This is a genomic window from Azospirillum brasilense (genome assembly GCF_005222205.1).
GTDB classification, from domain to species: Bacteria; Pseudomonadota; Alphaproteobacteria; order Azospirillales; family Azospirillaceae; genus Azospirillum; species Azospirillum brasilense_G.
In genome coordinates this window covers 508,428-563,523 of the sequence record NZ_CP032346.1, presented here as the reverse complement: position 1 = coordinate 563,523, position 55,096 = coordinate 508,428, and the positions used below count along the sequence as shown (strand labels likewise).

The 55,096-nt window shown below is 68.5% G+C and carries 55 protein-coding genes and 1 tRNA gene (2 of these 56 only partly in view); 23 read left to right on the top strand and 33 right to left on the bottom strand.

Features of this window, described 5'->3' with window-relative positions; all coding sequences use genetic code 11:
* Together D3869_RS16650 and D3869_RS16645 are read left to right on the top strand one after the other, a co-directional pair.
* Positions 1–206: the 3' portion of a hypothetical protein gene (locus D3869_RS16650; protein WP_137141079.1), read on the top strand. 22 nt of this gene lie to the left of the window's left edge; only the last 206 of its 228 coding nucleotides appear in the window; its start codon lies beyond the left edge, outside the window; its stop codon occupies positions 204–206.
* A gap of 317 nt (positions 207–523) precedes the next feature.
* A complete protein-coding gene (locus D3869_RS16645; RefSeq protein WP_137141078.1) occupies positions 524–829 on the top strand; it encodes a hypothetical protein in 306 nt (101 codons plus the stop codon).
* On the opposite strand, the gene D3869_RS16640 is transcribed toward D3869_RS16645, so the two are convergent.
* From D3869_RS16640 to D3869_RS16610, 7 genes are all read right to left on the bottom strand, one after another.
* Positions 789–1,136, bottom strand: coding sequence for a hypothetical protein (locus D3869_RS16640; protein ID WP_137141077.1), 348 nt, complete (start codon positions 1,134–1,136; stop codon positions 789–791). The two genes, D3869_RS16645 and D3869_RS16640, sit on opposite strands and share 41 nt — an antisense overlap.
* Complete coding sequence (locus tag D3869_RS16635; protein WP_137141980.1) at positions 1,133–1,384, bottom strand: hypothetical protein; 252 nt, start codon at positions 1,382–1,384, stop codon at positions 1,133–1,135. Before D3869_RS16635 ends, D3869_RS16640 begins: the two co-directional genes overlap by 4 nt.
* 147 nt (positions 1,385–1,531) lie before the next feature.
* The gene (locus tag D3869_RS16630) at positions 1,532–2,011 is read right to left on the bottom strand and encodes a hypothetical protein (protein WP_137141076.1); all 480 of its coding nucleotides are present in this window, start codon (positions 2,009–2,011) and stop codon (positions 1,532–1,534) included.
* 172 nt (positions 2,012–2,183) lie between these two features.
* A complete protein-coding gene (locus D3869_RS34470) occupies positions 2,184–2,810 on the bottom strand; it encodes a calcium-binding protein (protein ID WP_137141075.1) in 627 nt (208 codons plus the stop codon).
* A gap of 19 nt (positions 2,811–2,829) precedes the next feature.
* Positions 2,830–3,066: a hypothetical protein gene (locus D3869_RS16620; protein ID WP_137141074.1), complete on the bottom strand. Its 237-nt coding sequence runs from the start codon at positions 3,064–3,066 to the stop codon at positions 2,830–2,832.
* A gap of 49 nt (positions 3,067–3,115) precedes the next feature.
* Complete coding sequence (locus D3869_RS16615) at positions 3,116–3,304, bottom strand: hypothetical protein (protein WP_137141073.1); 189 nt, start codon at positions 3,302–3,304, stop codon at positions 3,116–3,118.
* Positions 3,305–3,345: 41 nt separating this feature from the next.
* Positions 3,346–3,498, bottom strand: coding sequence for an entericidin A/B family lipoprotein (locus D3869_RS16610; protein ID WP_137141072.1), 153 nt, complete (start codon positions 3,496–3,498; stop codon positions 3,346–3,348).
* A 195-nt stretch (positions 3,499–3,693) separates the two neighbouring features.
* On the opposite strand from D3869_RS16610, the gene D3869_RS16605 reads away from it, so the two are divergent.
* The 6 genes from D3869_RS16605 to D3869_RS16580 all read left to right on the top strand — a co-directional run bounded on the left by D3869_RS16605 (position 3,694) and on the right by D3869_RS16580 (position 10,935).
* Complete coding sequence (locus D3869_RS16605) at positions 3,694–5,073, top strand: MATE family efflux transporter (RefSeq protein ID WP_137141071.1); 1,380 nt, start codon at positions 3,694–3,696, stop codon at positions 5,071–5,073.
* A gap of 200 nt (positions 5,074–5,273) precedes the next feature.
* On the top strand, positions 5,274–8,096 hold the full coding sequence (gene gyrA, locus D3869_RS16600; protein ID WP_137141070.1) for a DNA gyrase subunit A: 2,823 nt from the start codon (positions 5,274–5,276) through the stop codon (positions 8,094–8,096).
* A gap of 21 nt (positions 8,097–8,117) precedes the next feature.
* Positions 8,118–8,666, top strand: coding sequence for a pantetheine-phosphate adenylyltransferase (gene coaD / locus D3869_RS16595; protein ID WP_094302433.1), 549 nt, complete (start codon positions 8,118–8,120; stop codon positions 8,664–8,666).
* Positions 8,667–8,787: 121 nt separating this feature from the next.
* Positions 8,788–8,863, top strand: a tRNA-Lys gene (locus D3869_RS16590).
* Positions 8,864–9,080: 217 nt separating this feature from the next.
* On the top strand, positions 9,081–9,917 hold the full coding sequence (locus D3869_RS16585) for a hypothetical protein (protein ID WP_137141069.1): 837 nt from the start codon (positions 9,081–9,083) through the stop codon (positions 9,915–9,917).
* A 10-nt stretch (positions 9,918–9,927) separates the two neighbouring features.
* Positions 9,928–10,935 (top strand): YihY/virulence factor BrkB family protein, encoded by a 1,008-nt coding sequence (locus D3869_RS16580; RefSeq protein WP_137141068.1) that lies wholly within the window; start codon positions 9,928–9,930, stop codon positions 10,933–10,935.
* Positions 10,936–10,945: 10 nt separating this feature from the next.
* On the opposite strand, the gene D3869_RS16575 is transcribed toward D3869_RS16580, so the two are convergent.
* The 6 genes from D3869_RS16575 to hflX form a co-directional block, all read right to left on the bottom strand.
* Positions 10,946–11,908 (bottom strand): DUF1624 domain-containing protein, encoded by a 963-nt coding sequence (locus D3869_RS16575; RefSeq protein WP_137141067.1) that lies wholly within the window; start codon positions 11,906–11,908, stop codon positions 10,946–10,948.
* A 47-nt stretch (positions 11,909–11,955) separates the two neighbouring features.
* Positions 11,956–12,915, bottom strand: a complete 960-nt coding sequence (locus tag D3869_RS16570) for a sensor histidine kinase (RefSeq protein WP_247895891.1) — start codon at positions 12,913–12,915, stop codon at positions 11,956–11,958.
* 207 nt (positions 12,916–13,122) lie between these two features.
* Positions 13,123–15,102: an ATP-binding protein gene (locus D3869_RS16565; protein WP_137141065.1), complete on the bottom strand. Its 1,980-nt coding sequence runs from the start codon at positions 15,100–15,102 to the stop codon at positions 13,123–13,125.
* 293 nt (positions 15,103–15,395) lie between these two features.
* On the bottom strand, positions 15,396–17,261 hold the full coding sequence (gene ilvD, locus D3869_RS16560; RefSeq protein WP_137141064.1) for a dihydroxy-acid dehydratase: 1,866 nt from the start codon (positions 17,259–17,261) through the stop codon (positions 15,396–15,398).
* Positions 17,262–17,427: 166 nt separating this feature from the next.
* Positions 17,428–17,862 carry a DUF2934 domain-containing protein gene (locus tag D3869_RS16555; RefSeq protein WP_137141063.1) on the bottom strand — a complete coding sequence of 145 codons (435 nt, stop codon included), beginning with the start codon at positions 17,860–17,862 and terminating at the stop codon, positions 17,428–17,430.
* A 122-nt stretch (positions 17,863–17,984) separates the two neighbouring features.
* Positions 17,985–19,391 carry a GTPase HflX gene (hflX, locus tag D3869_RS16550; RefSeq protein ID WP_137141062.1) on the bottom strand — a complete coding sequence of 469 codons (1,407 nt, stop codon included), beginning with the start codon at positions 19,389–19,391 and terminating at the stop codon, positions 17,985–17,987.
* A gap of 162 nt (positions 19,392–19,553) precedes the next feature.
* On the opposite strand from hflX, the gene D3869_RS16545 reads away from it, so the two are divergent.
* The 4 genes from D3869_RS16545 to D3869_RS16525 all read left to right on the top strand — a co-directional run bounded on the left by D3869_RS16545 (position 19,554) and on the right by D3869_RS16525 (position 23,035).
* Complete coding sequence (locus D3869_RS16545) at positions 19,554–21,200, top strand: phospholipid carrier-dependent glycosyltransferase (protein WP_247895890.1); 1,647 nt, start codon at positions 19,554–19,556, stop codon at positions 21,198–21,200.
* 56 nt (positions 21,201–21,256) lie between these two features.
* Positions 21,257–21,991, top strand: coding sequence for a TetR/AcrR family transcriptional regulator (locus D3869_RS16540; RefSeq protein ID WP_137141061.1), 735 nt, complete (start codon positions 21,257–21,259; stop codon positions 21,989–21,991).
* Positions 21,992–22,127: 136 nt separating this feature from the next.
* Complete coding sequence (locus D3869_RS16530) at positions 22,128–22,559, top strand: phasin family protein (protein ID WP_040134043.1); 432 nt, start codon at positions 22,128–22,130, stop codon at positions 22,557–22,559.
* 140 nt (positions 22,560–22,699) lie between these two features.
* Positions 22,700–23,035, top strand: a complete 336-nt coding sequence (locus D3869_RS16525; RefSeq protein ID WP_137141059.1) for a tRNA-binding protein — start codon at positions 22,700–22,702, stop codon at positions 23,033–23,035.
* Between the two features lie 66 nt (positions 23,036–23,101).
* On the opposite strand, the gene rimO is transcribed toward D3869_RS16525, so the two are convergent.
* The gene (gene rimO / locus D3869_RS16520; protein WP_137116378.1) at positions 23,102–24,466 is read right to left on the bottom strand and encodes a 30S ribosomal protein S12 methylthiotransferase RimO; all 1,365 of its coding nucleotides are present in this window, start codon (positions 24,464–24,466) and stop codon (positions 23,102–23,104) included.
* A gap of 347 nt (positions 24,467–24,813) precedes the next feature.
* Between rimO and D3869_RS16515 the strand changes: the two genes are divergently transcribed.
* Complete coding sequence (locus D3869_RS16515) at positions 24,814–25,251, top strand: MarR family winged helix-turn-helix transcriptional regulator (protein ID WP_137141058.1); 438 nt, start codon at positions 24,814–24,816, stop codon at positions 25,249–25,251.
* Between the two features lie 110 nt (positions 25,252–25,361).
* The gene (locus D3869_RS16510) at positions 25,362–26,312 is read left to right on the top strand and encodes an IS481 family transposase (RefSeq protein ID WP_137141057.1); all 951 of its coding nucleotides are present in this window, start codon (positions 25,362–25,364) and stop codon (positions 26,310–26,312) included.
* A gap of 98 nt (positions 26,313–26,410) precedes the next feature.
* On the opposite strand, the gene D3869_RS16505 is transcribed toward D3869_RS16510, so the two are convergent.
* From D3869_RS16505 to D3869_RS16475, 7 genes are all read right to left on the bottom strand, one after another.
* A complete protein-coding gene (locus tag D3869_RS16505) occupies positions 26,411–26,641 on the bottom strand; it encodes a formate dehydrogenase subunit delta (protein WP_137141056.1) in 231 nt (76 codons plus the stop codon).
* A gap of 23 nt (positions 26,642–26,664) precedes the next feature.
* Complete coding sequence (gene fdhD / locus D3869_RS16500) at positions 26,665–27,462, bottom strand: formate dehydrogenase accessory sulfurtransferase FdhD (RefSeq protein ID WP_137141055.1); 798 nt, start codon at positions 27,460–27,462, stop codon at positions 26,665–26,667.
* Between the two features lie 163 nt (positions 27,463–27,625).
* Complete coding sequence (fdhF, locus tag D3869_RS16495; RefSeq protein WP_137141054.1) at positions 27,626–30,442, bottom strand: formate dehydrogenase subunit alpha; 2,817 nt, start codon at positions 30,440–30,442, stop codon at positions 27,626–27,628.
* Positions 30,443–30,461: 19 nt separating this feature from the next.
* Complete coding sequence (locus tag D3869_RS16490) at positions 30,462–32,027, bottom strand: formate dehydrogenase beta subunit (protein ID WP_137141053.1); 1,566 nt, start codon at positions 32,025–32,027, stop codon at positions 30,462–30,464.
* Positions 32,024–32,512, bottom strand: coding sequence for a formate dehydrogenase subunit gamma (locus D3869_RS16485; protein WP_137141052.1), 489 nt, complete (start codon positions 32,510–32,512; stop codon positions 32,024–32,026). The genes D3869_RS16490 and D3869_RS16485 overlap by 4 nt, the downstream gene beginning before the upstream one ends.
* 156 nt (positions 32,513–32,668) lie before the next feature.
* Entirely contained in the window at positions 32,669–33,613 is a 945-nt protein-coding gene (locus D3869_RS16480; RefSeq protein ID WP_137141051.1) for a LysR family transcriptional regulator, read from the bottom strand.
* A 131-nt stretch (positions 33,614–33,744) separates the two neighbouring features.
* Complete coding sequence (locus tag D3869_RS16475; RefSeq protein WP_137141050.1) at positions 33,745–34,998, bottom strand: multidrug effflux MFS transporter; 1,254 nt, start codon at positions 34,996–34,998, stop codon at positions 33,745–33,747.
* Positions 34,999–35,283: 285 nt separating this feature from the next.
* Here D3869_RS16475 and D3869_RS16470 point away from each other — a divergent pair, with 285 nt between their 5' ends.
* Entirely contained in the window at positions 35,284–38,859 is a 3,576-nt protein-coding gene (locus tag D3869_RS16470; RefSeq protein WP_137141049.1) for a hybrid sensor histidine kinase/response regulator, read from the top strand.
* A 34-nt stretch (positions 38,860–38,893) separates the two neighbouring features.
* Here D3869_RS16470 and D3869_RS16465 read toward each other — a convergent pair whose 3' ends face one another.
* From D3869_RS16465 to D3869_RS16455, 3 genes are all read right to left on the bottom strand, one after another.
* A complete protein-coding gene (locus D3869_RS16465) occupies positions 38,894–39,856 on the bottom strand; it encodes a DMT family transporter (RefSeq protein ID WP_137141048.1) in 963 nt (320 codons plus the stop codon).
* A 116-nt stretch (positions 39,857–39,972) separates the two neighbouring features.
* Positions 39,973–40,515: a DUF2934 domain-containing protein gene (locus tag D3869_RS16460; RefSeq protein WP_137141047.1), complete on the bottom strand. Its 543-nt coding sequence runs from the start codon at positions 40,513–40,515 to the stop codon at positions 39,973–39,975.
* 163 nt (positions 40,516–40,678) lie between these two features.
* Positions 40,679–41,215, bottom strand: coding sequence for an acyloxyacyl hydrolase (locus tag D3869_RS16455; RefSeq protein ID WP_247895889.1), 537 nt, complete (start codon positions 41,213–41,215; stop codon positions 40,679–40,681).
* A gap of 284 nt (positions 41,216–41,499) precedes the next feature.
* On the opposite strand from D3869_RS16455, the gene D3869_RS16450 reads away from it, so the two are divergent.
* The 4 genes from D3869_RS16450 (at position 41,500) to D3869_RS16435 (ending at position 45,070) form a co-directional block, all read left to right on the top strand.
* Entirely contained in the window at positions 41,500–43,059 is a 1,560-nt protein-coding gene (locus tag D3869_RS16450; RefSeq protein ID WP_175426509.1) for an AAA family ATPase, read from the top strand.
* Positions 43,060–43,197: 138 nt separating this feature from the next.
* The gene (locus D3869_RS16445; RefSeq protein ID WP_114858264.1) at positions 43,198–44,064 is read left to right on the top strand and encodes a universal stress protein; all 867 of its coding nucleotides are present in this window, start codon (positions 43,198–43,200) and stop codon (positions 44,062–44,064) included.
* 151 nt (positions 44,065–44,215) lie between these two features.
* Positions 44,216–44,476: a hypothetical protein gene (locus D3869_RS16440; protein WP_137141045.1), complete on the top strand. Its 261-nt coding sequence runs from the start codon at positions 44,216–44,218 to the stop codon at positions 44,474–44,476.
* 234 nt (positions 44,477–44,710) lie between these two features.
* Complete coding sequence (locus D3869_RS16435) at positions 44,711–45,070, top strand: hypothetical protein (RefSeq protein ID WP_137141044.1); 360 nt, start codon at positions 44,711–44,713, stop codon at positions 45,068–45,070.
* Between the two features lie 59 nt (positions 45,071–45,129).
* On the opposite strand, the gene D3869_RS33105 is transcribed toward D3869_RS16435, so the two are convergent.
* From D3869_RS33105 to folK, 3 genes are all read right to left on the bottom strand, one after another.
* Positions 45,130–45,288 (bottom strand): hypothetical protein, encoded by a 159-nt coding sequence (locus D3869_RS33105; RefSeq protein WP_174440004.1) that lies wholly within the window; start codon positions 45,286–45,288, stop codon positions 45,130–45,132.
* Between the two features lie 207 nt (positions 45,289–45,495).
* Positions 45,496–45,903, bottom strand: coding sequence for a dihydroneopterin aldolase (locus D3869_RS16430; RefSeq protein ID WP_247895888.1), 408 nt, complete (start codon positions 45,901–45,903; stop codon positions 45,496–45,498).
* 110 nt (positions 45,904–46,013) lie between these two features.
* Positions 46,014–46,520: a 2-amino-4-hydroxy-6-hydroxymethyldihydropteridine diphosphokinase gene (folK, locus tag D3869_RS16425; protein WP_137141042.1), complete on the bottom strand. Its 507-nt coding sequence runs from the start codon at positions 46,518–46,520 to the stop codon at positions 46,014–46,016.
* A gap of 239 nt (positions 46,521–46,759) precedes the next feature.
* Here folK and D3869_RS16420 point away from each other — a divergent pair, with 239 nt between their 5' ends.
* From D3869_RS16420 to D3869_RS16410, 3 genes are all read left to right on the top strand, one after another.
* Positions 46,760–47,221: a hypothetical protein gene (locus D3869_RS16420; protein WP_137141041.1), complete on the top strand. Its 462-nt coding sequence runs from the start codon at positions 46,760–46,762 to the stop codon at positions 47,219–47,221.
* 103 nt (positions 47,222–47,324) lie between these two features.
* Positions 47,325–48,011, top strand: coding sequence for an SRPBCC family protein (locus D3869_RS16415; RefSeq protein WP_137141040.1), 687 nt, complete (start codon positions 47,325–47,327; stop codon positions 48,009–48,011).
* A gap of 129 nt (positions 48,012–48,140) precedes the next feature.
* Positions 48,141–48,521, top strand: coding sequence for a c-type cytochrome (locus tag D3869_RS16410; protein ID WP_035676169.1), 381 nt, complete (start codon positions 48,141–48,143; stop codon positions 48,519–48,521).
* A 73-nt stretch (positions 48,522–48,594) separates the two neighbouring features.
* On the opposite strand, the gene pepN is transcribed toward D3869_RS16410, so the two are convergent.
* Positions 48,595–51,252, bottom strand: coding sequence for an aminopeptidase N (gene pepN, locus D3869_RS16405; RefSeq protein WP_137141039.1), 2,658 nt, complete (start codon positions 51,250–51,252; stop codon positions 48,595–48,597).
* Positions 51,253–51,419: 167 nt separating this feature from the next.
* On the opposite strand from pepN, the gene D3869_RS16400 reads away from it, so the two are divergent.
* A complete protein-coding gene (locus D3869_RS16400) occupies positions 51,420–51,935 on the top strand; it encodes a DUF305 domain-containing protein (RefSeq protein WP_137141038.1) in 516 nt (171 codons plus the stop codon).
* Positions 51,936–51,956: 21 nt separating this feature from the next.
* On the opposite strand, the gene D3869_RS16395 is transcribed toward D3869_RS16400, so the two are convergent.
* The 5 genes in view from D3869_RS16395 to sufD are tightly spaced (at most 23 nt apart) and all read right to left on the bottom strand, a layout consistent with a single transcriptional unit that may run on beyond the window.
* The gene (locus tag D3869_RS16395; protein WP_137141037.1) at positions 51,957–52,313 is read right to left on the bottom strand and encodes a HesB/IscA family protein; all 357 of its coding nucleotides are present in this window, start codon (positions 52,311–52,313) and stop codon (positions 51,957–51,959) included.
* A 16-nt stretch (positions 52,314–52,329) separates the two neighbouring features.
* Positions 52,330–52,737 (bottom strand): iron-sulfur cluster assembly protein, encoded by a 408-nt coding sequence (locus tag D3869_RS16390; protein WP_137141036.1) that lies wholly within the window; start codon positions 52,735–52,737, stop codon positions 52,330–52,332.
* 23 nt (positions 52,738–52,760) lie between these two features.
* Positions 52,761–53,228: a Fe-S cluster assembly sulfur transfer protein SufU gene (sufU, locus tag D3869_RS16385; RefSeq protein WP_109069516.1), complete on the bottom strand. Its 468-nt coding sequence runs from the start codon at positions 53,226–53,228 to the stop codon at positions 52,761–52,763.
* On the bottom strand, positions 53,225–54,487 hold the full coding sequence (locus tag D3869_RS16380; protein WP_137141035.1) for a cysteine desulfurase: 1,263 nt from the start codon (positions 54,485–54,487) through the stop codon (positions 53,225–53,227). Before D3869_RS16380 ends, sufU begins: the two co-directional genes overlap by 4 nt.
* Positions 54,488–54,501: 14 nt before the next feature.
* Positions 54,502–55,096, bottom strand: the final stretch of a protein-coding gene (gene sufD / locus D3869_RS16375; RefSeq protein ID WP_137141034.1) for a Fe-S cluster assembly protein SufD. It continues 761 nt past the right edge of the window; only the last 595 of its 1,356 coding nucleotides appear in the window; its start codon lies off the right edge, out of view; the stop codon is at positions 54,502–54,504.

Genomic DNA, 55,096 nt, shown 5'->3' with positions numbered 1-55,096 from the left:
CGAAGAGCGGGCTGACGCCGCCGAAGACCAACGCGGTCCGGCAATGGTGCGGGATCGACGGCGATGCCCAGTGCTGCCGCGTTTTCCAGCACGGCAGCATGAAGTTCCCGTCCTACTCGGACCACGCTCTGACAAAGATTGAAGAAAACGGTCGAGGACCACGGGATCAACGCGATTTGGGCCGCGCACAAGGAGAAAGCAGCTAAACCGGTGCCCGAAGTGCGCGCGGCGTAGGGTCGGGTCCGGACCAGTCGCGTCGACCTCCAACCGCTGTTCCGCGACCTCTCACAGATTGGTTGGCCGGTTGATCCGACCAAGGTCCGCCGCATCGGCCGCCATGCGCCCCACGCACCAGCGGGCGTAGGTCCTGGCGAACAGGACGCCAAGGATGCTCCCGTCCGGCGATGCGGGGCCGAGCGAAACGCCGTCGTCTCGTCGCATCGTCCGCGCAGGCCAGGGCTTGACGGGGAAGGCCCGTCACCCGAGATTCCACGGCAGTGTCCGTCGTGATCCAGGAGCAGCCATGGCCCCCCAGCGCCGTCACATCCTGCGCGCCCTTGCCGCCGTCGCGGTCGGCGGTGGCGCGGCGACCCTGTCCGGTCCTGCCGCGGCGTTCCGCGTGATTCCGAACGACGATCTGAAGGGCGTGCTGGACGAGGGCTGCGGCGCCACCGCCTATCATCGCCGGATGATCGACGAGGCGGTTCAGGCGGCCGGCGTCTCGCTGACGGAGGAGCAGCGCAACACGCTGCTTTCCCAGATCGCCTGCCCGACCTGCCGTTGCCCGCTCAACCAGATCGACAATCCCGCGGCCGGCCTGCGTTTCTGAGAGGCCTTTGGGGTTTTCCACGACGCCGGGCGCGCCCGGCAACCAGTTCCTTCAGCCCGCGCGGGATGCGCGTGCGGTCGCCCCAGCGCACGGTGATTCCGGCGGCGCGGCATTCCGCGGCCAGTTCCCGGCCATTCTCGTAGCGGTGCTGATCGAGCAACGGCCAGCCGTCCAACCCCCGGTAATCGAACGGGCGCCCGTCGAGGAAGTCCCGGAACCCGTCAAAGAAACGGGGGTGCAGAACCACCGGCTTGGCCTCCCGCCAGGAGCGCGCGCCATAGAAGCGGTTGTTGGTCACCCCGCTCATTGAAGCGATCCCGGACCAGCACCCGGGGAGGTGTCCAGAACGGCCCGGCCCAAGCGGTCGAGCAGAGCCGCCGTCGCGCTTGGGCCATGCAGGGCGGCGAGCCGGTCCACCGATTCGACCATCATCGCCCAGGCGACCAGCCGTTCTGGAACGCCCTCCTGACGCCCTTCGGCCCACAGCGACCGAACCAGCTCCAGAGCCGCCTCGAAGCCCGCCGGAACCCCCGGCGCATCCATGCCTTTGACCATCGTCACCCCGTTGCTGCGTGTCGCCAAACAGCGCCGGGTGAATGTAACGTTATATCATAACGTGTAAAGGGCGAACGGACGCCGACCGGCCAGACTTTGCGGCCCCGTCACCGGAGCGTCTTCGCATGGTCTGGCCGGCAGCCGGGATCAGCGCGGGGCGGTGGCGCGGTTCCAGTTGGTGGCGTCCGCCGGATTGCCGGGTATGGGGGCAAGGGATGGGGCCAGGGCCGGAGCCATCGCGGCGGGCGTGGCGAACAGGGCGTCGAACTGATCCGCGCTCATGCCGGTGAGGACGAGCGCCTGCCGCTCTTCCGAATAGCGCAGTTGCCCTGAGTCGAGCGTCACGTGGCGCTTCACCGGATGGACCGGCGCGCCGCTCGCCACCACGAGCTGCACCGGCTCGCGGGCCGGGGTGAGAACGACATCCTCCACCGCGCCCAGGATGCGGTTCTCGGGAATGGACTGCACCGTCAGCCCGACCAGTTCCAAGGGGGACATCTGCGCCATGGGCCGTTGCGTGGCACCGGTCTCCGCGCAGGCGGCGAGCGCGGCCAGGGAGCAGACGGCCAGCAGCCGGGTGGCCAGCAGCCGGGTGGCGGGGCGGGGGGTGAAGCGTCGATGATTCATGCGTGGCTCCTCCGTCGCGTGGGCAAGGCTATAACGCGGCAGCGGAGCGGAGGGGCAACGGGCCGGAACGGAAAAGGGCGCGGCCAGCCGCGGCCACGCCCCTTGCGCCATCAGACCCCCATGCCCGCGGTACTTCCTTCAGGTGGGGGGCGCCGGTCAGGTGAAGACCCAATCAGGTGAAGACGTAATCGCGGCCGGACACCAGCCCAACCGAGTCCACGGTCAGCGACGAGCCGTCCCGGAAGCCGAAGGCCGTGCTGGTGGCGGTGGTGGAGACGGTCAGATCGGCGGCGGCGAAGCCCCGGAACTCGATGCGGTCGATCCCCGCTTCGAAATAGCTGATGTCGTCGGTGCCGAAGCCCCCCGGCGCCACGTCGAAGCGGAAGATGTCCGTCGCGCCGTCGCGGTAGCTCACCATATGGTCGTTGCCGGCGCCGGGCAGGAAGATGTCGGAGCCATCGTCGCGCAACGTGTCGATCAGCCAGTCGTCACCGGTTCCACCGACCAGCGTGTCGTCGCCGCGCCCGCCCTTCACCGTGTCGTTGCCCGATCCGCCGTCCAGCCAGTCGTTGCCGGCCCCGCCGAACAGCTGGTCGTCGCCTTGGCGCCCGTACATGTGGTCGTTGCCCGGATCGCCGGCGTAGGGATCGCCCAGCCAGTCGTTCCCCAGCCCACCATCCAGGGTGTCGTTGCCGAGACCTCCGGAGAGCGAATCATTTCCTCCATTGCCATAGACCGTGTCGGCGGAGTCGGTGCCGAGGTAGCGTTCGGCGGCGTTGGTTCCCGAAAACCTGGCCATGGTTGCCTCTCCTCAATGATTAACAAACAGTTAACATCAAGGTGGGAAGAGAGAAAGGTAAAAAAATACTTAACGCATCGGCGCCAATTTTTGCCACGGCCCCTTGGGTCTTGTTGCTCTTGTGTTTCGGTGTTGTTTCCAGATTCGAATCTTCGATTTCCAATGCGTCGGCCATTGGATGCGTCGGCCATTGGATGCGTCGGCCATTGGATGCGTCGGCCATTGGATAAGGAAAAAGGCCGGCGCCTTGCGGCACCGGCCTTTCATGAAATTGCCTGTTGCGAACGAACGCCGTGTCCGGCGCCTTACGCCTGGGTCGGCGACGGCATGCCGGGAACCGGCTGATCCGCCGGTGGCGGCATCTCCGGAGGGGTGTCGGGATTCTCAGGCACCGGGTAGGGGTCCGGCGTGGTCGGACGATCCGGCTGCGGGGTGTTCGGGTTGCTCGGCGGCGGCACCTCGGTGGGGCGCTCCGGCGTCATGGGATCGCTCATGCGGGCGTCTCTCTCGTGGTTGAAAAGCGTGGCGGGGCGCGTCACTCGGCGGCGCGTTCGACGGCCCGGCCGCCGGCCTGGACGTCCTGCCCGGCCCCTTCGATCGTGTTGCAGCCGACAAGCAGCGCGGCGAAGGTCAGGACGAAGCTGGCGAGGGCAATCTGGCGGACGGGGAACGGCATGGCGCGGCTCATGATCCCGAACTCCTCAATGGATGCTGTTGATTCGTCAACGCGCCGCCGCGGGCGTTGGTTCCGGCCCATTCGGCGGATTTGCAACAGGGCGGAAGGACAATAAGCCGCCACTTGACGTGGTACGCCGCACGGTCAAGATGGCCGGTTCCGCCACCGGCGGTGACAACCGTACACAAGCGACCGACAGCCTTGATCATGCCTGACCACGCGATTCCCGCCCCTCTCCTGGCCGACCGCCTGCGCACCCACGCCGGTGAACTGCTGCGGCTGGCCGCCCCGGTCATCGTCTCGCGCGCCGGGCTGGTCGTCATGATGGCGGTCGATACGGCCATCGTCGGCCGCTACAGCGCGCAGGAGCTGGCCTATTACGGGCTGGCCCATCTGCCGGCGAACCTGCTGGTCACCACCGGCGTGGGGCTGATGATGGGCGTGGTGGCGGTGACCGCGCACGCCCTTGGCGCCGGCCAGGACGCCGAATGCGGGCGCGTCTGGCGCCGGGCGATTCCCTACGCGCTGCTGCTCGGCATCCTCTTCGCCCTGGCCTCGCTGGCCGGCGAGCCCTTCTTCCGCCTGACCGGCCAGTCCGCCGATCTGGCGGCGGGCGGCGGGCAGGTGATGGCGGTGCTCGGCTTCGGCATGCCGGGCATGATGCTGTACGTCGCCACCGGCTTCTTCCTGGAGGGGCTGAAGAGGCCCGTGCCGGGCATGGTGGCGATGATCCTCGGCAATCTCCTGAACGCGCTGCTCGCCTGGATGCTGGTCTGGGGGCATGGCGGCTTCCCGGCGCTGGGGGCGGTCGGCTCGGCCTGGGCGACCACGGCGGTGCGCTGGGGGATGGGGCTCGGCCTGGCCTTCTACGCCTGGCACATGAGCGACCATGCCCGCTGGGCGGTGCGCGACCCGGTCCGCGACTGGTGGAGCGGCAGCCGCAAGCAGCGCCATCTCGGCTACGCCGCCGGGGTCAGCCTGGGCGTGGAAAGCGGCGCCTTCGCCACCTTGGGCCTGTTCGCCGGGATGATCTCGCCGCTGGCGCTCGGCGCCTACACGGTCGGTCTGAACCTCACGGCGCTGCCCTTCATGGCGGCGGTCGGGCTGGCCTCGGCCACGGCGGTGCGGGTGGGGGTGGCCTATGGCCGGCGCGACCCGCTGGACATGGCGCTGGCCGGCTGGACGGGGCTGGCGGTGACCAGCCTGATCCTGGCCGGAGTCGGGGTGCTCTACCGCTGGATGCCGGAGCCGCTGGCGGCGATCTACAGCGCCGATCCCGAGCTGATCGCCGCGGTGGCGCCGCTGATCGCCTTCACCGCCTGGGTCCTGGTGGCGGACGGCGGGCAGGTGGTCATGGCGAACGCGCTGCGCGGGCGCGGCGACGCCTGGGTCCCCACCGCGCTGCACTTCATCTCCTACGCGGTGGTGATGATTCCGGTGTCGGCCTTGCTCGCCTTCGGGCTGGACCGCGGCGCGCGTGGTCTTTTTGAGGGAATTTTGATCGCCAGTGTGGTATCCGTGACCATCCTTTCGCTGCGCTTTGCGCTGTTGAGCCGCCCTCGTCCTGCAAAGGCCGGAGGCCATTGACCTGCAAAGGCCAGAAATCGTGGGACTGCCGGAGCGTTGTGTGCACATGCGAAAGCTGATAGGAATTCTTATATTACATGCAGCGGCCCGAAGGGCCGTGCGGACGATCACCGTTGAGCCTTAAGTGTTGAACCGAGAGCGTTGAACAGCAAGCGCTGAACACCGAGCATCGCCGCAGCCCGTAGAATGAGTTTGTCTCCTTGAGCACGACGCCCCTTCCTCCCGCCTCCGACATCGCGCCGGTCACCATCGAAGACGAGATGCGCCGGTCCTATCTCGATTACGCGATGAGCGTGATCGTGAGCCGCGCTCTGCCCGACGTCCGCGACGGGCTGAAGCCGGTGCACCGCCGCATCCTCTACGCGATGAAGGAAGGCGGGTACGATTCGACCAAGCCCTACAAGAAGTCGGCGCGCATCGTCGGCGACGTGATGGGTAAATACCACCCGCACGGCGACAGCGCGATCTACGACGCCATGGTCCGCATGGCGCAGGACTTCTCCATGCGCCTGCCGCTGATCGACGGGCAGGGCAACTTCGGCTCGATGGACGGCGACCCGCCCGCGGCCATGCGCTACACCGAGGCGCGGCTGGCCAAGGCGGCGGAGGCGCTGCTCGACGACATCGACAAGGACACCGTCGATTTCCAGGCCAACTACGACGATTCGGGCAAGGAGCCCACGGTCGTCCCGGCGCGCTTCCCCAACCTGCTGGTCAACGGCGCCGGCGGCATCGCCGTCGGCATGGCGACCAACATCCCCACCCACAATCTGGGTGAGGTGGTGGACGCCTGCTGCGCCTACATCGACAACAACGACGTCACGCTCGAAGAGCTGATCGAGATCGTGCCCGGCCCGGATTTCCCGACGGGCGGCATGATCCTCGGCCGGTCTGGCGTCCGCTCGGCCCTGATGACCGGGCGCGGCTCCGTCATCATCCGCGCCAAGACCGACATCGAGGAGGTTCGCAAGGACCGCCTCGCCATCGTGGCGACGGAGATCCCGTACCAGGTCAACAAGTCCAAGCTGATGGAGCGCATCGGCGAGGTCGTCAACGACAAGACGATCGAGGGCATCGCCGACCTGCGCGACGAATCGGACCGCGACGGCGTGCGCGTGGTGATCGAGCTGAAGCGCGACGCCGTGCCCGACGTGGTGCTGGCCCAGCTCTTCCGCCACACACAGCTCCAGACCTCCTTCGGCGTCAACATGCTGGCGCTGAACGGCGGCCGTCCGGAGTTGATGGACCTGAAGGCCATCATCGCGGCCTTCGTCCGGTTCCGCGAGCAGGTCATCACCCGGCGCACCGAGTTCCTGCTGGGCAAGGCGCGCGAGCGCGCCCACACCTTGGTCGGTCTGGCCGTCGCCGTCGCCAACCTCGACGCCATGATCGCGCTGATCCGCAGCGCCCCGGACCCCGTCTGGGCGCGCGAGCAGATGATGGAGCGCGAGTGGCCGGCGCTGGACGTCGCCCCGCTGATCGCGCTCATCGACGAGCCGGGCCGCGGCGTGTCGGAGAACGGCACCTACCGTCTGTCGGAGGAGCAGGCCCGCGCCATCCTCGACCTGCGTCTGCACCGCCTGACCGGGCTGGAGCGCGACCGCATCGGCGCCGAGCTGAAGGACGTCACCGACCAGATCGCCGATTACCTGGAGACTCTGGCCAACCGCGCGAAGCTGCTGGGCATCCTCCGCAACGAGCTGGTGGAGATGAAGGAGCGGTTCGGCACCCCGCGCCGCACCGAGATCCAGGAGCTGGAGTTCGAGGCCGACATCGAGGACCTGATCCAGCGCGAGGACATGGTCGTCACGGTCAGCCAGTCCGGCTACGTGAAGCGCGTGCCGCTGTCCACCTACCGCGCGCAGAAGCGCGGCGGCAAGGGGCGGTCGGGCATGTCGATGAAGGCGGAGGACGCGGTCAGCGACCTGTTCGTCGCCAACACCCACACGCCGCTTCTGCTCTTCTCGTCGCGCGGCATGGTCTACAAGCTGAAGGTCTACCGCCTGCCGCTGGGCAACCCGCAGGCGCGCGGCAAGGCCTTCGTGAACCTGCTGCCGCTGATCGACGGCGAGACCATCACCACCGTCCTGCCGCTGCCCGAGGACGAGGCCGTGTGGGCAAACCTGCACGTCGTCTTCGCCACCTCGAAGGGCAACGTGCGCCGCAACCGCATGTCGGACTTCGCCAACATCCGCTCCAACGGCCTGATCGCCATGAAGCTGGAGGAGGAGGGCGAGCGTCTGATCGCCGTCCGCACCTGCTCCGAAGCCGACGACGTTCTGCTGGCCACCGGCGGCGGCAAGTGCATCCGCTTCGAGGTCGCCGACGTGCGCGTCTTCGCCGGCCGCACCTCGACCGGCGTGCGCGGCATCCGTCTGGCCGATGGCGACGAGGTCATCTCCATGACCACGCTCCACCACGTCGAGTCGTCGCCCGAGGAGCGCGCCGCCTTCCTGAAGCGCAAGCGCGAGGAAGGCGTCGACATGGAGGGCGAGGCGGCGCCGGAGGCCGACGAGGTGTCGACCGAGGCCGTGACGCTCAGCACGGAGCGCTACGAGGAGCTGAAGGGCCTGGAGCAGTATGTGCTGACCGTGACCGAGCGCGGCTACGGCAAGCGGACCTCCTCCTACGAGTACCGGGTGACCGGCCGCGGCGGCCAGGGCATCTGGAACATGGAGATGGGCGAGCGCAACGGCTCCATCGTCGCGGCCTTCCCGGTGGAGGACTCGCATCAGGTGATGATGGTCACCAACGGCGGTCAGGTCATCCGCATGCCGATCCACGACGTACGGATCGCGGGCCGCAAGACGCTGGGCGTCACGCTGTTCCGCGTCGGTGCGGACGAGCGCGTGGTGTCCGTCGCGTCCATCGCGGAGGATGAGGACACCAACGGGAACGGGACCAACGGCAACGGCAGCGATCCGAATGGCGGCGATCCAAACGGCGGCGTGACGGCCTCCGTGGACGATGCGGCTGGGAACGAGGCCGCTCCTGGCGATACCCCCGGTGACACGATCGAATAAAAAGAGGCGGAAGGTACTCCCATGGCCAAGCGCCGCATCGGTGTCTATCCCGGCACCTTCGACCCGATCACCAACGGTCATATGGACATCATCCAGCGGGCGTCGCGCCTCGTCGATCATCTGATCGTCGGCGTCGCCCGCAACGCCGGCAAAGGTCCGCTCTTTTCGACGGACGAGCGGGTGGCGATGGTTCGGGAGGACGTGACCGCCCTCAACAACGCTGGGGCGAGCATCGAGGTGCGGGCCTTCGACACGCTGCTGATGCATTTCGCGGTGGAGGTGAACGCCACCGTGATCATCCGCGGCCTGCGGGCGGTATCCGACTTCGAGTACGAGTTCCAGATGGCGGGCATGAACGCCCGCCTGAACCCGAAGATCGAGACCATGTTCCTGATGGCCTCGGAGAAGAGCCAGTTCATTTCCTCCCGCTTCGTCAAGGAGATCGGGCGCCTGGGCGGCGACATCCGCGGCTTCGTCAGCGGCCGCGTGGCCGATCATCTGGCCGAGCGCTTTGCCCTGGAGGCCGGCAACGGCGACGCCAGCAAGCAGGTGCAGACCCTCAAGCAGTGACGGCGCCGGGGCCGCGGCGGATAGCGAAATTTTTGTGCGCTCCGCCCAACCCCGCTGTTGACCGGGGCGTCACCGCCCCCTATGTTGCGCCCCGCATCGGCAACAGGCCGTATGCTTCTGTGATCCGGTAGCTCAGTCGGTAGAGCACGTGACTTTTAATCATGTGGCCGTGGGTTCGAATCCCACCCGGATCACCATTCCCCTCAATGGGTTAGCGTTCTGACGATCCGCCGCTTCGGTCTCCTTCTGCAAACCGCTTTATGGCAGTTTGCAAGGGATGGAGTACCGCTCTCGGTCGCCGCTGTTTAAAAAGATCGGGCGGGCGATCCCTCGTGTCACCCCGGCAGCGAGCCGGAACCTTCGGCCAACTTCCGGTGTTGCTTGGCGGCAGCGTCAAGAGGGGGAGTCGCCGGCATGAACCGAGCCACCGATCCGTACGCCGACACCAAGAGCGGCGTCGCGACGGGTAACACAGCAAGCACCGCACCCACATCCGAAACCCTGGCCGACACCCCGGCATTGCCACCCGGCCGGCGTGGAAAAGACGAGATCGAACAGGATATCCACGCCATCCGCGGTCGCATGGATGCGGTTCTCGACGAAATCGAGTTCCGCCTGTCCCCTGGACAGATGTCGGGCGGTGTCATCGAAGTGGTGCGGGACGTGGTCGAGGGCAACCCGTCGCGCGTCGCCCGCGCCATCCGCTCCAATCCCTGGCCGCTGGCTCTGGTGGCTGCGGGCGCCCTGTGGTTCGCCTGGACGGTGTCGCGCACGCCGGAGGTCGAGCCGGCCGTCCCAGGAGCCGCCGCGGGGCAGGCCGCCGATGGGACAACCCAGGATGTGCTGAGCGTTCTGGTCGCCGCCTGCCGGCAGGGCGCCGTCGGCTTCCGCCAAGCCGAGATGGTTCTTCACGATCCCGATCTGACGGCGCGGCTGACCCAGGTGGCCAGCCAGTTCGACCGCAGCGCCGCCGCCCTGGAGGCGGAGCTGGTGCGCCGCGGCGGTGGCCGCGATCTGCGGGCTCCGGTTCACGCGGTGTGGCGCGAGCTTGATACCGAACTGGGCGGTGCGCGGACGCGCGGCGGGCTGCTTCGTGGGCTGGAAAGCGGCGTGGAGGGCACGCTCGGGCTGTTCCGCAACAGTCTGCACGAAGAGCTTCCCGAGGAGCTGACGGTGATCGTCGGCGCCCATTTCCACGAGATCGAGACGGTGCGCCACCGCGTCGGCGCCCTGCGCGAAGCGGTCGCGTGAGGGAGGGGGCATGTTGGGGCTGAGCCGTCGCCATCGCAACCAGTATCCGCGCGTCGAGATGGGAGGACGGGGGCGGTCGGCGGTCCGGCCCTCCGACATTCCCAAGGCGGGCTGGAAGGACATCCTCTGGCGCACCTGGGAAGAGCAGGGCAAGGATAACATCTCCATCGTGGCGGCGGGGGTCGCCTACTACGCGCTGTTCGCCATTTTCCCGGCCATCGCCGCCCTGGTCTCGCTGTACGGCTTGGTTTTCGACCCGGCGGGGGTGGAGCAGCAGGTCAACCAGCTGGCCGGCCTTCTGCCGCCGGAAGCGCTGAACGTGCTGCGCGATCAGGCGCGCAATGTGGCGTCGGCACCACAGGAAGGTCTGGGCTTCGGCGTCCTGTTCGGCCTCGTCCTGACGCTGTGGAGCGCGTCGCGCGGCACCAATTCCCTGCTCACCGCTCTGAACATCGCCTATGGCGAGGAAGAGCGGCGCAGCTTCTTCTGGCTCGCCGTCCTGTCGCTGCTGTTGACGCTGGCCGGTCTGGTCTTCGTGATCGTGACGCTGGCGATGATCGTGGCGGTGCCGGCGGCCATCAATTTCCTTGGCCTGCGGGACACCCCGATCGGCTGGGCCGCCAGCCTCGCGCGCTGGCCCATCCTGGCGGTGGCGATCGTGCTGGCGCTTGCCGTGCTCTACCGCTACGGCCCGGACCGGCGGCAGCCGAAATGGCGCTGGGTCACCTGGGGATCGGCCATCGCCACGGCGCTGTGGATCATCGCCTCGGTGGGCTTCTCGGTCTATGTCGCGAACTTCGGCAGCTACAACCAGACCTACGGGTCGGTCGGTGCGGGCGTGGTTCTGCTGCTGTGGTTCAACCTGACCTCCTACGTGATCCTGATGGGGGCGGAGCTGAACGCGGAGATCGAGCACCAGACCGCCCGCGACACCACGGAGGAGGACGGGAGGGGTCCGAAGCCGATGGGCCACCGGGACGCCTACGTCGCCGACACGGTGGGCAAGCGCCGGGCGTAGTGTTTTCCGGTCAGCGGCTGCCGCAGCTTTGAATTACACCGTCGACCTTGCGGGCGCTGTCGGCGGTCAGCCGGTCGTGGACGAAGTCGGACCACAGGCCGGCCCTGTTCAGGTCGTCCGACACGCAGCGGCAGGTGGCGGTGCAGTGCGCCATCTCGCCGCCGCTGGCGGTGCAGGTCGCCACGCAGGAGGTCTGGAAGCTGCGGACATCGGCCGGGTCGGCGCCGATCCCGAGCGCCAGCAGCGACAGCAGGCCGAACAGCACGGGCTGGTGCAGCAGATAGAAAGCCAGGCTGTGCCGCCCCGCCCAGGCGAATCCGCGGCCGACCGCCCCGCCCGGAGTCTCGGCCGGACCGGGACGCCACACCCGCCCCAGGGCCATCCCGAACAGGAAGCCGCCGAACCAGGGAAAGAGCGGCACGTAGTCGTTCGATTCCGGCGCGAAGGTCATCAGCCCGATCCAGCGCAGCCACGGCTCGTCGAACAGAGGCAGGGCGACCGTTTCGCCCAACGCGATCACCGCCACGCCGAGCAACAGGAGAATCGGCCAGGGCAGGCGCAGCAGCGCGAGGCCGAGCAGGCTCGCCACCGCCATATGATGCAGAACGCCGAAGAAAATCGGGCTGTCGGGAAACATCGCCAACGACACCGCCGACACGCCGGCCGCGGCCAGGACGAGCAGGGCGAGGCGCCGCAGGAAACGGCGTCGATCGATCCCGCCCTGCGCCGCCAAGGTGAGGCTGAGGCCGGACAGGGCCAGGAAGCTGCCGAGGATGCCGGTGCGCGCGGCGAGCCACAGCGGATCGCCGAACAGGTCGAAATCGGCCAGCCCCAGATAGGTCAGGTCCCAGGAGCCGTGATAGACGGCCATGGCGAGCAGTGCCACGCCGCGCGCCAGGTCGATGACGCCGACGCGCCGCGCCGTCATGGTCGCCGGGGCCGCCGATGCGGATGAGGTCGAGAGGATGGGCATGGGCGCGACTTTTGCCGGAACGCCAGGTCCCTGTCCACCGATGCCCGTCAGGACGCTGTGGTCTGGGAAAGAACCAGCCGGGCCGTGGTGCCCTGGCCGCGCGCTCCGGTCATGCTGAAGCTTCCGCCGATCTGGGCGGCCAGCGAGCTGACGATCTTCAGGCCGAGGCTGGAGGGGCGCGTCAAGGTGAAGCCCTCGGGAAGTCCCGCACCGTCGTCGCTCACCGTCAGCACCACTTCTCCATCGCGGGACTGCAGGTCGACACCGATCCGTCCGGCCTCGCCGTTGGGGAAACCATGCTCCAGGGCATTGCTGACCAGTTCGGTAAGGATCAGGGCGAGCGGGATCAGAGTGTCCGGCGGCAGGTCGGACTCGGCGGCGCTGACCGTGCAGTCGATCCGCTCCGCCCCGGAGGTCTTGAGGATGTCCTCGCACAGCTCACGCAGGAACGGCTCCATGTCCATCGTCCCGTCGTGGGGCGCGTGGAGCCGGCGGTGCAGGCGGCCCAGGGTGGAGAGCCGTCCGGAGGCTTCCTCCAGCGCGCGGCGGGCTTCGGGATCCTTCACCTTGGACCTCTGGATCGCGATCAGCGAAGAGGCGAGCTGAAGGTTGTTCGAGACGCGGTGCTGGAGCTCGCTGAACATCACCTGGGTCTGCTGTGTCAGGCGGGCGCTGCGGTTGCGCTCCTCGGCCAGCCGCTCCAGCGCGACGTTCATGACGTGGATCACGGCGATGTCCACCACCACGACCAGCCCGAAGAAGCCCAGAGCCAGCGCGCTGCCGGGCGCCAGTTCCAGCGAGTGGCTGGGGCCGAGGAAGAAGTACCAGGAGGCCAGCCCGCTCAGCAGTGCGGTCAGGATGCCCGGCCACAGGCCGGCAAGGAAGGTTGTGACGATGACCGCCGGGAAGAAGGTCAGAAACGGGAAGCCCGCCGGCAACCGGTCGTCCAACGCAAGACGCGCCACCAGGGCGACGACAAAGGTCGCCAGAGCGAACGTGAACCCCAAACCCGTGTGCCCGCGCAATCGGGTGAGCTGGGCAAGAGTCATATGCGGCGGTCGTCCGTTTCGAAAGCAGGGAACGGACGATGCCGTCCGCGGAGGGAAGCGACTACGATATGGAGATTCGTATGCGAACGCACCGCCTTTTATGCGGGTGCTTGGCAAATTAAGTTCGATCTTCGTAGGGGTTGTCCAGCGCTTGGTCGCGGGCCTTCATGCGGCGGTTATGGTCTTGCGCAGATCGGCGCATTGCGCCAGCAACGGCGTCATCGAACGTTGCCCGGCGATGCGGGCGGCGGCCTCCAAGTGCCGCGCCGCGTCCCCATCCGCCTGCGCGACGAGTCCACGGGCCAGCGCGAGTCGCGCCCAGGCCTCGTCCCCCGATTGTCCGGCGGCCGCGGCCTTTCCGGCGGCGTCGCGGGCGTTGCGGACGGTGTCCTCCGGCTGGCCGGAGAGCAGAGCGGCCTCGGCGATCCAGATGAGGATTTGCGGTTCGTGACGCCGGATGCCGAGCATTCGCGCATGCTCCCGGCTGCCCAGCAGCAGGGATGCCCCGTCGTTGAGGGCCCCAGTGCGGACCAGGGCGTAGCCCAGCGCGCCGAGGACGAGAGGCTGGCAGGCGTGCAGGCGGATCGTCTCGGTGATGGCGACGGCCCGCTTCAGCGGCTCCACCGCCACGGCGTAGCGCTGCGCGGTCAGCGCGACCCAGCCGAGATGCAGACAGGCCAGGGCGTGCGACGCAGCGTGGCCGCTGTCCTCCGCCAGGGCGAGCGCTGCACGGGCCAGCCGCAACGCCTCCTCCGGATCGCCCAGTTCCGCCCGGCAGCGCGCCCGGTGCGCGGCGATGCACACCGGAGCCAGGGCGGTCGGACCGTGGAGATGGCGCGTGTCCCACCGGGGCGCCAACTCGGCAGCGGCGCGCAGGACGGTGTCGGCGTGGCGGAAGCGCCCCTCTTCGGTCAAGCCGCAGCCCAGTTTGATGAGCGTCTGCACCTGTTGACCGGAGCTTTCGGTTCTCAGCCAGATCCGCCGGGCCATCATGCCCACGCGCCGGGCCGCAGCCAGGTTGCCGCCGGCCCAGTGCAGCGTGGCCAGAAGCGACAGGGCTCGTGCGGCGCGCTGCTGGTCGCCGAGGTCATCGGCAAGCGCGAGGGCCTTTTCCGCTGCCTTCATCGCGCCGCCATCCTGCGGCGATTGGGTGCGGGCCAGCGCGGTCCACAGGTCGATCCGGCGTTGCGCGTGCCGCCGGGTCACGGGAAGCCGGTCCAACGCGGCCAGGGCGTTCCTGTAATGGCGGGCGGCGTCGGCAAGGCGGCAGCCCGCCTCCGCCCGTTGCCCGGCGTGCCGCGCGCAGGCGCAGGCCAGCGCCCACTCGCCGGCCAGCGGGGCGTGGTGGGCCATCCACTCGATCCGTTCCGGCCTCCGGTCGCGGCGCAGCGCGTCCAGCGGCTGGGCGTAAGCGGCCGGATCATCGCCCTCGGCGCCGATGGAATCAGCCGAGCCGCCATCCGGTTCCGGCAGGACGATGCGCCGTGCCGTGCCGGGTGGAGTCCAACCACCGGGCCGCGCGCACGGCGTGGCGGAGCGGATGGTCAGCAGGCACAGCCGCGCGTCCTCCACGGCGTTGCCGAGCGCGTCGAGCAACGGCACCGTCAGGCCGCGAGCCCACTGGAGGTTCTCCACCACGATCAGGACGGGGCGTGCGTAACACAGGTCCAGTATGGCGGTGGCCAGCCCTTCCACCTGGAATTCCGCCCTCTGCCTGTCGTCCAGCCCGAGCCAGAGCGGTTGAAGCGATGGAAGGCCCAACAGGCCGCGCACAGCCTCTCCGGCCAGTTCACCGCCGCCACGCTCGGCGGCCAGAGCGATCTCCCGGCGGGCTTCGTCGCGAGAGCCACCGGCCAGGATCGGAAGGCTGACGGCCACCGCTTCGAGATCGTCGGGTCCGCCCAGGGGGGGCAGCAGGGATTGCGGCCAGCGCAGGATGCCGAAACCGGCGGCGACTGGGCTGTGGACAAGCGTTTCGATCAGACGGCTGGCGTCGCCATCCGCCGCGGTCAGTGAAAGTATGGAACCAATGCCTTCCTCGGCCCGATGCAGGGCGTCCGCGATGTCCGCCAGCGCGCGCCGGAACGCGGCGCCATCGGGAGGCGCCCCGGGATTATCCTGGGCGACGGACCGTAGCGGAGCCATCGGTTTCCCCGTGGTGTTGCTTCAGTGGAACGCACTTCCCGTTTAGGAATGCCGGAGCATGTGGAAAGACAATGACAGATTTTGTGTTGGATGGCCTGCGCTTCTTTTGGTGATGGAGCGAGAGGATCGGAGACATACTGACGCATGACATTCGACGCACCGCTGCGTCCAAAAAGCGAAACGGCGCCGCGGATTTCCGGGCGCCGTTCGTTGCTGCACTGTGCTTCCACAACCTTTCCGAAGGTCTTAACCGGAAGGCTCGGGGTCCTTTCGGTTGCGCCTTGGGTGCCGTGTCAGCGCTTGACGGCGATGCCCTCCACCTGCGAGACGTCGCGCACCGCGCCGCGGTCGGCGCTGGTTGTCAGGGCGGCGTAGGCGCGCAGCGCCGGCGAGACGACGCGGTTGCGGTTGGCCGGCTTCCAGGCGTCGGCGCCCTTGGCGTTCTCGGCGTCGCGGCGGCGCTGCAACTCCTCATCGGACACAGCGAGGTTGATCTTGCGGTTGGGGATGTCGATCTCGATCCGGTCGCCATCCTGGACGAGGCCAATGGCGCCGCCCTGCGCCGCTTCCGGCGAGGCGTGGCCAATCGACAGGCCCGAGGTGCCGCCCGAGAAGCGGCCGTCGGTGACCAGGGCGCAAGCCTTGCCCAGCCCCTTCGACTTCAGATAGCTGGTCGGGTAGAGCATCTCCTGCATGCCGGGGCCGCCGCGCGGGCCTTCGTAGCGGATGACCACCACCTCGCCCGCCTTCACCGTGTCGCCCAGGATGGCCTCGACCGCCGCGTCCTGGCTTTCGAAGACGCGGGCCGGGCCGGCGAAGACGAGGTTGGAGGCGTCCACGCCCGCCGTCTTCACGATGCAGCCCTTCTCGGCGATGTTGCCGAACAGCACGGCGAGGCCGCCGTCCTTGCTGAAGGCGCTGTCGACGGAGCGGATGACGCCCTTGTCGCGGTCGAGGTCCAGTTCCGGCCAGCGCTTCTCCTGGCTGAAGGCGATGGTCGTCGGGATGCCGCCGGGGGCGGCCTTGAACATGGTGTGAACGCCCTCGTCCTGGGTGCGCTTGACGTCCCAGCGGTCCAGCGCGTCGCCCAGCGTCTTGGCGTGAACGGTCGCGACGTCGCGGTTCAGCAGCCCGCCGCGGTCAAGCTCGCCCAGGATGCCGAAGATGCCGCCGGCCTTGTGCACATCCTCGATGTGGACGTCGGACACCGCCGGGGCGACCTTGCAGACGTTGGGCACGCGGCGCGACAGCCGGTCGATGTCGGCCATGGTGAAGGGCACTTGGCCTTCCTGCGCGGCGGCCAGCAGGTGCAGCACCGTGTTGGTGGAGCCGCCCATGGCGATGTCGAGCGTCATGGCGTTCTCGAACGCCTCGAAGGTGGCGATGCCGCGGGGCAGGGCGGTGGCGTCTTCCTCCTGGTACCAGCGGCGGCACAGCTCCACCGCCATGCGGCCGGCGGCCAGGAACAGCTCCTTGCGGTCGGCGTGGGTCGCCAGGATCGTGCCGTTGCCGGGCAGGGAGAGGCCCAGCGCCTCGGTCAGGCAGTTCATCGAGTTGGCGGTGAACATGCCGGAGCATGAGCCGCAGGTCGGGCAGGAGCCGCGCTCCATGACCGCCGCCTCCTCGTCGGTGACCGTCGGGTCGGCGGCGGCGACCATGGCGTCGATCAGGTCCACGGCCTTGGTCTTGCCGCGCCAGTTGACCTTGCCGGCCTCCATCGGGCCGCCCGACACGAAGACCGCCGGGATGTTCAGCCGCATGGCGGCCATCAGCATGCCGGGGGTGATCTTGTCGCAGTTGGAGATGCAGACCAGCGCGTCGGCGCAATGGGCGTTCACCATATATTCGACGGCGTCGGCGATCAGCTCGCGCGAGGGCAGGCTGTAGAGCATGCCGTCGTGGCCCATGGCGATGCCGTCGTCCACGGCGATGGTGTTGAACTCCTTGGCGACGCCGCCGGCCTTCTCGATCTCGCGGGCGACGAGCTGGCCCAGATCCTTCAGGTGGACGTGCCCCGGCACGAACTGGGTGAAGGAGTTGGCGATCGCGATGATCGGCTTGCCGAAATCGCCGTCCTTCATGCCCGTCGCGCGCCACAGGCCGCGGGCGCCCGCCATGTTGCGGCCGTGCGTGGAAGTGCGGGAGCGATAATGCGGCATGTCTCTACCTCAGGGATCGAACATTGCGTGCGGATGCGCAGGGGCAGCAACACTAGCAATCCCGAAGGGCGGAAACCAGACCTCTCGTTCCTTTTCCCGCCCCATTTTCCGGCAGGCGGAGCATGGGAGGTCTGCGGCGAAGGGGGAGGGGCGGTGCCCCGCCCCGTCAGCCGCGCGACGCGTCCCGGCGCGATGCCTTGCCCGGCTTTCCGCTGGCCGCCCCGCCGCGGGAGATCTGGCCGCCGGTCTTCGTCGTGCCGGTCTGCTCGGTCCGTCCGGCGGCCACCGCCGACAGGTTTTCGGCCGCTGCCCGCGTGCCGCTGGCCCGAGTGGCTTTGGATGCGGCTTTGGATGCGGCTTTGGGTTTCGCGGTGACCGGCTTCGCTGCGGTCGGCTTCGAACGCCGGTTCGGCGGGGCATCCGGCGCGCTGCTTTCCGTTTCCTCGCTCCGCCGCTCCGCGCGAATCTCGTCATCGACCTCGGCTTCGGCCTGGGCCCAATGCTCGTCGTGGCGGCCGTCGGGACGGCCCTCCCGTTCCCAAATGTCGTGGGCGCGGCGACGCACGCGCTCGGCTCGCTCATGTTCCGGCTTTTGGGTCATGGGTGCCTCCTCCTGGTCATGGCGGGTCGGGGTCACGGACCGGCCTGCCCGTCACAACGCAGGAGAGCGGCGGTGGTTGCAAACCATCCGAAACGGTGGGCTGGAAGGCGCGAGACCTATTGTCAGCGGCTTTCCTGCCCGACGAACCGGCTTTCGAAACGGGCGGCGTCAGAGGGCGTCAACGCCACATGCACATGGGCCTGCCCGTTCTCGTCCCGGCGGTCGAGCACCTGGCCATGCTCGTACAGCCACGCCAGGGCGCGCCCGTCCGCAAGGTTCACACTCAACTCCAGCACCTGCCGCCCGGCGGACACGCGGCGGTCCAGCAGATCCAGCAGATCGTCGAGACCTTCCCCGGTCAGGGCGGACACGGCGACGGCGCGCTCCTCCCCCTCCATCATCCTCTGGTTGGCGAGGCGCATGTGCAGAGCGCCGCGGGCGGTTGCCGGCATCTGGTCGGTCTTGTTCAGCACCTCCACCACCCGCGGGTCGTTGGCGGCGTCGATCCCGAGGTCGGCCAGCACCGAATCCACATCCGCCTTCTGCGCCGCCGTGTCGGGATGCGAGACGTCGCGGACGTGCAGGATCAGATCGGCGGCCTGCACCTCCTCCAGCGTGGCGCGGAAGGCGGCGACGAGCTGGGTAGGCAGTTCCGACACGAAGCCCACCGTGTCCGACAGGGCCATGGTCTTGCCGGAGGACAGGGCGATCCGGCGCACCGTGGGGTCGAGCGTGGCGAACAGCATGTCCTCGGCGGTGACCCCGGCGCCGGACAGCCGGTTGAACAGGGTTGACTTGCCGGCGTTGGTGTAGCCGACCAGCGCCACCAGCGGCGTGCCGCCGCGCTGCCGGGCGGAGCGGTGCAGCTTGCGGGTCCGCCGCACCTCCTCCAGGTCCGATTTCAGACGGGTGATGCGCTCGGCGATCAGGCGGCGGTCGAGTTCGAGCTGGCTTTCGCCGGGGCCGCCCAGGAAGCCGAAGCCGCCGCGCTGCCGCTCCAGGTGGGTCCAGGACCGCACCAGCCGCGAACGCTGGTAGGTCAGGGCCGCCAGTTCGACCTGCAACTGACCCTCGCGGGTGCGGGCGCGGTCCCCGAAGATTTCCAGGATCAGGCCGGTGCGGTCGATCACCTTGGCCATGAAGCGGCGCTCCAGGTTGCGCTGCTGCACCGGGCTGAGCGGGTGGTCGATCACCACCAGATCGGCGTGAAAGGCCTCCACCATGCCGCCGATCCGCTCCGCCGTGCCGCGCCCGAACAGGGTGGCGGGGTCGGGGCGGGCGACGCGGATCACCTCGGCGTGCGGCACCTCCAGGCGGATGGCCTGGGCCAGCGCGATCGCTTCGGAGAGTCGGGCGTCCGGCTGGCGCACGGCGCCATTGCCATGGTCGGGGTGCGCAGGCAGGACCGGCAGGATGACCAGGGCACGGCCCGCGGAGGGCGGTCCCGCGCCGTCCGGATCGTGGCCGATGGCGCTGCGGGAAACGGAGGCGGCGGAACGGGGTGACGGGCGGTCGTCGGAATCAGGCATCGGGCTGGCACCGTTCCTTCTGGCGATGGGTTTGGACGATCAGGGCGTTTGAGCGATCAAGAGTTGCAGGTCCGCAAAAAACAGCGCGCCGCTGCCGCAGTTCCAAAACCGTCCGGAATCGTGCACAAACCGCTGGCGTGTAACTCTGGACATACTCCGATCATGTCATCCCTGGACCGCGGCGCCACCTCACCCCATACGGTCATGCCCAACCGGTCCGCCGCGGTGCCCGGCACCGGCCTGCTGGACCGCTGGCCCTGGTGGGGGCTGTGCGCCGCGCTGGCGGCGGTGATGGTGGTGTCGGCCCTGGCGATCGGCTTCCGCACACCCTACTGGTCGCACGCCGACCAGGATCTGGTGCTGGCCTATCACGGGCTGCTGTTCAGCGAGGGGTTGCCGCAGGAGTATTTCGATCATCCCGGTTACACCTATTTCCTGGTGATCGAGGTCTGGTACCGGCTGCTGCACGCGCTGGGGCTGATGCCGGTCATCACCCTGTCCGGCCTGCCGCCCGCCGCCGACACCGCCGCCTACAACGCGGCCTGGCAAAATCTGGTGGAGGCCGGGCGGGCGCTGTCCATCCTCGTCACCACCGGCTTCGCGTTGATCTACGCCAACCTCGTCCGTGCGCTGGTCGGCGACCGGCGGGTGGCCTTCCTGGCCGCCGTGGTGATGGCCTTCGGCATCGGCCTGTCCACCCAGGCGCGGCAGATGCGCACCGATCTGCTCTCGGCTTCCTTCGTGGTGACGGCGCTTCTCCTGGTGCTGGTCGCCGTCCGCACCGCTCCGGGCTGGCGGCCCCTGCTGCTTCTCGGGCTGGCCGGGCTGCTGGCCGGGCTGGCGGTGGTGACGAAGATCCAGGCGATCTTCCTGGCGCTGGGCATTCCGGTGATCGCGCCGGCCTTCGGGCGCCGCTTCGCGGGTCAGGGCGGACACCACTGGATCGCCGCCGGAATTCTCGCCCTGGCGGCGGGCGCGGCGGCGCTGCCCGCGGTGGCCCTGATCCAGCACGGCATCGCCAGCGCCGGCCAGTCGCTCTACCCCTACCGCCCGGTCGGGGGCGGGCTGTCGGGGGTCTATCAGGGGATCATCGTCGGCTGGGCCTTTCTCGGCATGGCCGTCTACGCGGCGGTGTGGCGGGTGTGCCTGTCCTACGCGGTGGCGGCCATGGCGGCGGTCGCGCTCGGGCTGGCGCTCGGCGTGCTCGCCCTGACGATTCGACCGCACGAGCAGAACGTGATCGCCGTCGCCAACCTGATCGAGCATATGTTCGTCTTCACCACCTGGAAGCATCAGGCGGCCCTCCAGGGGCAGGAGCAGGTGCTCTCCGACGGGCTGGTGACGCTGCTGGCGAAGGGGCTGTGGCGCACGCTGGCGATCCGCACCATCGTCCTCCACCCCGACAACATCCCGCAGACCGTCGTGGTGGAGTGGTTCATCATCGGCGGCTGCATCGTGCTGTGGCGCCGGGGGGAGCGGGCGGCCGCGGCGCAGGCGGCGCTTCTGCTGCTGGTCGCCTGGGGTTTGGAGACGCTGTTCTCCCTGCGCGGCTTCCAGCGGGCCTACGCCGCCTACACCGACCCGCTGATGGGGCTCGCCGCGGCCTGGGTGCTGCTGCGCCTGCCCGGTCTTCTGGAGCGCGCCCGGACGCGCCGCTGGATCGTCGGCATGGTGGCGCTGGTGGTGGTGGTCGCCCAGGTCTGGCCCGCCATCGAGGCCATCCGCCTGCCCAACCCGGCCGGCCAGTGCGGCTGGATTCCCACCTATATGAAGCGGGCCGAGCCCTTCCCCTTCTGCCGCCCCGGTTGAGGTGCGGCGCGGGCGTCCCACATCATGGGGATAGGCTGACCGCGAGGCTCGACCCCATGGACGACACCGCCGACACCCCCTGGAAGACCGATCCCGAGGCCCCCGATGCCGCGGAGCACGCCGCGCAAGGAGGGGGCGCCGACGAACTGGACCGGCGGGTGGCCGCCGCGGCGATGCGGCTCGCCGCCGGGCAGGGCTGGCGCAACACCGGGTTGCTGGCGATCGCACGGGCGGCGGGGGTGGCGCCCGACGTTTTCTACCGCCGCTTCCCCGATCGCTCCGACGTGTTGGCCGCGGTGTCCCGGGTCGTCGACACCGCGGTCCTCGCCGACGACGCGCCGGTCGGCCCGGACGAAAGCGCCCGCGACCGGCTGTTCGACGTGATGATGCGCCGCTACGACGCTTTGCTGCCCTACCGGGACGGGTTGCGCTCGGTCGTCCGCGACCTGCGGCGGGAACCGCTGACCGCGCTGGCCTTCTCCCGCCATTTTGGGCGGTCGATGGCCTGGATGCTGCGCGCCGCGGGGGTGGAGGCCGACCGGGCCGGGGGCGCCCTGTTCGTGGCCGGGCTGGGGGCGGTGCAGTCGCGGGTCATGCGCGTCTTCCTGGAGGACGACAGCGCCGACCTGTCGCGGACCATGGCGGCGCTCGATTCCGAGCTGCGGCGGGCGGAACGCTGGGCTGGGGCATTACGCCGCAGATCCGGACGCGCCTCTGCGACTGAATCATCCACAGCCCCGCAGGGCGCCGGGGAACCGGCCAGGGAACCGGGAAGCGCGTCCACCGGTTGAGGTTCCATGAGCCGCGGTGTAGCCCCTGGTGCGACGCACAAGAGCGTTGACTATCTTTTTGGCAATCTGCATAGTCGCGCCACAGGTTTGCTGCGTCGCAGCATGCCCGCAAATCCTTTCGTCGGGGGTGAGAACCATGGCCAAGCAGTCGTCCGGTAACCCGTTCCTCGAATTCGACCTGTCCAAGGTGCTGGGCGATTACAAGGTGCCCGGCCTCGACGTCGAATCGATCCTGGCGAGCCAGCGCAAGAACATCGAGGCGGTGACGGCCGCCAACCAGCTCGCGATCGAGGGTCTGCAGGCCGTGCTCCGCCGCCAGGCCGAGATCGTCCGCTCCTCCGTCGAGGAGGCCGGCAGCTACGTGAACCAGGTCGCCGCCGCCGGCACGCCGGAAGAGAAGGCCGCCAAGCAGGCCGAACTGGTCAAGGTCGCCTTCGAGAAGGCCCTGTCGAACATCAAGGAACTGGCCGAGCTGGTTGCCAAGTCCAACACCGAGGCCGCCGACGTGCTGTCCAAGCGCGTGTCGGAGAGCCTGGACGAGGTCAAGGCCGCCATCGCCAAGAAGTAAGCTCCTCTCCATTGGAGAGATGCCGCAAGGGGCCGCCCACCGGGGCGGCCCTTTCGCGTTTCAGCGGCGCCGCCGTCGGTGCTAGCCTTGCCCGTCACGATTGAAACCGCGACGACCACAACAGGGCAGGGACGAGACCCGTGACCATCAGCTACGACGATTTCCTGAAGGTGGACATCCGTGTCGGGACCATCACCGCGGTGGAGCCCTTTCCGGAGGCGCGCAAGCCGGCCTACAAGCTGACCATCGATTTCGGGCCGGAGATCGGCACCCGACGCAGCTCCGCCCAGATCACCCGTCACTACACGCTGGACGAATTGGTGGGCCGGCAGGTGCTGGCTGTGGTGAATTTCCCGCCCAAGCGCATCGGCCCCTTCACCAGCGAGGTCCTGTGCCTGGGCCTGCCCGACGCGGAAGGCGAGGTCGTGCTGGTCGGGCCGGGGCAGGGCGTGCCGAACGGTGGCCGGCTGTACTGAGGCTGCGAACAGCAAAAGGGCCGGGAGGAGCTGCCGTCCCGGCCCTGTCGTTTTGGGCGAAGCCGCTTACTCGGCGCGCTCGATGGAGCCCCAGAGGTCGTATTCGTCGGCGTGCTCGATGGTCACGTCCACGATGTCGCCCGGCTTGACGTTCGTCTCGCCGTTCAGGAAGACGTTGCCGTCGATCTCCGGCGCGTCGGCGTAGGAGCGGCCGATGGCGCCCTCCTCGTCGACCTCGTCGATGAGGACGCCCAGCGTGAAGCCGACCTTCTGCTGGAGCCGCTCGGCGCTGATCGCCTTCTGGGTCTCCATGAAGCGCTCCCAGCGCTCCTGCTTGACCTCTTCCGGAACGGCGCCGGGCAGGTCGTTGGCGGTGGCGCCCTCGACCGGCTCGTACTTGAAGCAGCCGACGCGGTCGAGCTGCGCTTCCTTCAGCCAGTCCAGCATGAACTGGAAGTCCTCCTCCGTCTCGCCGGGGAAGCCGGTGATGAAGGTGGAGCGCAGCACCAGATGCGGGCATTCCTGCCGCCACTTCCGGATGCGGTCGAGCTGCTTCTCCTGGGCCGCCGGGCGGCGCATCGCCTTCAGGACGGTGGGGGAGGCGTGCTGGAACGGGATGTCCAGATAGGGGAGGATGCGGCCCTCCGCCATCAGCGGGATCACCTCGTCCACATGCGGGTACGGGTAGACGTAGTGCAGGCGCACCCAGACGTCGAAGTTCGCCAGCTCGCGACAGAGGTCGATGAAGCGGGCCTTCACCTTGCGCCCGTACCAGTCCTCTTCCGCGTATTTGCGGTCGACGCCGTAGGCGCTGGTGTCCTGGGAGATGACCAGCAGTTCCTTCACCCCGGCGGTCGCCAGCTTCTCCGCCTCGCGCAGGACCGAGACGACGGGACGGCTGACCAGATCGCCGCGCAGGGAGGGGATGATGCAGAAGCTGCAGCGGTTGTTGCAGCCCTCGGAAATCTTCAGATAGGCGTAGTGGCGCGGGGTCAGCCGCAGCCCTTCCGGCGGCACCAGATCGGTGAAGGGGTCATGCACCGGCGGCACGGCGTCGTGCACGGCGTTGACCACCTGTTCATACTGGTGGGGACCGGTGACGGCCAGCACGTCCGGATGGACCTGCCGGATCATGTCCGATTCCACGCCCATGCAGCCGGTCACGATGACGCGGCCGTTCTCCTTGATCGCCTCGCCGATGGCCTCCAGCGATTCCTTCTTGGCGGAATCGAGGAAGCCGCAGGTGTTGACCAGCACGACGTCCGCGCCATCGTAGGACGGCGAGATGTCGTAGCCTTCGGCGCGCAGGCGCGTGAGGATGCGCTCGGAGTCGACGAGCGCCTTGGGGCAGCCCAGGCTGACGATCCCCACCTTGGGGGAGGAGGCCGGGTTGGTCTTGAAACCGGGAATGGACGGGGGCGTGCTGGTCATGGCGCGCATATATAGGCGAGTCGCGGCGCAACGCCAGACAAAACGCGCGGCGCAGCCCCGACACGAGGTGGTAGGTGCCCTGCGTTGTCTCCGCACCGGGCCCGGCGAACCGGACGGCGCCACAGGGGGGTGCGACACCTTGTGCTGGATGGAATTTAAGGTCAATGTTTCGTTTACGGTCCCGATGCCGTAGTGTGCGGCCCGTCGTCGGGGGTGGGGGAGTCGTGGACTTGCCTACTGGGGTATGTTAGTTTTGTAATCATATAGTCTCTGCATCGTACAGACTCGCTCGCGGCGTCTCGCTGTGCTCCGGGTCAAATTTTGACAACTGTCGAGACCCCGCTGCCATGTCGAAAAGCCCCCAGTCCCTGGCATCGGCGCAGGCGATCGCCGAGGTCATGATGCACATCGGTCACATCGCCGACAGCATGGGCTACACGCAGGGTTTGAAGCCGTCGCAGTGGACGGCGTTGCGCTACTTCGCGCGCGCCAACGACAGCCAGCGGACCGTGTCCGCCTTCGCCGATTTCCACGCGACGACCCGAGGCGCGGCGTCCCAGATGGTCGAGGTTCTGGTGACGAAGGAATTGCTGACGCGGGTCCCGGTGCCGGAGGATCGCCGCGTCGTGCAGCTTCATCCGACGGAGAAGGCGCTGGCGCTTCTCGAACACGACCCGTTGAAGGACTTCGCCGCGGTCATCGCGGCCCTGCCGGGGCCGGAGCAGTTCCAACTCGCGGATCTGCTGTCGCGCGTGCTGAAGGGGCTGCTGAGCCAGAGGGCGTAGGGAGCGAAGGCACTTGCCCCCTCCCTAACTGTGATGTTTCAGGAGGTTGTCCATTCGGCCGGAACCGAGGAAGCTGAAGTTGCGACGCTCAAGCTTTTTCGGAGGGCCGAATGGACATTCACAAGAATGCCGCACTGACCCCGCGCGGTCGAGAGATTGCGGTGCGGCGGGTGCTGGAGGGCGGCGAGACCCGCAGTTCGGTGGCCACCGAGCTGCGGGTCTCGCCGGGCACGATCAGCAAATGGTGCCGGCGCTACAAGGCCGAGGGCGTGGCCGGCCTGCACGACCGCTCCTCGCGGCCAAAGCGCTCGCCCCGCCAGACCGCCGCGGCAACCGCCGAGCGGGTCATCGCGCTGCGCCGGCAGCGCTTCACCTATGGCCGCATCACCGCCGAGCTTGGCGTCTCGGCCGCCACCGTCTCACGCATCCTGCGTACAGCCGGGCTCAACCGCCTCAAGGCGCTCGACCCACCCGAGCCGGTGCGCCGCTACGAGCGCGAGCGCCCAGGCGAGATGCTGCACATCGACATCAAGAAGCTCGGGCGTATCGGCACCATCGGCCACCGCATCACCGGCGATGCCTCCCGGCGCGCCCGCGGGGTGGGCTGGGAGTACGTGCACGTGTGCATCGACGACGCCTCGCGCGTGGCGTTCTGTCAGATCCACGCCGACGAGCGCCAGCACACGGCCGTGCTGTTCCTGGAGGCGGCGCTGGCCTATTACGCCTCGCTGGGCATCACGGTGGAGCGCGTCATGACCGACAACGGCGGCTGCTACCGCTCCAAGGCATTCCGGACCGCCTGCAAGCGCCTGGGCGTCAAGCACATCTTCACCAAGCCCTACACACCCCAGACCAACGGCAAAGCTGAGCGCTTCATCCAGACCGCTCTACGGGAGTGGGCCTACGCCCACACTTACGAGCACTCAGATCAGCGTGGCGCCAAGCTGCCTCTATGGTTGCACGCCTACAACTGGCATCGACCTCATGCTAGCCTCGGCAAAAAGACCCCCATCAGCCGAATCGGCCTGCCGATGAACAACCTCCTGACACTCCACACCTAACCCTCCCCCGCTTCGCAGGGGAGGGGACTGCCGCCGCTTCGCAGAAATCTCCCTCCCCTGCGGTAGCGGGGGAGGGCCGGGGTGGGGGCAACGCGTTCCTACGCGCTCCCCACAGGCGGCCCCCTCAGCCGCTCGACCGCCTGGGTGACGATCTCGTGCAGGCCTTCGCCGCCGGCGCTGCTGTGCTCCAGCAGGCGCTGGCGCATGCGCGGTTCCCAGAAGGCGCGGATGTGACCGGCGGTCTCGGTCACCGCTTCGTCCTGCGGATAGGACTGGAAATAGCTGGCGATCTGATTCGCCATGCGGACGAGTTCGCGTGTGGTGTCCATGGGTCGGCTCCCGGAATAACGTTTTATCGGAACAGCATGACGCCGTTGCCGCGCGCGCGGGCGGCCAGCGTCATGCCGGCGGCGCGGGCGAGCTTCAGCGCCAGCGCCGTGGGGGCGGAAATGGTGGCGAGCATGGGGATGCCGATGGTTGCGGCCTTCTGCACCAGCTCGAAGCTGCAACGGCTGCTCATCACCGCGAAGCCGCCGGACGGGTCGATCCCCGCGCGGGCCAGCGCGCCGGCCAGCTTGTCGAGGGCGTTGTGCCGCCCGACATCCTCCCGCGCCATCACGATGCGCCCGTCCGGTCCGGCCCAGGCCGCGGCGTGCAGGGACTTGTTGGCGCGGTTCATCGGCTGGTGGTCGGGCAGGGCGGCAAAGGCGGCGGCCACCGCCTCCACCGACGGGGTGAAGCCCGCCATCACCCGCGGCGGCTCGCGCACCGCGTTGGCGAGGCTGTCCACCCCGCACAGGCCGCAGCCGCTCCGCCCTTCCATGGAGCGGCGGCGGAGCGAGCCGCGCAGAAGACGCAACGGGTCGACCGCGATGGACAGGACGATGCCGTCCTCCACCGGGCGCACCGCGACGCGGTCGATGTCGGCGGCACTGCCGACGATGTCCTCGCACAGGCTGAAGCCCAGCGCGAAGTCCTCCAGGTCGGCGGGCGTCGCCATCATCACGGCGTGGGAGCGTCCGTTGTATTCGAAGGCCACCGGAGTCTCCTCGGCGACCAGCCACGTCACGTTCGCCTGATTTGGAGCCTGATCGGCGGCTTCCGGGAAGCCGGTGCCGCTGGCCGGCAGGGAATGGGCGAGTGACTGCATCGTTGGTCTCCTGTTTTCCCTCTCCCGCCCCGGGAGAGGGAAGGGGCCTGCGCGCAGCGCGGGAAGGGTGAGGGTGCTGACAAGTGTCATCCACTGATCTTTGGACGACCCTCACCCGGCCGCTTCGCGTCCACCCTCTCCCGGGACGGGAGAGGGGTTCGGATTACTCCGCCGCCACTTCCACCAGCGCACCGCGGCGGATCTGCCAGTCGGACGGGTGGTTGCTCAGCGTCACCTGCACCGCGGTCACCTTGTATTCGGGGCAGTTGGTGGCCCAATCCGAATTCTCGGTGGTGACCACGTTGGCGCCCGTCACCGGGTGGTGGAAGGTGGTGTAGACCACCCCCTGCGGCATCCGGTCGGAGATGCGCGCCCGCAGCGTGGTGGCGCCGATCCGGCTGGCGATGGAGACCAGATCGCCGTCGCGGATGCCCCGCTCCTCGGCGTCGTGGGCGTGGACCTCCAGGATGTCCTCCGGGTGCCACGCCACGTTCGCGGTGCGGCGGGTCTGGGCGCCGACGTTGTAGTGGCTGAGGATGCGCCCCGTCGTCAGGATCAGCGGGTAGAAGCGGGAGGCGCGCTCCTCCGTCGGCACATACTCGGTGATCATGAAGCGGCCCTGGCCGCGGACGAAGCCGTCGGCGTGCATGATCGGCGTGCCGACCGAGTCCTCGTCGGTGCAGGGCCATTGCACGCTGCCCACCCGGTCCAGCTTCGCGAAGCTGACGCCGGAGAAGGTCGGGGTCAGGCGGGCGATCTCGTCCATGATCTGCGCGCCACTGCGGTAGAACATGGGATAGCCCATGGCGGTGGCCAGATCGCAGACGACCTCCCATTCCTGCTTGCCGGTCTTGGACGGCATCACCGGGCGGACGCGGTTGATGCGGCGCTCGGCGTTCGTGAAGGTGCCGTCCTTCTCCAGGAAGGAGGTGCCGGGCAGGAAGACATGGGCGAAGGCCGCGGTCTCGTTCAGGAACAGGTCCTGCACCACGACGATCTCCATGGCCCGCAGGGCGGCGAACACATGCTGGGTGTTCGGGTCGGACTGGGCGATGTCCTCGCCCTGCACGAAGATGCCCTTGAAGGTGCCGTCCACCGCGGAGTCGAACATGTTGGGGATGCGCAGGCCGGGCTCGGGGTCGAGCGCGGCGTTCCACACCTCCTCGAACTGCTGGCGGACCACGTCGTCGGAGACGTGGCGGTAGCCGGTCAGCTCGTGCGGGAAGGAGCCCATGTCGCAGGAGCCCTGGACGTTGTTCTGGCCGCGCAGCGGGTTCACGCCGACGCCGTCACGCCCGATGTTGCCGGTCGCCATGGCGAGGTTCGCCATGCCCATCACGGCGGTCGAGCCCTGGCTGTGCTCGGTCACGCCCAGGCCGTAATAGATCGCCGCGTTGCCGCCGGTGGCGTAGAGCCGGGCCGCCGCGCGCATCTCCGCCGCCGGGATGCCGGTGTACTGCTCGGTGTTCTCCGGGGAGTGGCGCGGATCGCGGACGAAGGCCTCCCAACGGGCGAACTCCATCGGGTCGCACCGGTCGGCCACGAAATCGCGGTCGACCAGCTCCTCGGTCACGATCACATGGGCCAGCGCGTTCATGGCGGCGACGTTGGTGCCGGGACGGAGCTGGAGGTGGTGCGTCGCCGAGACGTGCGGGCTGCGCACGAGGTCGATGCGGCGCGGGTCGATGACGATCAGCTTGGCGCCCTGGCGCAGCCGCTTCTTCATGCGCGAGCCGAAGACCGGGTGGCCGTCCGTCGGGTTGGCACCGATGACCAGGATCACGTCCGACTTGTCGACGCTTCGGAAGTCCTGCGTGCCGGCGGAGGTGCCGAAGGTCTGCTTCAGGCCGTAGCCGGTCGGGGAATGGCAGACGCGGGCGCAGGTGTCGACGTTGTTGTTGCCGAAGGCGGCGCGGATCATCTTCTGGACGACATACACCTCCTCGTTCGTGCAACGGGACGAGGTGATGCCGCCGATGGAGCCGCGGCCGTATTTCTGCTGGACCGCGCGCAGGCGGGTGGCGGCGTAGGTGATCGCCTCCTCCCAGGACACGACGCGCCACGGGTCGTCGATGCTCTCGCGGATCATCGGCTGCGTCTGGCGGTCGGCGTGGGTGGCGTAGCCCCAGGCGAAGCGGCCCTTGACGCAGGAATGGCCCTCGTTGGCGCCGCCGTCCTTGTGGGGGACCATGCGGACCACGGTGGTGCCCTTCATCTCCGCCTTGAAGGAGCACCCCACCCCGCAATAGGCGCAGGTGGTGATGACGCTGTGCTCCGGCTGGCCCAGCTCGATCAGCGACTTCTCGGTCAGGGTCGCGGTCGGGCAGGCCTGGACGCAGGCGCCGCAGGACACGCACTCGCTGTCCATGAATTGTTCGAGGGCGCCGGGCGACACCTTGCTGTCGAAGCCGCGCCCGTCGATGGTCAGGGCGAAGGTGCCCTGGACCTCGCCGCAGGCCCGCACGCAGCGCGAGCAGACGATGCATTTCGACGGGTCGAAGGTGAAGTAGGGGTTGCTCTCGTCCTTCACGGCGGCGCGGTGGTTCTCACCCTCGTAGCCGTAGCGGACGTTGCGCAGGCCGACCGCGCCGGCCATGTCCTGAAGCTCGCAATTGCCGTTGGTCGGGCAGGTCAGGCAGTCCAGCGGGTGGTCGGAGATGTACAACTCCATCACGCCGCGGCGCAGCCGGCCCAGACGCTCGTTCTGGGTGTGCACCTTCATGCCCGGGGCGACCGGCGTGGTGCAGGAGGCCGGCGTGCCGCGCCGCCCCTCGATCTCCACCATGCACAGGCGGCAGGAGCCATAGGCGTCCAGCATGTCGGTGGCGCACAGCTTCGGCACGGTGATGCCGGCTTCCATCGCCGCGCGCATCACCGAGGTGCCTTCCGGCACGGTCACCGTGCGGCCGTCGATGTCCAGCGTCACCATCGTGGCGGACTGGCGGGCCGGGGTGCCGTAATCAATGTCTTGGATGGACATGGGGTCTGGTCCTTTCCGCTCACTCGGCCGCGACAGCCGCGGGGCTGCGGGTGAAATCCTCGGGGAAGTGCTTCAGGGCGCTGCGCACCGGGATCGGCGTCATGCCGCCCATGGCGCAGAGCGAACCGTCGGTCATGACCTCGCACAGGTCGTTGAGCAGCGTGATGTTCGCCGCCACCCTCTCGCCGGCGATGATGCGGTCCATCACCTCGACGCCGCGCACCGCACCGATGCGGCAGGGGGTACACTTGCCGCAGGATTCGGCGGCGCAGAACTCCATGGCGAAGCGGGCCTGCCTGGCCATGTCCACGCTGTCGTCGAAGACGACGATGCCGCCGTGGCCGACCATCGCCTCCACCGCCGCGAAGGCCTCGTAATCCTTCGGCAGGTCGAACAGCGAGGGTGGCAGATAGGCGCCGAGCGGGCCGCCGGCCTGCACCGCGCGGATCGGCCGGCCGGTGATGGTGCCGCCGCCGAATTCGTAGAGCAACTCGTGGAGGGTGACGCCGAAGGCCTTTTCGACGATGCCGCCGTGCCTGATGTTGCCGGCGAGCTGGAAGGCCAGCGTGCCGCGCGACCGGCCGACCCCGAAGTCGCGGTAATAGTCGGCGCCCTTGTCCAGGATGATCGGGACGGAGGTCAGCGACAGCACGTTGTTGACGACGGTCGGCTTGCCGAACAGACCCTCCAGCGCCGGCAGCGGCGGCTTGGCCCGGACCGTGCCGCGCTTGCCCTCCAGGCTTTCCAGCATGGAGGTCTCCTCGCCGCAGATGTAGGCGCCGGCGCCGACGCGGACGTCGAGGTGGAAGCGGTGGCCGGTGCCGTGGATCTCGTCGCCCAGCCACTTCTCGTCATAGGCCAGCCGGATCGCCTCGCGCATCGTCGCGACGGCGTGCGGGTACTCGGAGCGGATGTAGATGTAGCCCTCGGTGGCGCCCACCGCGATGGCGGCGATGGTCATGCCCTCGATCAGGCAGAAGGGGTCGCCCTCCATGATCATGCGGTCGGCGAAGGTGCCGCTGTCGCCCTCGTCGGCGTTGCAGCAGATGTACTTCTGGTCCGCCTTGGCGTTCAGCACCGTGTTCCACTTGATGCCGGTCGGGAAGCCGGCGCCGCCGCGGCCGCGCAGGCCGGAGTCGGTGACCTCGGTCACGATCTCCGCCGGGGTCATGGCGAGCGCCCGCTCCAGCCCGCGGAAGCCGCCGTGCAGCCGGTAATCCTCGACCGACAGCGGGTCGATGATGCCGCAGCGGGCGAAGGTCAGCCGCTCCTGCTTGGCGAAGTAGGGAATCTTCTCGGTCAGGCCGTGGGCCAGCGCGTGGTCGGCGCCCTCGAGGAAGCCGGCGTCGAACAGCCCGGCCACGTCCTCGGCCATCACCGGGCCGTAGGCGACGCGGCCCTCGGGCGTTTCCACCTCGACCAGAGTTTCCAGCCAGAGCATGCCGCGGGAGCCGTTGCGGACGATGCGCAGCGGAATGCCGCGCTTCGTTGCTTCGGCGCGGATGGCGGCGGCGGTCTCGTCGGCGCCCACCGACAGGGCGGCGGCGTCGCGCGGCACGTAAACCGTGTGCAGGGGCTCGCTCATCGCGCGGCCTCCGTGGCCAGGGTGGAGGCGGCGATGGCGTCGAAGCGGGCCGGGCTGACCCGGCCATGCAGCGTCTCGTCCACCATCACGGCGGGGGCCAGGGCGCAGTTACCCAGGCAGAAGACCGGCTCCAGCGAGAAGGCGTCGTCGGCGGTGGTCTCGTGGAAGTCCACCTTCAGGCGCCGGCGGATGTGGTCGATCAGCCCGTCGGCGTTCATCGATTGGCAGGCCTCGGCCCGGCAGACCTTGATCGTGTGGCGGCCCGGGCGGCTGCGGCGGAATTCGTGGTAGAAGGACACCACCCCGTGCACGTCGGCGCGCGACAGGTTCAGCTCACGCGCCAGCAGCGGGATGGCTTCCTCGTCGATGCAGCCGAACTCCTCCTGGAGAGCGTGCAGCATCGGCAGCAGGGCGCCGCGCAGGTGACGGTTGGCGGCGATCACCGCCGTGGCGCGTTCCGCGCTCCATGGAGATCGGGCGTTCATGGTCTCCTCCCCCGCGCCCGCCTGGATCGGCGGCGCTTCGTTGGTGTCTCGTCCGTCAGCGTTACGGACATTGGGGGAGGCGGGCAAATTTGATTTTCTGATGCGATGATAGGGTTTCGCTATCACCACACGGACTTCACGGTTATGCCCTTGAGATCATAGCCCTTTTGACGAACCCCAGGGGGCCAGGGCCTCATCGGTCAAGGCGCGCACGCGCTCGGCGAGGCCCGGTTCCGCGGCCACGGCGGCCAGCGCCTTGGCGAGCGGGGCCGGCGGTTCGCGGTCGGCGTAGACGAGTCCGACGGCGTAGGTGAGGTCCGGCTCGGTCAGCGGCAGGGCCACCAGATCGGGGTGGAGCGCGACCAGGGTGAGGAGCTGGCTGGGCACCACGCTGGCCGCCAGACCGCTGCGCACGATGGTGTAGATCGTGACGATGGAGTTCGTCTCCATCAGCGGAACCACCGTCCGGTCGGCCATGCGGAAGGCGGTGTCGGCGATGCGCCGGTTCTGCATGTCGGGGGTGAGCAGGCACAGCGGCAGCTTCGCCGCGTCCGCCCAGCGGATGCTGGTGGCGCCCTCGCGGACCTGGCGGCGCTGAGCCAGCAGGAAGTACCGCTCCGAGAACAGCGGAACGGTGCGGACGTTGCTCAGCGGCTCGTTGTCGAGGTAGGTGACGGCGGCGTCCAGCTCGAACCCGTCGAGGTCGCGCTGGATGTCCCGCGAACTGAGTGAGCGCACGCTGGAGCGGATCTGCGGGTAGCGTTCGGCGAAGCGGGCCAGCACATGGGGGACGGCGGGCAGGGCGGTCGGGATGGCGCCGATCCGCAGATGGCCGGACAGGCCCTGGCCCAGCGCCGTCAGCTCCTGGTACAGCCCGTCCCGCTCCGCGACGATGCGGCGGGCGTATTCGAGCACCTTCAGCCCTTCCGGCGTGAAGCCGGAGAATTTCTGCCCACGTTCGACGATGGGCACGCGCAACTCGTCCTCGAGCTGGCGGATGGCGTTGGACAGCGTCGGCTGGGAGACGTGGCAGGCTTCCGCCGCCCGGCCGAAATGCTGCTCGCGCGCCAGGGCCAGCAGATAGACGAATTTGCGGAACACCGTCCCCTCCCGCGCGTGATGGGCCCGTGCCCGCCAGGGCGCCCTCCAGGGCGCGTCGCGCACGTTATGCCCAATCGGGCACACCGGCGGCAAGGACGGAGACGCCCTGCCGCCCGATGCCTCCGCGGGTGTCAGTCCCCCGGTTGCGGCGCGGCGGCCGCGTGGGTGGAGCGCATCAGCGTTCCGCGTTCGGTCAGCAGCACCGTCAGCAGCGCCAGCCCGCCCAGCACGGTGAAGCCGATGGTCAGCGGGCGCACGGTGCCGTCGAAGGACTGGCCGACGATCCAGCCGACCACCGCCGCCATACCGGTGCTGAAGAAGCCGACGAAGGACGATCCCATGCCCGCCACATGGCCCAGCGGCTCCATCGCCATGGCGTTGAAATTGGGCGCGATCAGGCCGAAGCAGAAGAAGATCGCCGCCATGAACAGGCCGAGGCCGAGCAGCGGCGGATGCTCCGGAAAGCCGAGCAGCGCCATGGCGACACCGGTCAGCGTGTAGCCGATCAGGGCGACGTGCGACACCCGGTGCATGCCGACCCGCCCGACCAGCCGCGCGTTGACCAGGGAAGCGAGCGCCATCACGCCGGCGATGGCGCCGAAGGCCACCGGGAACATCGCCCCCAGCCCATAGACGTCCACGAAAATCTGCTGGGCGCTGCCGACGTAGCTCAGCAGCCCGCCGAACAGCAGCCCCATCGCCGCGGTGTAGCCAACCGTCGCGCGGGTCGTCATCACCTTGTGGAAGGCGTGGCCGAGCGCCGCGGGGGACAGCGGCATCCGGTCTTCCGGCGCGCGGGTTTCCGTCAGCCGCAGCATCGACCAGGCGAAAGCGGCAACGCCCGCCAGGAACAGAGCGCCGAACACCCACGGCCAAGTGCCGAGATGCAGGATTCCCTCGCCCAGCGCCGGGGCGATGATCGGCACGATGATGAAGATCATCATCACGAAGGACATCACCCGCGCCATGTCGCGCCCGACGAAGCGGTCGCGCACGATGGCGATGGCGACGACGCGCGGGGCGGCGGCGCCGAAGCCCTGAAGCGCGCGGGCGGCCAGCAGCGCGGTGAAGCTGGGGGCGAAGACCGCGCCCAGCGACCCGATGGCGAAGATCACCAGACCGGCGGCCAGCACCGGCTTGCGTCCGAACCGGTCCGACAACGGTCCGTGGAAGGGCTGCCCGACCGCGAAGCCCAGCATGTAGGCGGTGATGACGAGCTGCCGATCGTTTTCCCGCACCACCCCGAACGAGGTGGCGATGTCCGGCAAGGCGACGAGCATGATGTCGATGGACAGCGCCGTCAGCGCCATCAAAAGGGCCATGAGCGCGACAAACTCGCCGAAGCGGATGTCGCCGCTTCGACCGGCGGAGGTGGAACGGGGCATGGAATCAGGCATCGGACCAATGTGCCGCCCGCCTGTCTCCGCGGCAAATCGAATTCCCGCAGGCCCGCCATCGATATTTGGACATCGACACCTCAACGCCCTGTCGCCTTGCGCACCCCGTGCGCCGCGCACTACCACTTTTTGTGGCGCCTCCAACTTTCATTTGAAAATGCCAAGAACTCCACGCGGTCGCTCCTGAAAATAGTGATAGATGGGCGGATTCTGTGGGAGTCGCTTGGGTGCCTCTCTATAGTGGGCGACGTCAACAGTCTGTGAAAATCGGGTATGCGCCTTCGTCTCCCCTTTGTGGCCCTGCTGGCGCTTCTTCCGCTTGTCGCCTTTGCGGTGGCCGCGATCATGCTGGTTGACCGGCAACAGGAGCGGTCGGTGGAGGAGCTGGTCCGCCACGCCACCGACGCGGCGGTGCGGACGGTGGACGGGCGCATCCTTATGACGCGCAGCGCGCTCGAGATCATGTCCTCGGCCCGTTCGCTGGACATCGGCGACCGCGCCGTCTGGAAGGAGCGGTCGGAGCGTGCGCTGCGGCAGCGTTCGGATTGGGTCGCCCTGGAGGTGCGCGACCGCCAGGGCCTGGTCACCCTGCTCCAACGGCCGCAGGAGCCGGACGCCGGCGCGATCGATCCCGCCGCCCGGGCTGCCCAGGTCGAGCGGGTGTTCCAGTCGGGGGAGGCTTGGGTCAGCGGCGTCATCCTGGACCCGGCCGGCAAGGTGGAACCGGTCTTCGCGGTCAGCGTGCCGGTGTGGGGCGTGGGCGAGGTGCGGCTGGTGCTGACCGCCTATGTGCGGGCCTGGTCCCTGCGTCAGGTCCTGATCGATCAGGTGGTGACGCCGAGCTGGGTCGGCGCTCTGCTCGACCGCGACGGTCGGATCGTCGCCCGCACGAGGTCTGAAACGGCCTTTGATCCGGCGATCGGGCAGCCGGCGCCCGAGGCCCTCATCCAGGCGCTGAGGACCGGCGAGGAATTCTTCCTGTCCCACACCCGTCAGGGGGAGGACGTGCTGTCGGCGAAGGCCGGCTCAATCGCCGCGTCCGGTTGGCTCCTGGCTCTCGGCACCCCGGCCGAACCGATCCAGGCGGCGGCGCGTCGCACGGTCTATACGGTCGCCGGCGGCGGGGTGGGCGCGCTGGCGGTGGCGGCGCTGGTCGCCTGGGCCCTGGTGCGCTCCCACAATCGGCGGGAGGAGGCGGAGCGCCGCGCGAAGGTGGCGGAGGCCGCGGCGGAAGCCGACCGGCGGTCCCACGCCATTCTGGAAAGCACGACGGACGGCGTCTACGAGGTCGACCGGTCCTGGCGCATCGTCTACATGAACGGACGCGCGCGCGGCCTGATGGGCGGCAGCAGCGACCTGACCGGGCAGCGGCTGTGGGAGGCCTTTCCCGACGCCATGGGAACCGTGCTCTGGGACCGCCTGCACGTCGCCATGAGGGATCGCCATCCCGACGAGTTCGAGGCTTACTTCGCGCCGCTCGGCGTCTGGCTCTTCCTGAGGGTCTTCCCGTCCTCCGCCGGTCTGGCGATCTATTTCCAGGACATCAGCAAGCGTCTTCTCGCCGAGCGGGCGCTGGAGCGCGCGGTCGAGCAGGCGAACCAGATCCTGGAAAGCATCGGCGACGCCTTCTACGCCATCGACCGCGACTGGCGGATCACCTACGTGAACAAGCGCGCCCAGGAGATGTTCGAGCGCCCGCGCGAAGACATGGTCGGGCGTTGTCTGCTGGACCTGTTTCCGGATGTGGCCGGCAACACGGTCATCCGCACCTTCGAGGCCGCCATGGCCGATCAGCAGCCGCGGGAGTTCGAGGCGCTGTCCGGCATCTTTCGGCGCTGGACCATGTTCAACGTCTATCCGCAGGCGGGCGGCGGCCTGTCCATCTACTTCCGCGACGTGTCCGCCCACCGCGCGGCGGAAGCCGCCCTGCGGGCCAGCGAACAGCGCTACCGCACCCTTCTGGAAGCGCTTCCGCAGATGGTCTGGACCTGCCGGGCGGACGGCGGTTGCGATTTCCTCAGCCAGCAATGGCTGTCCTACACCGGCCAGCGGGCGGACGAGGCACGGGATTTCGGCTGGTCCGAGTCCATTCATCCCGACGATCGAAAGCGCCTTCTCACGGTTTGGATGCAGTCGGTCGAAGCGCGGACGATCTTCGACACCGAGGCGCGCATCCGCAGCGCCGCCGGCACCTACCGCTGGTTCAAGCAGCGTGCCCTGCCGATCACCGACCCGGAGACCGGAGAGGAGCGCTGGTTCGGCACCTCCACCGACATCACCGACATCTTCGAGGCGCGCAACGCCATGCAGGCCGCCAAGGAGGAGGCGGAGGAGGTCGGGTTGCGCTTCCGCACGCTGGCGGACTCCATCCCGCAGCTCGCCTGGATGGCCCACCCGGACGGGCGGATCTTTTGGTACAATCAAAGATGGTATGACTACACGGGCGTCGTCGAGGGCGCGGACGCCGCTTCCGGTCCTCTGTGGGACGGGATCCTTCCCGCCGACCACGCGGAGCGCGTCACGGCCAGCCTTCGGCGCTCCTTCCAGACCGGGGAACCGTGGGAGGACACCTTTCCCATGGCCGGACGGGACGGAGCCTTCCGCTGGTTCCTGTCGCGGGCGCTGCCGGTGCGCGACGCCGATGGCGCCGTCGTGCTGTGGTTCGGCACCAACACCGACGTGACCGACCGCCTGGAGGCCGAGGACGCCCTGCGGCGCGCCAAGGAGGAGGCGGAGCGGGCGGCCCTGTCGAAATCGAAATTCCTCGCCTCGGCCAGCCACGACCTGCGCCAGCCGATGCAATCGCTGTTCCTGTTCTCCGGGGCGCTGCATAGCCATGTCCAGGGGGAGAAGGGGAGGAAGGCGCTGCGCCTGCTGGAAAGCGGGCTGGATGCGCTGAAAGGGTTGCTGGACAGCCTGCTCGACGTGTCGCGTCTGGACGCCGGGGTGGTCAAGCCGACGCTGGAGGACTTCCCGGTGGCGCTTCTCCTCGACCACATCGCGGCGGGCTACGCCCCGGTGGCCCGTGGCAAGGGGCTCGACTGGACGATGGAGGGATGCCCGCTGAACATCCGTTCCGACCGCGTGCTGCTGGGCCGGATGATCCGCAACCTCGTGGAGAACGCCATCCGCTACACGGAACGGGGCAAGATCGTCATCACCTGCACGGTCGTGGACGGATGGATGCGGATCACCGTGGCCGACACCGGCATCGGCATCTCGGACGAGCATCTGCCCCGCATCTTCGAGGAGTTCCATCAGGTCGGCAACCCGGAGCGCGACCGCAGCCAGGGGCTCGGGCTGGGCCTCGCCATCGTGCAGCGCATCGGCCAGCTTCTCGGGCATCCGGTGACCGTCCGCTCCACGCCCGGCGTCGGCTCCGTCTTCACCATCGAGGTGCCGTTGGGCGAAACGCCGAAGCCCGTGGAAGCCGTGTCCCCGGCCTCCGCGCCGGTGGTGGCCGGCGCGGGGGCGGAACGGCTGGCGGTGGTCATCGACGACGACGCCATCGTTCTGCTGGGTCTTCAGGCGATCCTGCGCGAGTGGGGCTACGAGGTCCTGATCGCCGGCTCGGGGGAGCAGGCGGTGGAGAAGCTGCGGTCGGCCAGCCGCAAGCCCGACATCATCATCGCCGACTACCGGTTGCGCGAGGGCAGGGTCGGCACCGACGCCATCCTCGACATCCGCCGGCTGTTCGACGCCGAGATTCCGGCCATCGTCGTGACCGGGGAAACCGGACCCGAATGCCAGCGCGACGCCGTGCGCCATGGTTTCGGACTGATGCACAAGCCGGTGACGCCGCGCCAGCTCGCCGGGGCCATGGAGCGCTCCCTGCAACCGGCGGAGTGAGGCCGGCCGGATCGGGCCGCCGGATTCGGGGGGATCAGTCGCCGCCGCCGCCCATCGCGGGCGGGCTGGGGGGAAGGCGCCGGCGGGTCTCGCGGTGCAGGATGTAGAGGCCGCTCACCGCCACCACGGCGGCCCCCGACACCATGTGCAGGGTCGGCATCTCGTTCCACAGCAGCCAGCCGAACAGCACGGCCCACAGGAGCGCGGCGTAGTTGAAGGGCGCGACCACCGCCGCCGGGGCCAGCGAATAGGCCCGCGTCAGGAACAGCTGGGCTCCGCCGCCCAGCACGCCGGTCGCCGACAGCAGGGCGAAATCGGTCAGGCTGCGCGGGGTGACCCACACGAAGGGCATCACCAGCGCCAGGATCAGGGTGGTGATCGCCGTGAAGTAGAAGACGATGGTGTTGGCGCGCTCGGTCTTGCTGAGCTGACGGATCGCCACCATCGCGAAGGACTGGCAGAAGGCGGCGCCGAGCGCGACCAGGGCGCCCAGATGCGTCAGCATCTCGCCGGACGGCCGGACCATGATGAGCACGCCGACGAAGCCGACCAGCACCGCGCTCCAGCGGTGGATGCCGACCTTTTCGCCAAGCAGCGGCACCGACAGGGCGGTGAGGAACAGCGGGGCCGAAAAGTTCAGCGCCACCGCGTCGCCCAGCGGCAGCAGGTTGAAGGACCAGAAGGTCAGCGACATGGCGGTCAGCCCGACGACCGAGCGCCAGACATGCCCCATCGGCCGTTCGGTCCGCAGGTTGTTGATCCAGCCACCCTGGAGCGAGATGACCACCGCCACGGGGATCAGCGCCATGGCGTTGCGGAAGAAGGTCACCTCGATGACGGGGTACGTCTCTGAGAGCAGCTTCACCAGCACGTTCATCACGGAGAACAGCAGCACCGATCCCAGCATCATGACGATGCCGAGCGGTACGTTCTCCACGCGGACATGGCGGGGCGTCGCGGGACGGGCGGGGGCGGGGGAGAGGGGAGGCGCAGTCACGCCCGGATGCTATCAAGCGCAACCACCCGCGTCACGTTGCCGCGACACGGGCGGTCATGTCCTGACGGAATGGCCGGATTGCGGCGCCCCGCCGATCCGGCCGCCGTATGGCCCCGTCAGCGGTTGTTGAGCATCTCGGCGATTTCGGCCTCGGCCAGCAGCCAGTGGTCCATCTCGCGCCCGTTCGGGCGGCCCTCGCGCTCCCAGATCTCATAGGCGCGCTCCTGCACCATGCGGGTCTTCTGGCCGTGCAGCAGGCCTTCCGCGATGTGCATGTTGATGCGCGACAGCGAGACCAGCTTGCGCGCCTCGATGGAGCCCTTGGTCGCTTCCATGGTGGTGACGGTGACATACTGCGCGAGGTTGCGCAGATTCGCCTTCACCTCGGAGTCCAGGGTGTTCTCTTCGTTCTGGAGCACCGTCTTGATGGCGACCCAGAGGCGCAGGTTGTGGTCCAGCGCGTGGCTCGCCTTCTCCGGCGTGTCGGCTTCGACCAGCAGGCTGGCGGCGTGCAGCAGGGCGACCGCGTCCTGCTCGATGGCCACGAAGTTGGTGTTCAGGACGATCTCCGCCCCGGTGTCGGTGGCGAGCGCCTCGGCCGCTTCAAGCGACGGAGCGGCTTCGACGGTCTTTGCGGTGGCGGTCTTGCGCTTGGCCATGATCGAATCCCCGGCGTTGGTCCCCAGGGTCAATAGAACCAGCCGTCATTAACAAGTGGTTAAGGCGAGTATTGCCAACCCCTTTGCGCAGCCTCCGCGGCAGAGAACAGGCCAAGTGATTCGCGGATGGTTCATGTTGCGCCGCAAAACAAGCGGCGCCGTCTCAGCGTCCGGTGAACGCTCCGAACGGCATGCGGTAGTAGAATCCGAAGACGTTGTTGGCCGGTGTGGCCGCATCCGCGGTGGGGCCACTGGTGTCGATGCGGCTGTAGCCAAGGCTGAAGCGGGCCTTGTTCTCGAACTGGTAGCCGAGTTCGAGCTGGGAGCGGAACTCGACCACGCTGCCCGCCGCCGCCGGATCGCGGGAGGTGACAGGAAGGGTTCCAGCGCCGAAACTCGGCGTGAAGACAAAGGAGGAGCCGCCCAGCGGAACGTCGATCAGGATGCCGCCCATGCCGTGCAGGCTGCCATCCGGCGCGCTGGGGCCGAGGGACACCCAGGGACGCACCTCCGCGTAGCCGTCGAGCTTGGGCAGGAGGGAGGAGCCGATGCGGATCTTGTTGTGCAGGTCGGACACCTTGGTGTCCGGCGTTTCCCCGATGCTGTAGGCAAGGCCGCCGACCTTCCAGTCGCCGATCCGGTCGTCGGGCATGGACACCGTCTGCGCGCCCGCGGGTCCAGCGAGCGCGAGTCCCGCCATGGCAACCACCAGACAGAGGCACGAGGTCCCATGACGCACGGCGGCCTGCTCCCGATCGATCGTTGACCGTCCTACTCCGGCTGCACCAGCCTACCGCGTCCGATCCCGGTGCGGTTGTGGCATTACGCGTTGCACCGCACCACCGCGCAAGCGCGTAAGGGTGCTACTCCCTGATGTCGTGCGCGCTCCCCTGCGCGTCAATGGTGGGAGTGCTGCCCTGTTTGCGGGGCCTAGGCGCTTGGCGGGGCTCATCGGGGATCGCGGCGGCGTGTTAGACTGCCGTCATGCAGCGCCCCGCTTCCGATCCGGCACAGGACCCGACGCCGATGGTGGCCGCCTTCCTCGCCGATCCGGCGAGCCACGGCGGGGCGGCGGTGGAGCGTGTCGAAACCCACGCCGCCATCGTCTTTTTGGCGGGCGACCGGGCCTACAAGCTGAAGCGCTCGGTCCTCTACCCCTATCTCGACTACTCCACGGCCGAACGCCGCCGCGCGGCCTGCGTGGAGGAGCTGCGCCTGAACCGGCGCACCGCGCCGTCGCTCTATCTCGGCCTGGACTCGGTGGTGCGGCGGCCGGACGGCGCGCTCGCCTTCGGCGGGGAGGACGCGGCGGGTGGAACGGCGCTGGACTGGCTGGTCGTGATGCGCCGCTTTCTGCAGGACGCCCTGCTGGACCGCGTGGCGGAGCGGGGTGGCCTCGACGTCGACCTGATTCGCGACTTGGCCGACGCCGTCACGGCCTTCCACGCGGCCGCGGAGCCACGCCCGGATGGCGGCGGGGCGGCCGCGATGCGGGAGGTGGTGGAGGGCAGCATCGCCGAGCTGCGCGCCGGAGCGTCCCTGTTCGCGGCGGAGCGTGTGGAGCGGCTGGCCGGGCGGTCGGCGGAGGCGTTGGAGCGTCGGGCCACGCTGCTGGAGGACCGGCGGAGCGGCGGCTTCGTCCGGCATTGCCACGGCGACCTGCATCTGCGGAACATCGTGCTTCTTGAGGGAAAGCCGGTCCTGTTCGACGGCATCGAGTTCGACGAGGGGCTGGCGGTCATCGACGTCGCCTACGATCTCGCCTTTCTGCTGATGGATCTGGAGCGCCGGGGGCTGCGACCACAAGCCAACGCCTTCCTGAACCGCAGTCTGGATGCGACGGGGGACTACCGCGCCTTGGCGCTTCTGCCCCTGTTCCTGTCGGCACGGGCGGCCATCCGCGCCAAGATCGCCCTCACCACGGCGGCGCTCCACCCCGGCGCGGATACGGCGCGGAGGTGGGAGCGGGAGGCGGTGGCCTGTCTGAACCAGGCCGTGGCGGCGCTGGAGCCGCCGCCGCCGCGGCTGGTCGCCGTCGGCGGCCTTTCCGGCAGCGGCAAGACCCGGCTGGCCCGTGCCCTCGCGCCGTCGCTGGGGGCGTCGCCGGGTGCCGTCGTCCTGCGCTCCGACGCGCTGCGCAAGGGCCTGTTCGGGGTCGGGGAGACGGAGCGGCTGCCCGCCGAGGCCTACACGCCGGCGGTGACCGAACGCGTCTACGCCGGGCTGCTGGAGCGGGCGCGGACCGTGCTGGCCGCGGGGCACGCCGTGGTGCTGGACGCCGTCCATGCCCGACCGGAGGAGCGGTCCGCCGCGGCCCGTCTTGCGGCGGAAGCCGGCGTGCGATTTGACGGGATCTGGCTCGACGCACCCTTGGACACGCGCGTCGCCCGCATCGCCGCCCGCCGCGGCGACGCCTCCGACGCCACGGCGGAGGTCGCCGAGCGGCAGGCTGTCTATGATCTGGGTCCGCTTGAGTGGCTGCGCACGAATGCTGGCAGGGATGCGGGGGAAACGCTTGCGGCCGTGCTGGAGCGACTGGTGTAATTCCAGGTGGAACGGGCGCCGCCGGCTCCCCATGGTCTAGTATAAGGGCGGCGCGGCGCTGGAAACGGTGCATCCAGCCGCCGTTCCGACAGGCACCGTCCAGAAGATGGGCCGGCGGAAACGGCCCGGGGGGAGATCATGTCACTCAAGACGATCCTTGTGCCGCTGGCCGGACTCGACGGCGACACGGTGGCGCTGAACGCCGCGCTGAAGATCGCGCGCGAATTCGACGCCCATGTCGACGCCCTGTTCGTGTCGCTGGACCCGCGCGACGCCGTGCCCATGCTGGGCGAGGGCATGTCCGGCGCGATGGTCGAGGAGATCATGCGCGCCGCCGAAGGGGAGTCGAAGACCCACCTCCACACCGCCCGCCGCACCTTCGACGATGTGATTCGCGCCGCGGACATCGAATTGCGCGACATGCCCACCGGCGTCGAGGCGCCGACCGCCCAGTGGCGGGAGGAAACCGGCCGCGTCGAGGAGGTGGTGCCGCGCGAGGGGCGGCTGGCCGACCTGCTGGTCTTCGCCCACACCACGCTGGACAGCAACACCCAGGCTTACGCGACGGTGGAAAGCGCCCTGCTGGGGGCGGCCCGCCCGCTGCTTCTGGCACCCGCCACCCTGCCGGACGAGATCGGCCGCACGGTGGCGCTCGCCTGGAACGGCAGCCCCGAATCGGTTCGCGCCCTGGCCGGGGCGATGCCCTTCCTGACCGGTGCCGACACCGTCCATGTGCTGACCGCCGAAACCTCCAACACCCAGGCTGCGGCAGGACGTCGCATTGCCCACTATCTCGCTTGGCACGGCGTTAACGTTCAGGTAACCATATTGAAGCCGGGATCGGAACCCGTTGGCCAAGCCATCGTGAACAAGGCCGCGGAGCTTGGGTCCGACCTCCTCGTGATGGGGGGCTACGGGCACAGCCGGATGCGGGAAATGATCCTTGGCGGCGTGACCCGCTATGTGCTGAATCACGCCGGCCTGCCCGTGCTGATGGCCCACTGACGACGGGGCCGCTCTTTTAAAACGGCCGGGCTTCTCCGATCCGACGCGCGGCGCCGCACCGACGGGCGCCCTCCACGCCGATGGTTTTCAACCACAAGGGCCACCCGGACTCCGGTCCGGGCAAGGCCCGGCAATCGGGAAGGAACGCGCCATGTTGACGATCGACGATTGCATCGCGCTCAGCGATCTGACCGAAGCGGAAATCGACGCCATCGCGGAGCATGAGCATCTGCCGGAAATCCTGGCGGTGGAACTGGGCTGCTGCCTCGCCCACGACGCCGAGGGCATCCGCCGGATCGCCCGCATCATCCGCGAGGACATCGAACGGGCCCGCAGCCACGGGCAGACCGTCCACGCCCGTCAACTGACGGTCGTCCTGGACGGCTTCATGCACGAGCACCCGGCCCTGTAGCCCGCCCTGCGGCACAAGTCCGCGTTGCAGGAGGCTGACGGGAAGGAAACGCCCCATCCGCACCGTGACGGTGCGCCAGGGGAGCGGGGAGGCACGGAACAACCGGCCCCCCTTGCGGTTGGCATTAACGGGTTCGCGTCGGGGGACGGCGGGGAGTGCGCTCGGCGCGCTCCCCCAACCGTCGTGACACCGCGACGCGCTGTCTTGTTCGGCAGCCAGCAAAGGACGACGCCCGTGCCCCTGAAGACCATCCGCCTCGAACTGGCCCGCACCGCCGACCATCCGGAAGGCAGCGCGGAGCATGGTTACGAATTCACCGCTCCGCTGACCGCGGACGGTCACCTCGACCTTGAGGAGTGGCGCAGCCGGAAGTCCGCCTGCACGGTCCGCCGCTTCTGGCGCGGGGAAGACGAGCAGACGGGCCACCTCACCCATCGGGGCAAGGGATGGCTGTTCGATTATGACGCCGACGACAGCGATGACGACGAGCCGATCTTCCGCTTCGACCGCCATACCCTGGTCGAGGGGGAATACATCTCCATCACCGAGCATGACGGAGTGCAGCGCCCCTTCCGCGTCATATCCGTTCGCTGAAGCCGGCCGGCTCCCGCGGCGGTCCGCTCGTTCCGGATCCGCCGCGAACCTTCACCCGGTCAGGCGGCCAGCCGGTCCTCACGGTCGCGCAAATTGCGCCCAACCTGTTCGAGGAGTTGCCGTAGGGTCTCAGCGGTCATGCCGTCCCGATTCATCAGGGCGACGATGATGGGCTCGTCCAGGATTTCCGACAGGGTCGGAGCCGTCAATTGGTCCATGTTACCCTCCCTGTTCATTCCGGCCGGCCTTGAGGCGGCGTCGTTTCCATTGTACGCGAGATACGGTATTTCGCAACAATCATGCGCCGTGAAATAAACTGTCACAGGCGGCGCAAGGGTAGAAAAGCGCTGAGTGTTCTTGCCTGAACAGCGCGACGATGCCTATGCCGGCAATGGAATTACCACGATAGAAGGCGGTGGACGGGCTCAGCCATCCGCGTCGCGGCTCCGCGTGATCGTGACTCCGGAGCCGGCGGTGTCGGGAAGCGGGGACGAAAGCTCCACCTCGACACGCACATGGCGCACCTTCGGATAGGCCAAGCACAGATCGGCGGTGCGGTCGGCCAGATATTCGGGACCGGGCAGCGCTTCCTGCGCGCACAGCCGGCGCAGATCCTCGACGATGTCCTCGTAGGACATGACCGCGGTGATGTCGTCGGGAAAGCTCAGACCGGGGTGGCTGACCTTCAACTCCAGGCTGATGCGGACGGTGGGGCGTCCGGGGCGCCCGGCGACCGACACGGTGGCGGTGAAGTCGCGCAGCAGGATGGTGTAGGTCGCCGCCGCGCCGGACAGATCGGCGCCGAAGGGTCGGGAAACAGGGTCGTTGGCCAAAAAAAGCATCTCCTGGCGGGTGGCGGCCCTGGTCCATGCCCCGCCGGGGGCGGCCGCCTCGTCGCTGCGCCGCGCCCACTATAGCGCAGGCGCCCGCCTGTTCGGCAAGGTCAGACCGCCACCGGAAGTTCCGTGCCGGTGCGGACCACCGTGTCGCGACCCGGCACCGCGGCCAGGAGATCGTCGACGCTGCGCGGAATGGCCGGGTGCTGCAGGCCACCCGCGATGTCGGCGAGCGGGGCCAGGACGAAGGCCCGCTCCGCGATGCGGGGATGGGGAATCTCCAGCTCCGGCGCGTACATCACCAGCTCGCCATAGAACAGGATGTCGATGTCGATGGGGCGCGGTCCGAAGCGAAGGCCGCCCTCCAGGTCGCGGCCCATCTCCGCTTCGACGCTCTTGACGTGGCGCAGCAGTTCCCACGGTCCCAGCGCCGTCTGAGCGCGCAACACCATGTTCAGAAAGGCCGGCTGGTCGGTCACATACATCGGGGCGGTTTCGTAGACAGGCGATGCCAGCGTGATGCGGACCCGCGGAGCGAGCCGTTGCTGCGCCGCCGCCAGATTGGCGGCGCGGTCGCCCAGATTGCTGCCAAGCGCAAGGTAGACCGTGGTCATCGCAGAACCGTCGCTAGTCGAAACCATACCATCGTCAGTCATACCACGATCCTCCGTTCCATCAACCGTCAAAGCGCCGTCACACCCGAAACCGGCCTTCCGTCCCCTAAAGGGGGAACGGCCCCGCCCTGGCTGTGCTGGAAGCACGCTCCGGTTTAGGTAGCCGGCTTTCTCCGGGAACCGCAAGCGGTGGGCGGGGTTGTGCCAGTCGTGCGATGATGCGTGGGAGGGCGAGGGTCATGACGCTTCGGCATGTCGGGACGGCGGCTTTTCTGGGGCTGGCCGGGGCCTTCCTGGCCTCCTGCGCCACAGGGCCGGACCCGCAGATCGCCCGGCGTGCCCAGACCGAACTGGTCGGCATGCCGAAGGAGCGGCTGCTCGCCTGCGCCGGGGTTCCGGCGCGGCAGGCCCAGGCCGGCGGGCGGGAATACTACACCTACGTGTCCGATCCCGGCGTGGCCGTCAGCCCACTGGGCGGCAGCAGCATCGGCGTCGGCGGCTTCGGTGGGGGTGGCTCCAGCGGCGTCGGCGTCGGGCTGGGATTCGGGCTCCCGATCGGCTCCTCCTCCCCCGGCATGTGCGAGGCGACCTTTGTCCTGGGGCCGGGCGGGGCCGTGGAGCAGGTGTCCTATCCGGGCAACGCCTCGCTGTCCGCCTGCACGCCGATCGTCCAGAACTGCGTGCCGCCCGCCCCGCGCTGAACGGTGCCTTCCTGGCTGAAAGGGGGACTGTTGCCGGCCGCGGCCTTGCCGTATCGTCCGGCTATGGCTTGGCTGTGAGAAGAAGTCAGGGGAGGACCACGTCATGGACATGAGCGGCAGCCAGCGCATCACGGCCCCGCGCGACAAGGTCTGGGCGGCGCTGAACGATCCGGACATCCTGCGCCAGTGCATTCCCGGCTGCGAGGAGGTGCTGAAAACCTCCGACACGGAGTTCACCGCCAAGGTGGTGGCCAAGGTGGGACCGGTCAGCGCCAAGTTCTCCGGCAAGGTGACTTTGTCGGATCTCGATCCGCCCAACGGCTACACCATCACCGGCGAAGGCTCCGGCGGGGCCGCCGGCTTCGGCAAGGGAGGCGCCAAGGTCTCGCTGGAACCGGACGGCGAGGCGGCGACGGTCCTGACCTACACCGCCCACGCCACGGTCGGCGGCAAGCTGGCGCAGATCGGGTCGCGTCTGGTGGACGCCACGGCACGCAAGATGGCCGACGATTTCTTCAACCGATTCACGGCGGTGGTCGGTGGGCCGCCTCCCGAACCGGTGGTCGACCCGGTCCCCGAACCGGACTTGGAAGTGGCGCCTGCGGTGGTTGCGCGGCCCGTGGCGCGGAGTGCCGCGGCGCCGCAACCGATCACGCCCGCCGTGGCGGCCCCCGCCCCGGAAATCCCCATTCCGCTTCCCGCCGCCCGGGGTCGGAGCGGCTTTTACGTGCCGTGGGCGGCGCTGGTCGTGGTGGCTGTTCTTGTTCTTCTTCTCGCCTGGATGAAATAACCCGTATTTGGTGTTTGTGCTGTGGGCGCGACACGTTGGGGGGTTGGCCTTAACCACAGAATGTGTATGCTGCGCCCGAACCTGCCGGCATCCGAACGCCGGCCTCATCCGGAAGGGGGAATCTGACCAATGAACAAGCATATCCTGGGCGCCGCCCTGATCGCCGGCATTGCCATGGGCGCGGGCGCCGCGCAGGCCGCTGACGCCGCCGCCGGTAAGGATGTCTTCAAGCAGTGCATGGCCTGCCACACCGCCGAGCAGGGCAAGAACAAGGTCGGCCCGTCGCTGTTCGGCGTCGTCGGCCGCCCGGCCGCCTCGATCGACGGCTTCAAGTATTCCAAGCCGATGCAGGAGAAGGCCGCCGGCGGTCTGGTCTGGACCCCGGACAACCTGAAGGCCTACATCACCGCCCCCAAGGAAGTCGTTCCGGGCGGCACGATGGCCTTCGCGGGCATCAAGGACGCCGGCAAGGTGGACGATCTGATCGCCTTCCTGGGTGAGCAGAAGTAAAGACGCCCGCGTTTCGGCGCGGGGTTAAGGAGACGGGCCGGAGGGGAAACCCTCCGGCCCGTTTTCTTTTCACTCAGCCCGCCGCCTCCAGGCTCTTGCTCGCCACCTCGAAGACGTCCGGCGACAGGCCCGGCGTGGCGACGATGCGCTCCAGCTCGGCCTTCATCAGGGCGCGACGCGTTGCGTCGTAGCGGCGCAGGCGCGAGAAGGGGCCGACCATGCGCGCCGCCACCTGCGGATTCATCGGGTCGAGCCGCAGGACCTGGTCGGCGAGGAAGCGATAGCCCGCTCCGCTGGTGTCGTGGAAGCGCACCGGGTTGCCGGCCGCGAAACCGCCGATCAGGGCGTAGACCTTGTTCGGGTTGCGGATCTCGAAGGCGGGGTGGGCGAGCAGGTCCGTCACCCGCTCCAGCGTGTCGGGCCGGTGCGAAGTCGCCTGCACGCCGAACCATTTGTCGACCACCAGCGCTTCGCCCTTCCAGCGCTCGTAGAAGCCGGCGATGGCCTCGTCGCGCTCCGGAGCGTTCGAGTTGCTGAGGAACTGCAGCGCCGCCATCACGTCGGTCATCGCTTGGGCGCCGCGGTACTGGCCGAGGCAGAGGCCGAGCGCCTCCTCGTCCTCCAGCGCCATGAGGTAGGCGAGGCAGAGATTCTTCAGCGCCCGACGCCCGATGGCGGCGGCGTCCACCGAGAAGGGCTCGTTGCCCGCGTTGCGGCGGTGCGTGTCCAGCCAGCCCGGACGCAGCGCCTCGGCCAGCCGGCGGCGGGCGAACTCGCGCACGGCGTGGATCGCGTCTGGGTCGATGACCTCCATCTGCGTGCCGAGGTAGCTTTCGGTCGGCAGCACCAGGGCCTGCGCGGCGAAGGCCGGGTCCTGGTCGGCGTCCTTCAGAACGGCGCCCACCGCGTCGATGAAGCTTTGGGGCAGCGCCAGTTCCCGCCCGGCCTGCCGGTCGGCGACGAGGGAGAGCAGCAGCCGAGTGGCCAGCGTCTGCCCGGCCTCCCAGCGGTTGAAGGCGTCGCTGTCGTTGGCCATCAGGAAGGTCAGGTCACCGTCCGTCAGGTCGGCCCGCAGCTTCACCGGGGCGGAAAAGCCGCGCAGCAGCGACGGCACCGGACGGGCCGGCACGTCGACGAACGTGAAGGTCTGCTCGGCCTCGGTGATGTGCAGGGTGCGGCTGGTGCCGGCGGCCTCGGCCTCGCCCGTCAGGCGCAGCGGCAGGTCCGCCCCGTCCGGACCGAGCAGCCCCATGACCAGCGGGATGTGCATCGGCTCCTTCACCGGCTGGCCGGGGGTGGGGGGCACGGTCTGCCGGACGGTCAGGCGGTAGGTCTTGGCCGCCTCGTCATAGACACCGCTCACGTCCAGCTCCGGCGTGCCGGCCTGCCGGTACCAGCGCTTGAACTGGGTCAGGTCCACCCCGGTGGCGTCGGACATCGCCGCGGCGAAGTCGTCGCAGGTGACCGCCTGCCCGTCGTGGCGCTGGAAATACAGATCCATGCCCTTGCGGAAGCCGTGCGCCCCCAGCAGCGTGTGGTACATGCGGATGACTTCCGACCCCTTGTCGTAGACGGTGGGGGTGTAGAAGTTGTTGATCTCCACATAGCTGTCCGGGCGCACCGGATGCGCCATGGCGCCGGAATCCTCGGGGAACTGCACGGTGCGCAGGCGCTGCACGTCGGCGATGCGCTTGACCGCCCGCGAGTTCATGTCGCTGGAGAATTCCTGGTCACGGAAGACGGTCAGCCCTTCCTTCAGCGACAGCTGGAACCAGTCGCGGCAGGTGACGCGGTTGCCGGTCCAGTTGTGGAAATACTCGTGGGCCACCACCGCCTCGATGCCCAGGAAATCCTGGTCGGTGGCGGTTTCCGGCTTCGCCAGGATGTATTTGGTGTTGAAGACATTGAGGGACTTGTTCTCCATCGCCCCCATGTTGAAGTCGCCGACCGCGACGATGTTGAAGATGTCCAGGTCGTATTCCAACCCGAACACCTCCTCATCCCAGCGCATCGACTTGATGAGCGAGCGCATGGCGTGGTCGACCTTGTCCTCGTTCCCCGGCTCGACATAGATGCGCAGGGTGACGTCGCGGCCGGACGCGGTGCGGAAGCGATCCTCCTGGTGCACCAGCGTGCCGGCGACCAGAGCGAACAGGTAGCAGGGCTTCGGGAAGGGGTCCTCCCACACCGCGCGGTGGCGCCCGTCGGGCAGGTCGCCGGATTCGATGAGGTTGCCGTTGGACAGCAGCACCGGGTAGCGCGCCTTGTCCGCGGTGATCGTGGTGGTGTAGCGGGCCATCACGTCGGGCCGGTCGGCGAAATAGGTGATCTTGCGGAATCCCTCCGCCTCGCACTGGCTGCAGAAGTTGCCGGAGGACTTGTAGAGCCCCTCCAGCGCGGTGTTTTCCTGCGGCTTGATGCGGACGACGGTTTCCAGCGTGAAGCTCTCCGGCACGCTGTGGACGGTCAGATGGTCCGGCGTGACGGTGTAGTCGGCATCGCCCAGCGGCTGGCCGTTCAGCGCCACGGACACCAGTTCCAGCCGCTGCCCGTCCAGAGTCAGCGGCAGCGCCGCCGCGTCGTCGCGCGCCGGGTTGCGCCGCAGCCCGAGCTGCGCGCGGACCGTGGTCACCTCCTCGCCGAGGTCGAAGAACAGATCGACCGTGTCGATCAGATGCGCGGGCGGGCGGTAGTCCTGGAGGCGGATGGCCTTGGGCGTGCCTTTGTCCATGGGGCTTTTCTCTAACCTTGTTTTGGCCGTGTCGGCGTCGCGGAGACGGACTCTAGCATGGAGAGTGGGGACGGGAAGGGGCGTTGGACAGGGGCGCCACCCCCCGAGGGACGATGATTGCCGTCCGCTGTTCGCAGTCATGGGGCTTGACGGCGGAGCGAGAGGTCATGAGCTATTGGCGCTTTTCGGCGATGGTCGCGGTCTCGACGGTCGTGATGTTCGGGCTGATGTATCTGAACACCTACGCCCTCGACCATGTCTTCTACAGCCAGACGCGGACCTGGATGGCCGTGGTGATGGGAGCCACGATGGCGATCATCATGATCGCCTTCATGTGGACCATGTACAGGAACACCGCCGCCAACATCGGCATTGTCGCAACGGGTATCGTGGTGTTCGCCGGTGCGCTGTGGTTGGTCCGCAGCCAGGAGACTGTGGACGACCTGTCCTACATGAAGGCGATGATCCCGCACCATTCCATCGCGATCATGACCAGCGAACGCGCCCACATCCGCGACCCGCGCGTGCGTGGACTGGCGGATCGGATCATCGAGGCACAGGTGCGGGAAATTGGAGAGATGAAGGCGCTTATCGCCGATCTGGAGCGCAATCCCACACCGGACGCAGCGCCGGATCTGCTGTCCTATCGGGAACGGGGAGCGCCTGCGCCGGTCAAGGAATAGGCGCTCTCCTCCCGTGTCCGCTCAAACGTGGAAGCTCTCGCCGCAGCCGCAGCGGCCCTTCTCGTTCGGGTTCTTGAAGACGAAGCCGGTCTGGAACTTGTCGTCGACGTAGTCCATCTCGCTGCCGATCAGGAACATCACGGCGGCAGGGTCGATCAGGACGGTGACGCCCTTGTCCTCCACCACCTCGTCGAACTTCATCTTTTCCTTGGCGTACTGCACGTCGTAGCTGAGGCCGGAGCAGCCCTTCGCCTTCACGCCGATGCGCAGGCCGATGTAGTCGTCGGTCGCCTTCGCCATCAGCGCCTTGACGCGGTCCGCCGCGGCGTCGGTGATGGAAAGGGCCTTGGGGAGAGAAGCCGTAGAAGCCATAGCCATGGGGATCTTCGCCTCCTTAAAACATATCCAGTTGGACCCGCGCGACCTCGGACATCATGTCCTGGCGCCAGGGCGGTTCCCAAACCAGTTCCACCTTGCATGTGGTGACGTCCTCGACGGACTCAACCGCTTGCTGCACCTGCATCGGCAGTTCGCCGGCCACCGGGCACATCGGACTGGTCAGGGTCATGTCGATCTCGACCTCGTTGTTCGGGCCGATGTCGACGCGGTAGATCAGCCCCAACTCCCAGATGTCCACGGGGATTTCCGGGTCGTAGCAGCTCTTCAGCGCCGAGATCACCGCCTCGCTCAGCGCGGCGCGCGGGTCGTAGGCGGCCTTGGCCGCGGCCATGTCCGCTTCGGTCTGGTTCATCGGCCTGGCCTCCGCGGCGTCGGCTTCCTTGGAGATCGCGTCATCGGGCATCGCGTTTCACCGTTTCCTGCAACTTACTCGCTGCTCGCCTTGTCCTCGCCTTCGATGGCCGCGTTCATCGCGTGCCAGGCGAGGGTGGCGCATTTCACGCGCACCGGGAACTGACGGACGCCGGACAGCACCATCAGCCGTTCCATGGCGTCCTCGTCCACCGGGCCGTGGTCGCCATGCTCGTGGTCGTCCTTGGTGCAGAGGTCGTGGAAGGTCTCGAACAGGGCCTTGGCCTCCGCCTCGGTCTTGCCCTTGACCACCTCGGTCATCATGGACGCGCTGGCGGTGGAGATGGCGCAGCCGCGGCCCTGGAAGGCCACATCCTCCACCACCCCGTCCTTCAGCTTCAGATAGACCATGAAGCGGTCGCCGCACATGGGGTTCTCGCCCTTGGCCTCCCGGTTGGCATCGTCGGGATGCCGGAAGTTCCGGGGGTTCTTGCCGTGGTCCAGGATCACTTCCTGGTACAGCTCGCGCAGTTCGTCCATCATGCTCCGAAGAACTCCTTCACCGCGATCACCGATTCGACCAGAGCGTCGGCTTCCGCCCGCGTGTTGTAAAGGGCGAAGCTGGCCCGCGCCGTGGCGCCGACGCCGAAACGGTCCATCAGCGGCTCCGCGCAGTGGCGGCCGACGCGGACGGCGACGCCGTACTGGTCCACGATGGTGCCGAGGTCGTGCGGGTGCACGCCCTCCAGCGTGAAGGAGATGATCGGACCCTTGCCCGGCGCGGTGCCGTAGACGCGCAGGCCGTCGATCTGGGAGAGCTGCTGCGTGGCGTACTGGAGCAGGTCGTGCTCGTGCGCCGCGATGGCCTCGCGGCCCAGCGTCTCCATGTAGTCCAGCGCCACGCCGAGCCCGATCACTTCGGTGATCGCCGGCGTGCCGGCCTCGAAGCGGGACGGGGGGGCCTTGAAGGTGGTGCCTTCGAAGCTGACGCTCTCGATCATGTCGCCGCCGCCCTGATAAGGGGGCATCTTCTTCAGCAGATCGTACTTGCCGTACAGCACGCCGGTCCCGGTCGGGCCGTACAGCTTGTGGCCGGTCATGATGTAGAAGTCGGCGTCGATGTCCTGGACGTCCACCACGCCGTGCACCGCGGCCTGGCTGCCGTCGAACAGCACCGGCACGCCGCGCTCGTGCGCCATGTGGGCGATGATCTTGGCCGGCGTCACCGTGCCCAGCACGTTGGAGCAGTGGGTCATCGCCACCAGCTTCGTGCGGTCGGACAGCAGGTCCTCGTAGGCGTTCAGGTCCAGCACGCCGTGCTCATCCACTGGGACGACGCGGATGCGGATGCCCTTGTCCATCTGGAGGAGCTGCCACGGCACGATGTTGGCGTGGTGCTCCATGACCGAGACGATGATCTCGTCGCCTTCCGACAGGAAGGTCCGGCCATAGCTGTGGGCGACGAGGTTGACGGCCTCGGTCGCGCTGCGGGTGAAGACGATGTTGCGCTCCGACGGGGCGTTCAGGAAGCGGGCGACCTTGCGGCGAGCCTCCTCGAACTGGTCGGTCGCGGTCTGCGACAGGAAATGGACGCCCCGGTGGATGTTGGAATAATCCTCCTCCAGGAAGCGGGTCATGGCGTCGATGACCTGCCGCGGCTTCTGCGCGGAGGCGGCGCTATCCAGATAGACGAGCGGCTTGCCGGGCTTGCCCTTCCGCTCGTGCACGGTGCGCGACAGGATGGGGAAGTCGGCGCGCACACGCTCGACATCGAAGGTGGGGAGGGTGATCTGGGTGTCCATCTCCGGGTCCCTCCTCAGCGCGCGTTCTGCCAGTTGGCGACGTAGCTTTGGAAGGCGTCGCGGACGCTCTCCTCGGCGATCTCCTCCAGCGCCTCGGACAGGAAGGCGCCGATCAGCAGGCCACGCGCCGTATCCTTGTCGATGCCGCGGGCGCGCAGGTAGAAGAGCTGGTCGTCGTCCAACTCGCCCACCGTGGCGCCGTGGCTGCACTTCACGTCGTCGGCGTAGATCTCCAGTTCCGGCTTCGCGTCGATCTCCGCGGTGTCGGAGAGCAGGAGCGCGCGGTTCTGCTGGTAGCCGTCGGTCTTCTGCGCGTCGGGGCGGACGATGATCTTGCCCTGGAAGACGGCGCGGGCCTGGTCGTCGATCACGCCCTTGTAGACCTCGCGGCTGGTGCAGCAGGGCTTGGCGTGGTCGATGAAGGTCGTGGTGTCGACATGCTGGCCGCCGCGCACCATGTAGGCGCCGCTGACATGCGTGTCGCCTTCCTCGCCGTCAAGGACGCTGTTGACCTCGTTCCGCGACAGCTTGGCGCCGATGGTCAGGATGAAGTTGTCGTACACGCCCTTGCCGGCCACCTTCGCCGCGGTGTGCGACAGGTGGAAAGCC

Excerpts from the sequence above, each read along its gene's own strand:
- D3869_RS33105 (WP_174440004.1), bottom strand. The coding sequence starts at position 45,288 with ATGGACCAATTGACGGCTCCGACCCTGTCGGAAATCCTGGACGAGCCC.
- D3869_RS16415 (WP_137141040.1), top strand. The coding sequence starts at position 47,325 with ATGGACATGAGCGGCAGCCAGCGCATCACGGCCCCGCGCGACAAGGTC.
- D3869_RS16530 (WP_040134043.1), top strand. The coding sequence starts at position 22,128 with ATGGCCAAGCAGTCGTCCGGTAACCCGTTCCTCGAATTCGACCTGTCC.
- D3869_RS16555 (WP_137141063.1), bottom strand. The coding sequence starts at position 17,862 with ATGACCCAAAAGCCGGAACATGAGCGAGCCGAGCGCGTGCGTCGCCGC.
- sufU (WP_109069516.1), bottom strand. The coding sequence starts at position 53,228 with ATGATGGACGAACTGCGCGAGCTGTACCAGGAAGTGATCCTGGACCAC.
- D3869_RS16455 (WP_247895889.1), bottom strand. The coding sequence starts at position 41,215 with ATGGCGGGACTCGCGCTCGCTGGACCCGCGGGCGCGCAGACGGTGTCC.
- D3869_RS16630 (WP_137141076.1), bottom strand. The coding sequence starts at position 2,011 with ATGAATCATCGACGCTTCACCCCCCGCCCCGCCACCCGGCTGCTGGCC.
- D3869_RS16515 (WP_137141058.1), top strand. The coding sequence starts at position 24,814 with ATGTCGAAAAGCCCCCAGTCCCTGGCATCGGCGCAGGCGATCGCCGAG.
- D3869_RS16395 (WP_137141037.1), bottom strand. The coding sequence starts at position 52,313 with ATGGCTATGGCTTCTACGGCTTCTCTCCCCAAGGCCCTTTCCATCACC.
- ilvD (WP_137141064.1), bottom strand. The coding sequence starts at position 17,261 with ATGCCGCATTATCGCTCCCGCACTTCCACGCACGGCCGCAACATGGCG.
- D3869_RS16390 (WP_137141036.1), bottom strand. The coding sequence starts at position 52,737 with ATGCCCGATGACGCGATCTCCAAGGAAGCCGACGCCGCGGAGGCCAGG.
- D3869_RS16575 (WP_137141067.1), bottom strand. The coding sequence starts at position 11,908 with ATGCCCATCCTCTCGACCTCATCCGCATCGGCGGCCCCGGCGACCATG.
- coaD (WP_094302433.1), top strand. The coding sequence starts at position 8,118 with ATGGCCAAGCGCCGCATCGGTGTCTATCCCGGCACCTTCGACCCGATC.
- D3869_RS16605 (WP_137141071.1), top strand. The coding sequence starts at position 3,694 with ATGCCTGACCACGCGATTCCCGCCCCTCTCCTGGCCGACCGCCTGCGC.
- D3869_RS16475 (WP_137141050.1), bottom strand. The coding sequence starts at position 34,998 with ATGCCCCGTTCCACCTCCGCCGGTCGAAGCGGCGACATCCGCTTCGGC.
- D3869_RS16490 (WP_137141053.1), bottom strand. The coding sequence starts at position 32,027 with ATGAGCGAGCCCCTGCACACGGTTTACGTGCCGCGCGACGCCGCCGCC.
- D3869_RS16545 (WP_247895890.1), top strand. The coding sequence starts at position 19,554 with ATGTCATCCCTGGACCGCGGCGCCACCTCACCCCATACGGTCATGCCC.
- D3869_RS16440 (WP_137141045.1), top strand. The coding sequence starts at position 44,216 with ATGTTGACGATCGACGATTGCATCGCGCTCAGCGATCTGACCGAAGCG.
- D3869_RS16410 (WP_035676169.1), top strand. The coding sequence starts at position 48,141 with ATGAACAAGCATATCCTGGGCGCCGCCCTGATCGCCGGCATTGCCATG.
- D3869_RS16635 (WP_137141980.1), bottom strand. The coding sequence starts at position 1,384 with ATGGTCAAAGGCATGGATGCGCCGGGGGTTCCGGCGGGCTTCGAGGCG.
- D3869_RS16505 (WP_137141056.1), bottom strand. The coding sequence starts at position 26,641 with ATGGACACCACACGCGAACTCGTCCGCATGGCGAATCAGATCGCCAGC.
- pepN (WP_137141039.1), bottom strand. The coding sequence starts at position 51,252 with ATGGACAAAGGCACGCCCAAGGCCATCCGCCTCCAGGACTACCGCCCG.
- D3869_RS16470 (WP_137141049.1), top strand. The coding sequence starts at position 35,284 with ATGCGCCTTCGTCTCCCCTTTGTGGCCCTGCTGGCGCTTCTTCCGCTT.
- fdhF (WP_137141054.1), bottom strand. The coding sequence starts at position 30,442 with ATGTCCATCCAAGACATTGATTACGGCACCCCGGCCCGCCAGTCCGCC.
- fdhD (WP_137141055.1), bottom strand. The coding sequence starts at position 27,462 with ATGCAGTCACTCGCCCATTCCCTGCCGGCCAGCGGCACCGGCTTCCCG.
- D3869_RS16580 (WP_137141068.1), top strand. The coding sequence starts at position 9,928 with ATGTTGGGGCTGAGCCGTCGCCATCGCAACCAGTATCCGCGCGTCGAG.
- D3869_RS16585 (WP_137141069.1), top strand. The coding sequence starts at position 9,081 with ATGAACCGAGCCACCGATCCGTACGCCGACACCAAGAGCGGCGTCGCG.
- rimO (WP_137116378.1), bottom strand. The coding sequence starts at position 24,466 with ATGACCAGCACGCCCCCGTCCATTCCCGGTTTCAAGACCAACCCGGCC.
- D3869_RS34470 (WP_137141075.1), bottom strand. The coding sequence starts at position 2,810 with ATGGCCAGGTTTTCGGGAACCAACGCCGCCGAACGCTACCTCGGCACC.
- D3869_RS16450 (WP_175426509.1), top strand. The coding sequence starts at position 41,500 with ATGCAGCGCCCCGCTTCCGATCCGGCACAGGACCCGACGCCGATGGTG.
- D3869_RS16610 (WP_137141072.1), bottom strand. The coding sequence starts at position 3,498 with ATGAGCCGCGCCATGCCGTTCCCCGTCCGCCAGATTGCCCTCGCCAGC.
- D3869_RS16510 (WP_137141057.1), top strand. The coding sequence starts at position 25,362 with ATGGACATTCACAAGAATGCCGCACTGACCCCGCGCGGTCGAGAGATT.
- folK (WP_137141042.1), bottom strand. The coding sequence starts at position 46,520 with ATGACCACGGTCTACCTTGCGCTTGGCAGCAATCTGGGCGACCGCGCC.
- D3869_RS16540 (WP_137141061.1), top strand. The coding sequence starts at position 21,257 with ATGGACGACACCGCCGACACCCCCTGGAAGACCGATCCCGAGGCCCCC.
- D3869_RS16640 (WP_137141077.1), bottom strand. The coding sequence starts at position 1,136 with ATGAGCGGGGTGACCAACAACCGCTTCTATGGCGCGCGCTCCTGGCGG.
- D3869_RS16380 (WP_137141035.1), bottom strand. The coding sequence starts at position 54,487 with ATGGACACCCAGATCACCCTCCCCACCTTCGATGTCGAGCGTGTGCGC.
- D3869_RS16615 (WP_137141073.1), bottom strand. The coding sequence starts at position 3,304 with ATGAGCGATCCCATGACGCCGGAGCGCCCCACCGAGGTGCCGCCGCCG.
- D3869_RS16445 (WP_114858264.1), top strand. The coding sequence starts at position 43,198 with ATGTCACTCAAGACGATCCTTGTGCCGCTGGCCGGACTCGACGGCGAC.
- D3869_RS16645 (WP_137141078.1), top strand. The coding sequence starts at position 524 with ATGGCCCCCCAGCGCCGTCACATCCTGCGCGCCCTTGCCGCCGTCGCG.
- D3869_RS16460 (WP_137141047.1), bottom strand. The coding sequence starts at position 40,515 with ATGGCCAAGCGCAAGACCGCCACCGCAAAGACCGTCGAAGCCGCTCCG.
- D3869_RS16420 (WP_137141041.1), top strand. The coding sequence starts at position 46,760 with ATGACGCTTCGGCATGTCGGGACGGCGGCTTTTCTGGGGCTGGCCGGG.
- D3869_RS16565 (WP_137141065.1), bottom strand. The coding sequence starts at position 15,102 with ATGGCTCCGCTACGGTCCGTCGCCCAGGATAATCCCGGGGCGCCTCCC.
- D3869_RS16400 (WP_137141038.1), top strand. The coding sequence starts at position 51,420 with ATGAGCTATTGGCGCTTTTCGGCGATGGTCGCGGTCTCGACGGTCGTG.
- D3869_RS16485 (WP_137141052.1), bottom strand. The coding sequence starts at position 32,512 with ATGAACGCCCGATCTCCATGGAGCGCGGAACGCGCCACGGCGGTGATC.
- hflX (WP_137141062.1), bottom strand. The coding sequence starts at position 19,391 with ATGCCTGATTCCGACGACCGCCCGTCACCCCGTTCCGCCGCCTCCGTT.